This window comes from Paraburkholderia sp. RL17-368-BIF-A (assembly GCF_046054045.1).
GTDB classification, from domain to species: Bacteria; Pseudomonadota; Gammaproteobacteria; order Burkholderiales; family Burkholderiaceae; genus Paraburkholderia; species Paraburkholderia graminis.
On record NZ_JARESN010000020.1, the window covers coordinates 1 to 57,671 of the forward strand.

49 protein-coding genes, 1 tRNA gene and 1 pseudogene are annotated in these 57,671 nt (G+C 63.2%); 34 read left to right on the forward strand and 17 right to left on the reverse strand.

The genetic code is table 11. From position 1 onward, the window contains the following. Positions 1-38 precede the first annotated feature (38 nt). A pseudogene (locus tag P0D87_RS26710) lies at positions 39-218 on the reverse strand (lipocalin family protein); the annotation flags it as partial. A gap of 72 nt (positions 219-290) precedes the next feature. Continuing rightward, on the reverse strand, positions 291-1,487 hold the full coding sequence (locus tag P0D87_RS26715) for a M20 aminoacylase family protein (RefSeq protein ID WP_171800542.1): 1,197 nt from the start codon (positions 1,485-1,487) through the stop codon (positions 291-293). Positions 1,488-1,668: 181 nt separating this feature from the next. Between P0D87_RS26715 and P0D87_RS26720 the strand changes: the two genes are divergently transcribed. After that, positions 1,669-3,747 carry a molybdopterin-containing oxidoreductase family protein gene (locus tag P0D87_RS26720; RefSeq protein ID WP_053858776.1) on the forward strand — a complete coding sequence of 693 codons (2,079 nt, stop codon included), beginning with the start codon at positions 1,669-1,671 and terminating at the stop codon, positions 3,745-3,747. 155 nt (positions 3,748-3,902) lie between these two features. Then, the gene (locus tag P0D87_RS26725) at positions 3,903-5,576 is read left to right on the forward strand and encodes a long-chain fatty acid--CoA ligase (RefSeq protein ID WP_053858775.1); all 1,674 of its coding nucleotides are present in this window, start codon (positions 3,903-3,905) and stop codon (positions 5,574-5,576) included. A gap of 182 nt (positions 5,577-5,758) precedes the next feature. Here P0D87_RS26725 and P0D87_RS26730 read toward each other — a convergent pair whose 3' ends face one another. Then, positions 5,759-6,928, reverse strand: coding sequence for a porin (locus tag P0D87_RS26730; protein WP_006053201.1), 1,170 nt, complete (start codon positions 6,926-6,928; stop codon positions 5,759-5,761). Positions 6,929-7,230: 302 nt separating this feature from the next. Between P0D87_RS26730 and coq7 the strand changes: the two genes are divergently transcribed. From coq7 to lpxC, 18 genes are all read left to right on the forward strand, one after another. Then, positions 7,231-7,869, forward strand: coding sequence for a 2-polyprenyl-3-methyl-6-methoxy-1,4-benzoquinone monooxygenase (gene coq7 / locus P0D87_RS26735; protein WP_114156505.1), 639 nt, complete (start codon positions 7,231-7,233; stop codon positions 7,867-7,869). Between the two features lie 412 nt (positions 7,870-8,281). Next, positions 8,282-8,710 carry a division/cell wall cluster transcriptional repressor MraZ gene (gene mraZ / locus P0D87_RS26740; protein ID WP_006053203.1) on the forward strand — a complete coding sequence of 143 codons (429 nt, stop codon included), beginning with the start codon at positions 8,282-8,284 and terminating at the stop codon, positions 8,708-8,710. 15 nt (positions 8,711-8,725) lie between these two features. Next, the gene (gene rsmH, locus P0D87_RS26745; protein ID WP_053858773.1) at positions 8,726-9,679 is read left to right on the forward strand and encodes a 16S rRNA (cytosine(1402)-N(4))-methyltransferase RsmH; all 954 of its coding nucleotides are present in this window, start codon (positions 8,726-8,728) and stop codon (positions 9,677-9,679) included. After that, entirely contained in the window at positions 9,676-10,026 is a 351-nt protein-coding gene (gene ftsL / locus P0D87_RS26750) for a cell division protein FtsL (RefSeq protein ID WP_006053205.1), read from the forward strand. The genes rsmH and ftsL overlap by 4 nt, the downstream gene beginning before the upstream one ends. Beyond that, positions 10,023-11,888: a peptidoglycan D,D-transpeptidase FtsI family protein gene (locus P0D87_RS26755; protein WP_053858772.1), complete on the forward strand. Its 1,866-nt coding sequence runs from the start codon at positions 10,023-10,025 to the stop codon at positions 11,886-11,888. Before ftsL ends, P0D87_RS26755 begins: the two co-directional genes overlap by 4 nt. Further along, the gene (locus P0D87_RS26760; RefSeq protein ID WP_053858771.1) at positions 11,885-13,432 is read left to right on the forward strand and encodes a UDP-N-acetylmuramoyl-L-alanyl-D-glutamate--2,6-diaminopimelate ligase; all 1,548 of its coding nucleotides are present in this window, start codon (positions 11,885-11,887) and stop codon (positions 13,430-13,432) included. Before P0D87_RS26755 ends, P0D87_RS26760 begins: the two co-directional genes overlap by 4 nt. Then, positions 13,429-14,856: a UDP-N-acetylmuramoyl-tripeptide--D-alanyl-D-alanine ligase gene (locus P0D87_RS26765; protein ID WP_053858770.1), complete on the forward strand. Its 1,428-nt coding sequence runs from the start codon at positions 13,429-13,431 to the stop codon at positions 14,854-14,856. The genes P0D87_RS26760 and P0D87_RS26765 overlap by 4 nt, the downstream gene beginning before the upstream one ends. 17 nt (positions 14,857-14,873) lie before the next feature. After that, positions 14,874-16,043, forward strand: coding sequence for a phospho-N-acetylmuramoyl-pentapeptide-transferase (mraY, locus tag P0D87_RS26770; protein ID WP_006053209.1), 1,170 nt, complete (start codon positions 14,874-14,876; stop codon positions 16,041-16,043). A gap of 27 nt (positions 16,044-16,070) precedes the next feature. Further along, entirely contained in the window at positions 16,071-17,585 is a 1,515-nt protein-coding gene (gene murD / locus P0D87_RS26775) for a UDP-N-acetylmuramoyl-L-alanine--D-glutamate ligase (RefSeq protein WP_053858769.1), read from the forward strand. After that, entirely contained in the window at positions 17,582-18,853 is a 1,272-nt protein-coding gene (gene ftsW / locus P0D87_RS26780; protein WP_006053211.1) for a putative lipid II flippase FtsW, read from the forward strand. The genes murD and ftsW overlap by 4 nt, the downstream gene beginning before the upstream one ends. After that, the gene (gene murG, locus P0D87_RS26785) at positions 18,850-19,968 is read left to right on the forward strand and encodes an undecaprenyldiphospho-muramoylpentapeptide beta-N-acetylglucosaminyltransferase (RefSeq protein WP_006053212.1); all 1,119 of its coding nucleotides are present in this window, start codon (positions 18,850-18,852) and stop codon (positions 19,966-19,968) included. The genes ftsW and murG overlap by 4 nt, the downstream gene beginning before the upstream one ends. After that, positions 19,965-21,368, forward strand: coding sequence for a UDP-N-acetylmuramate--L-alanine ligase (murC, locus tag P0D87_RS26790; protein WP_053858768.1), 1,404 nt, complete (start codon positions 19,965-19,967; stop codon positions 21,366-21,368). Before murG ends, murC begins: the two co-directional genes overlap by 4 nt. A gap of 1 nt (position 21,369) precedes the next feature. Continuing rightward, positions 21,370-22,311, forward strand: a complete 942-nt coding sequence (locus P0D87_RS26795) for a D-alanine--D-alanine ligase (RefSeq protein ID WP_029971516.1) — start codon at positions 21,370-21,372, stop codon at positions 22,309-22,311. A gap of 34 nt (positions 22,312-22,345) precedes the next feature. Next, a complete protein-coding gene (locus P0D87_RS26800; RefSeq protein ID WP_029971515.1) occupies positions 22,346-23,098 on the forward strand; it encodes a cell division protein FtsQ/DivIB in 753 nt (250 codons plus the stop codon). Between the two features lie 27 nt (positions 23,099-23,125). Next, on the forward strand, positions 23,126-24,358 hold the full coding sequence (ftsA, locus tag P0D87_RS26805) for a cell division protein FtsA (protein ID WP_013340575.1): 1,233 nt from the start codon (positions 23,126-23,128) through the stop codon (positions 24,356-24,358). Positions 24,359-24,475: 117 nt separating this feature from the next. Next, positions 24,476-25,672 (forward strand): cell division protein FtsZ, encoded by a 1,197-nt coding sequence (gene ftsZ / locus P0D87_RS26810; protein ID WP_029971514.1) that lies wholly within the window; start codon positions 24,476-24,478, stop codon positions 25,670-25,672. Positions 25,673-25,894: 222 nt separating this feature from the next. Continuing rightward, positions 25,895-26,398, forward strand: a complete 504-nt coding sequence (locus P0D87_RS26815) for a peroxiredoxin (protein WP_029971513.1) — start codon at positions 25,895-25,897, stop codon at positions 26,396-26,398. A 295-nt stretch (positions 26,399-26,693) separates the two neighbouring features. Further along, the gene (gene lpxC / locus P0D87_RS26820) at positions 26,694-27,611 is read left to right on the forward strand and encodes a UDP-3-O-acyl-N-acetylglucosamine deacetylase (RefSeq protein WP_029971512.1); all 918 of its coding nucleotides are present in this window, start codon (positions 26,694-26,696) and stop codon (positions 27,609-27,611) included. An 84-nt stretch (positions 27,612-27,695) separates the two neighbouring features. Here the strand turns inward: lpxC and P0D87_RS26825 are convergent, their stop codons facing one another. Beyond that, positions 27,696-28,181 carry a DciA family protein gene (locus tag P0D87_RS26825; protein ID WP_006051822.1) on the reverse strand — a complete coding sequence of 162 codons (486 nt, stop codon included), beginning with the start codon at positions 28,179-28,181 and terminating at the stop codon, positions 27,696-27,698. A gap of 289 nt (positions 28,182-28,470) precedes the next feature. On the opposite strand from P0D87_RS26825, the gene secA reads away from it, so the two are divergent. The 4 genes from secA to P0D87_RS26845 all read left to right on the forward strand — a co-directional run bounded on the left by secA (position 28,471) and on the right by P0D87_RS26845 (position 34,002). Beyond that, a complete protein-coding gene (gene secA / locus P0D87_RS26830; protein WP_006051823.1) occupies positions 28,471-31,281 on the forward strand; it encodes a preprotein translocase subunit SecA in 2,811 nt (936 codons plus the stop codon). Positions 31,282-31,431: 150 nt separating this feature from the next. Beyond that, entirely contained in the window at positions 31,432-32,673 is a 1,242-nt protein-coding gene (gene argJ / locus P0D87_RS26835; RefSeq protein ID WP_053858767.1) for a bifunctional glutamate N-acetyltransferase/amino-acid acetyltransferase ArgJ, read from the forward strand. Positions 32,674-32,713: 40 nt separating this feature from the next. After that, positions 32,714-33,583, forward strand: coding sequence for an ATP-binding protein (locus P0D87_RS26840; protein WP_006051825.1), 870 nt, complete (start codon positions 32,714-32,716; stop codon positions 33,581-33,583). Beyond that, positions 33,580-34,002, forward strand: a complete 423-nt coding sequence (locus P0D87_RS26845; RefSeq protein WP_006051826.1) for an NUDIX domain-containing protein — start codon at positions 33,580-33,582, stop codon at positions 34,000-34,002. Before P0D87_RS26840 ends, P0D87_RS26845 begins: the two co-directional genes overlap by 4 nt. Before the next feature lie 81 nt (positions 34,003-34,083). Here the strand turns inward: P0D87_RS26845 and yacG are convergent, their stop codons facing one another. The 9 genes from yacG to P0D87_RS26890 all read right to left on the reverse strand — a co-directional run bounded on the left by yacG (position 34,084) and on the right by P0D87_RS26890 (position 42,358). Next, the gene (yacG, locus tag P0D87_RS26850; protein ID WP_029971508.1) at positions 34,084-34,281 is read right to left on the reverse strand and encodes a DNA gyrase inhibitor YacG; all 198 of its coding nucleotides are present in this window, start codon (positions 34,279-34,281) and stop codon (positions 34,084-34,086) included. A 137-nt stretch (positions 34,282-34,418) separates the two neighbouring features. Beyond that, positions 34,419-35,174: a cell division protein ZapD gene (gene zapD, locus P0D87_RS26855; protein WP_006051828.1), complete on the reverse strand. Its 756-nt coding sequence runs from the start codon at positions 35,172-35,174 to the stop codon at positions 34,419-34,421. A gap of 275 nt (positions 35,175-35,449) precedes the next feature. After that, on the reverse strand, positions 35,450-36,052 hold the full coding sequence (coaE, locus tag P0D87_RS26860; protein WP_053858766.1) for a dephospho-CoA kinase: 603 nt from the start codon (positions 36,050-36,052) through the stop codon (positions 35,450-35,452). A gap of 3 nt (positions 36,053-36,055) precedes the next feature. Beyond that, the gene (locus P0D87_RS26865; RefSeq protein ID WP_053858765.1) at positions 36,056-37,009 is read right to left on the reverse strand and encodes a prepilin peptidase; all 954 of its coding nucleotides are present in this window, start codon (positions 37,007-37,009) and stop codon (positions 36,056-36,058) included. A gap of 27 nt (positions 37,010-37,036) precedes the next feature. Beyond that, positions 37,037-38,266 carry a type II secretion system F family protein gene (locus tag P0D87_RS26870; protein WP_053858764.1) on the reverse strand — a complete coding sequence of 410 codons (1,230 nt, stop codon included), beginning with the start codon at positions 38,264-38,266 and terminating at the stop codon, positions 37,037-37,039. Next, on the reverse strand, positions 38,263-39,555 hold the full coding sequence (locus tag P0D87_RS26875; protein WP_053858763.1) for a GspE/PulE family protein: 1,293 nt from the start codon (positions 39,553-39,555) through the stop codon (positions 38,263-38,265). The genes P0D87_RS26870 and P0D87_RS26875 overlap by 4 nt, the downstream gene beginning before the upstream one ends. Positions 39,556-39,740: 185 nt before the next feature. Then, positions 39,741-41,036 (reverse strand): HlyC/CorC family transporter, encoded by a 1,296-nt coding sequence (locus P0D87_RS26880; protein WP_029971503.1) that lies wholly within the window; start codon positions 41,034-41,036, stop codon positions 39,741-39,743. A 204-nt stretch (positions 41,037-41,240) separates the two neighbouring features. Further along, positions 41,241-41,317, reverse strand: a tRNA-Pro gene (locus tag P0D87_RS26885). 48 nt (positions 41,318-41,365) lie between these two features. Next, on the reverse strand, positions 41,366-42,358 hold the full coding sequence (locus tag P0D87_RS26890; protein ID WP_053858762.1) for a polyprenyl synthetase family protein: 993 nt from the start codon (positions 42,356-42,358) through the stop codon (positions 41,366-41,368). 249 nt (positions 42,359-42,607) lie between these two features. Between P0D87_RS26890 and rplU the strand changes: the two genes are divergently transcribed. The 4 genes from rplU (at position 42,608) to proB (ending at position 45,742) form a co-directional block, all read left to right on the forward strand. Continuing rightward, positions 42,608-42,919, forward strand: coding sequence for a 50S ribosomal protein L21 (gene rplU, locus P0D87_RS26895; RefSeq protein ID WP_006051835.1), 312 nt, complete (start codon positions 42,608-42,610; stop codon positions 42,917-42,919). Positions 42,920-42,944: 25 nt separating this feature from the next. Then, positions 42,945-43,208 carry a 50S ribosomal protein L27 gene (rpmA, locus tag P0D87_RS26900; protein WP_006051836.1) on the forward strand — a complete coding sequence of 88 codons (264 nt, stop codon included), beginning with the start codon at positions 42,945-42,947 and terminating at the stop codon, positions 43,206-43,208. Between the two features lie 228 nt (positions 43,209-43,436). Beyond that, complete coding sequence (gene cgtA / locus P0D87_RS26905; protein ID WP_006051837.1) at positions 43,437-44,558, forward strand: Obg family GTPase CgtA; 1,122 nt, start codon at positions 43,437-43,439, stop codon at positions 44,556-44,558. A gap of 65 nt (positions 44,559-44,623) precedes the next feature. Beyond that, positions 44,624-45,742, forward strand: coding sequence for a glutamate 5-kinase (gene proB / locus P0D87_RS26910; protein ID WP_006051838.1), 1,119 nt, complete (start codon positions 44,624-44,626; stop codon positions 45,740-45,742). A 119-nt stretch (positions 45,743-45,861) separates the two neighbouring features. Here the strand turns inward: proB and P0D87_RS26915 are convergent, their stop codons facing one another. Both P0D87_RS26915 and P0D87_RS26920 read right to left on the reverse strand, forming a co-directional pair. Further along, complete coding sequence (locus P0D87_RS26915) at positions 45,862-46,419, reverse strand: CNP1-like family protein (protein ID WP_053858761.1); 558 nt, start codon at positions 46,417-46,419, stop codon at positions 45,862-45,864. 83 nt (positions 46,420-46,502) lie between these two features. After that, complete coding sequence (locus P0D87_RS26920; RefSeq protein WP_053858760.1) at positions 46,503-47,243, reverse strand: RNA pyrophosphohydrolase; 741 nt, start codon at positions 47,241-47,243, stop codon at positions 46,503-46,505. A gap of 297 nt (positions 47,244-47,540) precedes the next feature. On the opposite strand from P0D87_RS26920, the gene P0D87_RS26925 reads away from it, so the two are divergent. Further along, positions 47,541-49,277, forward strand: a complete 1,737-nt coding sequence (locus P0D87_RS26925; RefSeq protein WP_053858759.1) for a proline--tRNA ligase — start codon at positions 47,541-47,543, stop codon at positions 49,275-49,277. Between the two features lie 12 nt (positions 49,278-49,289). Beyond that, entirely contained in the window at positions 49,290-49,889 is a 600-nt protein-coding gene (locus P0D87_RS26930; protein ID WP_006051842.1) for a MarC family protein, read from the forward strand. An 86-nt stretch (positions 49,890-49,975) separates the two neighbouring features. On the opposite strand, the gene P0D87_RS26935 is transcribed toward P0D87_RS26930, so the two are convergent. Continuing rightward, positions 49,976-50,527 (reverse strand): hypoxanthine-guanine phosphoribosyltransferase, encoded by a 552-nt coding sequence (locus P0D87_RS26935; RefSeq protein WP_006051843.1) that lies wholly within the window; start codon positions 50,525-50,527, stop codon positions 49,976-49,978. A 132-nt stretch (positions 50,528-50,659) separates the two neighbouring features. Further along, positions 50,660-52,027 carry a signal recognition particle protein gene (gene ffh / locus P0D87_RS26940; RefSeq protein ID WP_053858757.1) on the reverse strand — a complete coding sequence of 456 codons (1,368 nt, stop codon included), beginning with the start codon at positions 52,025-52,027 and terminating at the stop codon, positions 50,660-50,662. Between the two features lie 80 nt (positions 52,028-52,107). Between ffh and P0D87_RS26945 the strand changes: the two genes are divergently transcribed. From P0D87_RS26945 to P0D87_RS26960, 4 genes are all read left to right on the forward strand, one after another. After that, positions 52,108-53,055 carry a cytochrome C assembly family protein gene (locus P0D87_RS26945; RefSeq protein WP_029971499.1) on the forward strand — a complete coding sequence of 316 codons (948 nt, stop codon included), beginning with the start codon at positions 52,108-52,110 and terminating at the stop codon, positions 53,053-53,055. A 9-nt stretch (positions 53,056-53,064) separates the two neighbouring features. Further along, positions 53,065-53,373, forward strand: coding sequence for a PP0621 family protein (locus P0D87_RS26950; RefSeq protein ID WP_053858756.1), 309 nt, complete (start codon positions 53,065-53,067; stop codon positions 53,371-53,373). Continuing rightward, the gene (gene ampD, locus P0D87_RS26955) at positions 53,370-53,966 is read left to right on the forward strand and encodes a 1,6-anhydro-N-acetylmuramyl-L-alanine amidase AmpD (protein ID WP_006051847.1); all 597 of its coding nucleotides are present in this window, start codon (positions 53,370-53,372) and stop codon (positions 53,964-53,966) included. The genes P0D87_RS26950 and ampD overlap by 4 nt, the downstream gene beginning before the upstream one ends. A gap of 570 nt (positions 53,967-54,536) precedes the next feature. Next, on the forward strand, positions 54,537-57,551 hold the full coding sequence (locus tag P0D87_RS26960) for a ribonucleoside-diphosphate reductase subunit alpha (protein WP_053858755.1): 3,015 nt from the start codon (positions 54,537-54,539) through the stop codon (positions 57,549-57,551). Positions 57,552-57,671: the final 120 nt, after the last annotated feature.

The window sequence follows — 57,671 nt, forward strand, 5'->3', positions numbered from 1 at the left end:
TAAACGCGGAACAAAGGGCGGCAAAATGCGGCGCGCCGTCACGGCCCGCCCATGCGCAGAGCGCCCGCATAGCCGGTCAGTTCCAGATACGCCCGCCCGAGCTCCGCGCCATAGCGGCTCACCCGCGCCGCGCCTTCCCAGTACACCGCGCCGGTCGACTGCCGCGAATCCAGTTCCTGATCGTCCATCAGCGGATCGAGCTGCCAGGTCAGCGCGCCAGGCAAGCCATACGCGCGTTCCCGGACCCGACGGACAACACAACACATCGTCCCGTCCCCCAACCCTCCGTCCTACTTCTCTACCGCCAGAAACCGCTGCGCAAGTCGCACCCAATACGTCGAGCCGATCGGCAGCAACTCATCGTTGAAGTCATAGCTCGCGTTGTGCAGCATGCACGGGCCTGCACCGTGGCCGGCGTCGCGGTGGCCGCCTTCGCCGTTGCCAAGAAACGCATAACATCCCGGCTTCGCCAGCAGCATGAACGAGAAGTCCTCCGCGCCCATCGTAGGTTCGACCGAGTCGTCCACCTTTTCTGCCCCGACAACTTCCTTCATGACGGCGGCCGCAAACCGCGCTTCCTCACTGCTGTTGATAGTGGGCGGATAGTTTCTGTGGAAATGAACGTCGACCGTGCAATCGTAAGCGTCCGCCGTGCTTTGAGCGATTTTGCGCATGCGCGCTTCGATCAGATCGAGCGTTTCAGTCGTAAAAGTCCGTACGGTGCCCGCGATCCACGCATCGTTAGGGACGACGTTGACTGCATCGCCGGCATGAATTTGCGTGATCGAAAGCACAGCCGTATCCAGCGGCTTCTTGTTCCGCGTGATGATGCTTTGCAAGCCATTAGCGATCTGCACAGCGGTAAACACCGGATCGCGTCCGTTGTGCGGCAGCGCTGCGTGCGAGCCAACACCTTTAATCTCAATGCGGAATTCGTTGCTGGACGCCATGATCGGCCCTTCGGTTACGCCGAAGTGGCCCGCCGGCATGCCCGGCCAGTTATGGATGCCGAACACTGCATCCACAGGAAATTTTTCGAAAAGGCCGTCGTCGATCATGGCCTGTGCGCCGGCGCCGCCTTCTTCGGCCGGCTGAAAAATGAAAACGATGGTGCCGTCAAAGTCGCCATGCTTCGCCAGATGCCGGGCTGCGCCGAGCAGCATCGCCGTGTGTCCATCGTGACCGCACGCATGCATTTTTCCATCGTTTTTCGACCGATGTTCGAAGTTGTTCAGCTCCTGAATCGGCAACGCATCCATGTCGGCGCGCAGGCCGATCGAGCGCTTGCCATTGCCGCGTTTGAGCACGCCGACAACACCTGTCTTACCCAATCCGCGATACGTTTCTATACCCCATGACTCAAGGGTCTTCGCGACCAGCTCCGAAGTCGCTGTTTCTTCGTAACGCAGTTCGGGATGAGCGTGGATCGTTCGTCGAAGAGTCTGGATTTCTCCGTGAGCAGCCTGAATTTCGGGGATCAGTTTCATAATAGAGTGCCGATGTGCTTGCGCTTAAACTTGCATGGAATCGCTCGGGCGACATGCGCCCGGACGCAGTGCTAACGATTCTACGCCGAAGGCTTTTTGGCGGCAGCATGCAGGCAACCGCCGGCGGACGTAATAAAATCCCGCGTTGCGCCCTGCTTACCGTCTCCTGAATGGTTACCCAATGAACGCTCCGACCGAATTCGCTCGCGCAGTTTGCCCGCACGACTGCCCCGACACCTGCGCGATGCGGGTAACAGTCGAAGGCGATCGGGCAATCAAGGTCGTCGCCGATCCAGATCATGCTCCGACCCAAGGCGCGTTGTGTACCAAAGTCAGCCGCTATGCGGAGCGCGTTCATCATCCGCAACGCCTGACGACGCCCATGAGGCGCGTCGGCCGCAAGGGCGAGGGCCGTTTCGAGCCGATCGGCTGGGAAGAAGCGTTGGAGCTGGCCGCAAAGCGCCTGCGGGAGATAGCCGGCCGCGTGCCGCAAGCCATCCTTCCATATAGCTACGCGGGCACGATGGGCCTCGTCCAGGGCGACAGCATCGCGCAGCGGTTCTTCCACAAGCTGGGCGCGTCGCAACTGGACCGCACCATCTGCGCGGCAGCCGGCGCCGCTGGCTTGAAATACACCTACGGCGCGAGCATCGGCATGCTCACCGAGTTTTTCGAGGAAAGCGAGGTCATCCTCATCTGGGGCTCCAACCCGATTGCGTCGAACCTGCATTTCTGGACCCGCGCGCAGCAGGCCAAGCGCCGAGGCGCGCGCCTCATTGCAATTGACCCGTATCGCTCGCTCACCGCGGAGAAGTGTCATCAGCACATTGCGCTGAAACCGGGCACCGACGCCGCCTTGGCGCTCGGCATGATGCACGTCTTGATCTCGGAAGACCTGCTGGATCACGCTTACATCGCCGCGCACACGTTGGGCTTCGCCGAACTGAAGGCTCGTGCGCTCACCTATCCGCCGTCGCGGGTGGCTGAAATTTGCGGCATCGACGAGCAGGTTATCGTCGACCTCGCGCGACTTTACGGCAGCACGAAGAAAGCGGCGATTCGCCTGAACTATGGTCTGCAGCGAGTGCGCGGCGGCGGCAACGCGGTGCGCGCGATCGCGTGCCTGCCATCGCTCACCGGCGCGTGGCGCGAGCGCGCGGGCGGCGCCTTGCTGTCGTCGTCCGGTTGGGCGCCGGTGGACTCGCATGCGCTGCAGCGTCCGGACCTGATGCCCGGCTGGCCGGCGAGCCCGAGCCGCGTCATCAATATGAACGCAATCGGCGACGCGCTGCTGCACCCAGGCGACGCCGAGTTCGGTCCGAAAATCGAGGCGATCGTCGTGTATAACTCGAATCCGGTTGCTGTTGCGCCGGATTCGGAGCGCGTCGCCGCCGGCTTCGCTCGAGAAGACCTCTTCACGATCGTGCTGGAGCACTTCCAGACCGACACCGCCGATTACGCCGACCTTCTGCTGCCCGCCACCACGCAGCTCGAGCATCTCGACGTGCATAAGTCGTACGGCCACACGCACGTCATGGCGAACTTGCCGGCGATTCCGCCGGTCGGCGCGGCGCGTCCCAATACGGAGATCTTTCGCGGCCTCGCGCGGCACATGGCGCTGGATGAACCGGCGCTCTTCGAAAGCGACGAAGCCGTTGCTCAAAACGCATTCCGCTGGCAGGACAAGAAGCTAGAAGGCGTGAATTGGGAAGCGCTCAAGCAGACCGGTTGGGCAAAGCTGAACCTGCCCGACGCGCCTTTTGCCGAAGGCGGCTTTCACACACCGTCGGGCAAATGCGAGTTCTACAGCGAGCGGCTCGCGCAGCAGGGTCTTGACCCGCTTCCGGATTATCTGCCGCCCTATGAGTCGGCGGAATTCGCGCCTGAATTGGCTGCCCGCTATCCGCTCGCGATGATTTCGCCGCCCGCGCGCAACTTCCTGAACAGCACGTTCGTCAACGTCGAAAGTCTACGGTCGACGGAAGGCGAGCCGCATCTCGACATCCACCCGGCGGACGCGGGGCCGCGTCACATCGCCGACGGCGATTACGTGCGCATTTTCAACGACCGCGGCTCGATGCAGGCGCGCGCTCGCGTCACCGACCGTGCCCGCGAAGGCCTTGTGGTCGGCTTGTCGATCTGGTGGAAAAAGCTCGCGCCCGACGGCCGCAACGCCAATCAGGTCACGAGCCAGGCGCTTACCGATCTCGGCGGATCCGCAACTTTCTACGACTGCCTCGTCGAAGTGGAGCGCGTCTGACGCGCTCTTGCAACATCGCGCAAGCCTCGCCAACAAGGCTTCCGAAGGTTCGAGGCAGCAGTCTAACGCAGCCGTTTTTCGCGAATAGCGCAGGGACGCCCATGCTACGATGCGTTTTTAGCACGACCATTCGAAAATAAAGAAGGAGACGCTGCATGGATAAAATCTGGCTGAAATCCTACCCGCCCGGCGTTCCCGCAGAGATCGACCCGACCCGCTATTCGTCCGTCGCCGAACTGCTCGAGGAAGCATTCCGCGAGCACCGCAACAAGCCGGCGTTCGTCTGCATGGGAAAGGGCATCAGTTACGGCGAACTCGACGCGCTTTCGCGCAAGCTGGCCGCGTGGTTTCAGTCGAAAGGCCTTGCGCGCGGTGCCCGCATCGCAATCATGATGCCGAACGTGCTGCAATATCCGGTCGCGATTGCGGCGATTCTGCGGGCGGGTTATGTGGTCGTGAACGTCAACCCGCTCTATACGCCGCGTGAGCTCGAGCATCAGTTGAAAGACAGCGGCGCGGAAGCAATCGTCCTGCTCGAAAATTTCGCCGTCACGTTGCAGGCCGTCGTACGCAATACCGCTGTCAAGCACGTCGTGGTCGCCGCAATGGGCGATCTGATGGGCGTGAAGGGCGCTGTCGTGAACTTCGTCGTGCGCCGCGTGAAGAAAATGGTGCCCGCCTGGAGTTTGCCCGGTCACGTCAAATTCAACGGGGCCATCGCCGAAGGCGAGCGCCAAACTTTCAAGCCCGTCCAGCAAGGCCCCGACGATGTCGCGTTCCTTCAGTACACCGGCGGCACGACCGGCGTGGCCAAGGGCGCCACGCTGCTGCACAGGAACCTGATTGCGAACGTGCTGCAGTCCGAAGTGTGGCTCAATCCGGTTCGCGCAAACCGCACGGACATCGAGCAGTTCATCACGGTTGTGGCCTTGCCGCTGTACCACGTGTTTGCGCTGACGGTGTGCGGTCTGCTGACCATCCGCACAGGCGGACTCGGCGTGCTGATCCCCAATCCGCGCGATATTCCCGGCACGATCAAGGCGCTCCAGGGTTACGCAATTACCACCATCCCGGCGGTCAACACGTTGTACAACGCGCTGTTGAACAGTCCTGACTTCGACAAGCTCGACTTTTCGAAACTGATCGCGGCAAACGGCGGCGGAATGGCCGTCCAGGAAGCTGTCGCAAAGCGCTGGTTCGAGCACACAAAGACGCCGATCATCGAGGGCTACGGTTTGTCCGAGACGTCGCCGTGCGTCACCTGCAATCCCGTGACGGTGACCGAATATAGCGGCACGATCGGGCTGCCGTTGCCGTCGACCGAAGTCTCCATCCGCGACGACGACGGCAACGAAGTGCCGCTCGGGCAACCGGGCGAGATTTGCATCCGCGGCCCGCAAGTGATGGCGGGCTATTGGAACCGGCCGGAAGAAACCGCGAAAGTCATGACGCCGGACGGCTTCTTCAAATCGGGCGATGTCGGCTTCATGAACGACCGGGGTTTCGTGAAGATCGTGGACCGCAAGAAGGACATGATCCTGGTTTCCGGCTTCAACGTGTATCCGAACGAGATCGAGGACGTGGTCGCGAAGCTGCCCGGCGTGTTCGAAGTCGCGGCGGTCGGTGTGCCGGACCAGCACTCGGGTGAGGCGGTGAAGTTGTTTGTCGTCAAGAAAGACGACGCGCTGACGGACGCCGACATATTCGCCTACTGCAAACAGCAGCTAACCGGCTACAAGCGGCCGAAGATCGTCGAGTTCCGTACCGAGCTGCCGAAGAGCAATGTCGGCAAGATTTTGCGTCGGGAACTGCGTGATGGGCGGGCGTGAGCGCAAAGCGAAGCCCAACATCGCGGACGCTGACGCGTCGTAACGCGTAGCCATCAGCAGCATGCGAAGGCCCGGCTGACACGACAAGTCAGCCGGGCTTTTTCGTTTCCGCGCATCCTAGGACGGCCATAAAAAAAGGCGCCCGAAGGCGCCTTTGAGGCAAACTGCGTTTTTACGACTTATTAGAACTTGTGGCGGATACCGACGCGAGCTGCGAGCTGGTTCTGGTTCGACGAGCCCGACAGGCCGTTGATGCCAGCCGTTGCCGTGACGACGGCGCCTGCCGCATTCACGGTTTCGCCCGTAGCGTGCTGGTACACACCGATCACGTAGACGTCGGTACGCTTGGACAGGAAGTAGTCCACGCCCAGCGCGCCTTGGTGGTACTGAGCGCGCGAGTTGCCGTTGACTTCCGAACCGCGCGTGTAGTCATACGCTGCGCCGACCAGCAACGCCGGGGTCAACTGGTACTTGAAGTTGACTTCCGCGTTGTTGAACGTAGCCGTTTGGCCCTTGAACGGCGATGCGTACGATGCGCCCAGGTTTGCAAAACGGATGTTCGAGTACGTCAAGCCGAGGGTTGCTGCGCCGAACGTGTAAGCACCGCCTGCACCGATAACCTGGTACGTGTTAGCCGATGCGAAGCCAGCGTAGACCGGCGACGTCACTGCGCCAGCCGGCGTAGCTGCCGTGCCGCCGTTGTTGAACAGACCACCCGAAGCTGCCGGCGTGCGCGCGTTCAAATAACCAACGCCCAAGACCAACGGACCGTTGTTATAGCCAGCGCCCAACGACCAGATCTGGTTCTGCGAGAAGTTGCCTGCAACACCGCCGAAGCTATACGTGCCGCCGAACTTCAGGCCGCCGTAATCCGCGCTCGTGTACTTGACCGTGTTGTTCGTACGGTATGCGTTGTTGAAGTTGTCGATGTCGCCCGGGTGAGCAGCGATGTAGCCGCCCCACTGGTCGCCGGCTTCCAGCGGACCGACGTAGTCGACGACGGAGTCGTATTGACGACCCAGCGTGACCGTGCCGAACTGGCTCGACAGACCGACGTAAGCTTGACGACCGAACATCAGGCCGCCTTGACCCAGCTTGCCGTTGTTCACGTCAAAGCCGTTTTCCAACACGAAGATTGCCTTCAGACCGCCGCCCAGATCTTCCGTGCCGCGCAGGCCGAAACGCGAGCCTTGCATGACGCCGCTGGACAGGTTGTACAGGTGCTTGCCACCCGAGTTGGTGTTGATGTTGAAGCCTTCGTCAATGATACCGTACAGGGTCACGCTGCTCTGAGCATGTGCGACGCCTGCGAATGCGCCCAGTGCTGCGAGAGCGAGAAGCGACTTTTTCATCGAATGATCTCCAAGGATTACGAATCTTTTTTACAAGGCGAATATTTATGTAGCGTTGAGGCCTTGCTTGTCCAACTTCGCGAGAAGTTGCACGTAATGTAACAAAAGGGCTACATGGCACAAAGAAAAAGGACGCTGCCCGGACGGCTCCTGTTTCGTTTACGCAACATGATCTAAAATCGAAATCTTGATGCCTTCAGCGGCTGGATCAGCCCCGCGCGAAGGCCGTGTTTTTTCCCGCGAAGCCTTGTGGCGCGGGCCATGAAGAACGCGAAGCAAGTTGTCGAATCACGGAGTGCCGAATGTTTCTGGACGAGTTGATTACTGAATTTGATCGGGGTTTACGCTCAATGACGGGCGTTTCGCGCATGAGCCGTCCTTTGCCAGTTCCGCAAGAATCGGCGGCTTCGGCGGAGGCGCCCGAGCTCTCGCCGGCCGAGCGCGCGCACTCCGCGGGTCTGATGCGCGTGAACCATGTCGGCGAAGTCTGCGCGCAGGCGCTTTACCAGGCACAGAAGCTCGCGACCAGTTCGCCGTCGTTGAGAAGCGTGTTCGATCGCGCCGCAATCGAGGAAGAAGATCACCTCGCATGGACGGCGAAGCGTCTCGAGGCGCTCGACTCGCGTCCGAGTCTGCTGAATCCGCTTTGGTACGCAGGCGCGCTCGCCATCGGGCTCGCGGCCGGACGCATGGGCGACCGCGTGAGCCTCGGCTTCATGGCCGAAACCGAGCGGCAGGTCGAACAGCATCTGGATAGCCACCTCGATCGTCTGCCGGTCGGCGATCGCGAATCGCGCGCGATTGTCGAGCAGATGCGCGTCGACGAAGCCGGACATGGAAAAGCCGCAATTGACGCCGGCGGCATCGAGTTGCCGTTCCCCGTGCGCGCCATGATGCGCGCGATGTCGAAAGTGATGACCCGCACCGCGTACTACATATAAGAACCGCCGAGTTTCCGTCTCACCACGCAAGGTGGGACGACGTCCCGCGCGTCGTCCCCGCGTAGCCGCCGAAAACCCCGCCGCACACCTTCCAGACGCCCTTCACGATCGCTTACGCCCCGCGCTGTTCGCCCGCACTTTTCACGTATCACCTTCAGAAGCCTCAGTAGTCCCTTCATTTATAACGATTTTCCATTTTTCGTCTGACATGAAGGACTCGCGCTAAGTCCTTGTTCTAACAAACAAAATTCGCTCGAAAACGGCCTGTCTCCCTTGACCCGTGTTTAGCGTTCCTCTAAAGTGGGAGACAGTGTGAGAAAGTGTATTTTTGTGTGATCTCACGGGTGGTTTCGGGTAGATTTTTACGAATTGGGCAGCCGGCGCAAAGGCGCGGGCCAAGAGGGAGAGCGAAGTGTTCCAAGGGGCGTCGGCGCTGACGCTCGATGCGAAAGGGCGGATGTCTATTCCGTCCCGCTATCGGGATGCGCTGCAAACACAGGCAGAGGGCCGGGTGACGATCACCAAGCACCCGGACGGCTGCCTGTTGCTCTTTCCGCGCCCGGAGTGGGAAATCTTCCGCGACAAAGTCGACAAGCTGCCCATGAACGCAGCCTGGTGGAAGCGCATCTTTCTCGGCAATGCAATGGACGTCGATATGGACGGCGCGGGCCGCGTGCTCGTGTCGCCGGAATTGCGCGCGGCCGGTTCGCTGGAAAAAGAAGTGACGCTGCTCGGCATGGGGCGCCACTTCGAACTGTGGGACGCACAGATTTACGCCGCGAAGGAACAGGCGGCCATCGCCGAGGGCATGCCCGAAGCGTTGAAGAACTTCACGTTCTGATCGCGGCATACATATATGGCATCTGCGATGAGAAACGAATTGCAGCATCGCACGGTGCTGCTGGAAGAAGCGGTAGCGGCGCTGGTCACGCGCGCGGACGGCGTCTATGTCGACGGCACGTTCGGGCGCGGCGGCCACAGCCGTCTGGTGCTGGAGAAGCTGGGGCAAGCGGGGCGTCTGATCGCGTTCGACAAAGACCCGCTCGCCATCGCCACGGCGCAGCAGATCGGCGATCCGCGCTTTGGCATCGTGCACGAGAGTTTTGCTTCACTGCGCACCGCGATTGCGGAGCGCGGGATTGAACGGGTGTCGGGCGTTTTGCTGGATCTGGGCGTGTCGTCGCCGCAAGTCGACGATCCGGAGCGGGGTTTCAGTTTCCGCGCCGACGGCCCGCTCGACATGCGGATGGACCCGACGCGCGGCGAGTCTGCCGCTGACTGGCTGGCGCGGGCCACGGTGCAGGAACTGACGGAGGTGATACGAGATTATGGGGAAGAACGGTTTGCTTTTCAGATTGCAAAGGCGCTTGTTGCTCGCCGGGCAGAGTCCGACCGTCTTGGGCCTCTCGTCAGCACGGGCGAGCTTGCCCAAATCGTGGCTAACGTCGTCAAAACCCGTGAGAAGGGCAAGGACCCGGCAACCCGCACCTTTCAGGCTATACGGATTCATATCAATCAAGAGCTTGCGGAGCTGCAAGTCGTTTTAGAAGCAGCGTTGTCGCTGCTGGAGCAAGGGGGACGGCTGGTGGTCATCAGCTTTCATTCGCTCGAGGACCGGATCGTCAAGCGATTCATGCAGGCACACGCCAGTGCGCCCGCGGTCGATCGTCGTCTGCCGATTCGTGCCGTCGACCTGCCGAGCCCTCAGCTCAAAATCATCGGCCGCGTGTTTGCGAGCGACGCTGAAGTCGCCGCGAACCCGCGCGCCCGTTCTGCCGTGATGCGTGTGGCGGAGCGGATCGCACCATGAATCGCCTCAATATCTTCCTGCTGATGATCGTGATGGGCTGTGCGTTGTCGGTTGTCAACGCAACGAACCAGCAGCGCCAGATCTTTATCCAGTTGCAGCGCGCGCAGTCGCAGGAGCGCCAGTTGCAGCAGGACTATTCGCAGCTTCAATATCAGCAGAGCGCGCTCTCCAAGACGTCGCGCATCGAGCAGTTCGCGACCACGTCGCTGAAGATGCAGGCGGTCAGCACCGGGCGCACGCAATACCTGACGCTCGACCCCGGCGCCGCAAAGGCCGAAGACGCGCCGATTCCGACTTCGGCTCCGGCATCGGCGCCGTCGGCGACTCGCAGCGGAGGCGTTCGATGAAAAAATCGTCCAGCCGCAAGAGCGTCGCTTTCTCGGCTAATCCGATCCTGTCCGTGCGCCTGCCCATGTGGCGCTCGAAGCTCGTCGTGTTCCTGCTCTTCATGGCGTTTGTTGCGCTGACCGCGCGCGCCTTCTGGATTCAGGGACCCGGCAACGCGTTCTATCAGAAGCAGGGCGAAATCCGCTATCAGCGCCGCCTCGAATTGCCGGCCACGCGCGGCAAGATTCTCGACCGCAATGGCCTCGTGCTCGCCACGAGTCTGCCGGTGCGCGCAATCTGGGCGATCCCGGAATCGGTGCCGGACGATCTCGGCGCGGACAAGCTGAACTCGCTCGGCAAACTGCTCGGCATGACCGATAAGGAATTGCGCAGGAAGCTCTCCGAAGACAAGAACTTCGTGTACGTCAAACGCCAGGTGCCGGTGGATATTGCCGAGAAGGTGAAGGCGCTCGACATCCCCGGCATTTACGCGCGCGACGAGTACAAGCGTTTCTATCCGGAAGGCGAGATCACGGCTCACCTGATCGGCTTCACCAACGTCGAGGACGAAGGCCAGGAAGGCGTCGAACTCGGCGACCAGAAGCTGCTCGCGGGCATGTCGGGCAGCCGTCGCGTGATTAAAGACCGCATGGGCCACATCATCGAGGACGTGGACGAGCAGGTCGTGCCGCACAACGGCCAGGACGTGGATCTCTCGATCGACAGCAAGATCCAGTACATCGCGTACACGAACCTGAAAGCGGCCGTCGAAAAGTTCAAGGCGAAGGCCGGCGCGGCGATGGTGATCGACGTGCGGAGCGGCGAAGTCCTCGCGCTCGTCAATTACCCGACCTACAACCCGAACGACCGGTCGCACATGACCGGCGACCAGTTGCGCAACCGCATCCTGACCGACACGTTCGAGCCGGGCTCGATCATGAAGCCGTTCACGGTGTCGCTCGCGCTCGACCTGCACCGCGTCACGCCGACTACACTGGTTGATACAGGCGGCGGCCGCTTCGTGCTCGACGGTGCGCCGATTACCGACGACAGCGCGTTCGGTGTCCTGACTGTCGGCGGCGTGATCCAGAAGTCGAGCAACATCGGCGCGACGAAGATCGCGATGCAGTTGAAGCCCGAAGAGATGTGGAACATGTACACCAGCATCGGTCTTGGCCTCGCGCCGAAGGTCGGTTTCCCGGGCGCGGCGGCGGGACGTCTGCGTCCGTGGAAGAGCTGGCGCCGTATCGAGCAGGCGACCATGTCGTACGGTTACGGCCTGTCGGTGTCGCTGTTCCAGCTCGGCCGCGCGTACACGGCCATCGCGCACGACGGCCAGATCATGCCCGTGTCGATTTTCCGCACGCCTGGCGACCAGCCGGCAACCGGCCCGCAAATCTTTTCGCCGACCACCGCCCGCGAAGTGCGCGCGATGCTCGAAACCGTCGTCTCGCCGGGCGGCACGTCGCCGGATGCGGCGGTGCCGGGCTATCGCGTCGGCGGCAAGAGCGGTACGGCGTATAAGCACGGCCCTCACGGCTACGATCACTCGAAGTACCGCGCGTCGTTCGTCGGCATGGCGCCGATGCCGAATCCGCGCATCGTCGTCGCGGTATCGGTCGATGAACCGACTGCGGGCAGTCACTTCGGCGGTCAGGTGTCGGGTCCGGTGTTCTCGGGCATCGTCGGCGATACGCTGCGCTCGCTGAACGTGCCGCCACAAATGCCGGTCAAGCAGATGGTTGTGTCCGACGACTCCGCATCCGCTGCGCCTTCGGCCACTCCCGCGCCGTCCGCGGCGAAGAAGATTTCGGCGAACGCGAGCGCGAAGAAGATGACGATTTCCGCGAATGCAAAGACCCATGCGGGAGTCGTTCGATGAGCGCGCTGCGCAACAATCATCCGTCGCATCGGCAAATTGCCGAAGCGTTGAACTGGCTGCAAGCACACATGCAGCGAGGCGCGCATCTGCACGCGGACACGCGTTCGCTCACAGCCGGCGACGCGTTTTTCGCCTACGCCGTGGATGGCGCGGACAACCGCGCGTTCATCGACGGCGCGCTTGAACGCGGCGCTGCCGCTGTGCTCGTTCAGCCGGAAGGTTTCAGCGGCGCGATCGACGCGTCCACCACGCTCGCGGTGCCCGCGTTGAACGAGCTCGCGGGCTCGATTGCCAGCGCCTGGTACAACGATCCGAGCGACAGCATGCTCACGGTCGGCGTCACGGGAACGAACGGCAAGACGTCGTGCAGCCAGTGGATTTCGGCGGCGCTCACCGCGCTTGGCAAACGTTGCGCGATCATCGGCACGCTCGGCACCGGCTTGCCCGGCCAACTCGTGCACACCGGCTTCACGACACCCGACGCGCCGCAACTCCAGCGCAGTCTCGCGCAGTTGCGCGACGCGGGCGCAAAGGCCGTTGCAATGGAAGTGTCGTCGCACGCGTTGCACCAGGGGCGCGTGAACGGCACGGTGTTCGACATCGCCGTGTTCACGAATCTCACGCAAGACCATCTGGACTATCACCACACGTTCGAGGCGTATGAGGCCGCGAAGGCGCGCCTCTTTGCCTGGCCGGAACTGCGTGCGGCCGTGATCAATCGCGACGACGCGGCGGGTCGCCGTTTGCTGGCAAGCACGCAAGGCCACGCACGCACGATCGCGTATGGTCTCGATTCCGCACAACAAAGCGCGCCGCAAGCCGACGCGTCGCTGCTCGCATCGAACGTGCGCGCGACGGCCACCGGCACCGCGTTCCACCTGAGCACGTCGGACTGGGGCAATGCCGAAGTCGAAGTGCAAACGCTCGGCGCATTCAACGTCAGCAATCTGCTCGGCGTACTCGGCGCGTTGCTCGCCGCTGAGATTCCCTTCGATGCCGCGCTCGCCGAACTCGCGAAGCTCGAATCGGTGAACGGCCGCATGCAGCGCCTCGGCGGCCGCTTGCAAAACGACGAACCGCTCGTCGTGATCGACTACGCGCACACGCCCGACGCGCTGGAAAAAACACTTGAAGCGTTGCGCCCGATGGCGGCCGCGCGAGGCGGCGAACTGATCTGCATGTTCGGCTGCGGCGGCGATCGCGATGCAACCAAGCGTCCGCTGATGGGCGCCATCGCCGAAAAGATGGCGGACGGCGTGGTGGTCACGAGCGACAACCCGCGCAGCGAAGATCCGCAATCCATCATCGAGCAGATCGCAGCGGGAATGAAAGACGCGTCGAAGGCACGCCGCATTGAGGACCGCGCGAGCGCGATCCTTCAGGCGATCCGCGGCGCCGCGCGCGAAGACGTCATCGTGCTGGCTGGCAAAGGGCACGAAGCAACACAGGAAATCATGGGTAAAAAGCGCGCTTTCTCCGACCAGGACCACGCCCGCCTCGCGCTCGCCGCGCGGGCCACGCAGGCACGCGGAGGTGGCGAATGAGCGCGCAAGGCAATGCGATGTTCACGCTGCGTGAAGCGGCCGCGCTGATTCCAGGCGCAACGGTTATCGGCGACGACAGCGTTGCGTTCGAACGCGTGTCGACCGACAGCCGCAGCGCAGGTCCCGGCGATCTGTTCGTCGCGATCAAGGGCGATCGCTTCGACGCGCATGACTTCCTCGCCGACGTCGCCGCGCGCAACGTGAGCGCCGCGCTCGTCGCGCGCGTGCCCGGCGGCTGGAGCGTGCCCGCCTTGCGCGTGGCCGACACGCGCGTTGGACTCGGCGCGCTGGCTCGCGGCTGGCGTCGCAAGTTCAGCATGCCGCTCGTCGCCGTGACCGGCAGCAATGGCAAGACCACGGTCAAGGAAATGATCGCGTCAATTTTCGCCGCAGCCGTCGGCGTCGATGCGCGCCTTGCCACCGCCGGCAACTTCAACAACGACATCGGCTTGCCGCTCACGCTGTTTCGTCTGAATGCCGCGCATCGCTTGGCGGTCGTCGAACTCGGCATGAATCATCCGGGCGAAACGTCGCTGCTCGCGAAAATCGCCGAGCCGACCGTCGCTGTGGTGAACAACGCGCAGCGCGAGCATCAGGAATTCATGGCGACCGTCGAAGCAGTCGCGCTCGAGCATGCAAGCGTGATTCACGCGCTCGATCCGAACGGCGTCGCTGTCTTCCCCGCCGACGATGCCTACGCAAGCATCTGGCGCGTGGCGGCCACGGGCAACCGCATCGTCGACTTCGCGCTGAACACGGCCGCGCGCACAACGGAAGCGGCGGTTACGGGCACGTTCGACGGCAAAGTACTCAGCATCGAAACGCCCGAAGGCCACACAAATATCACGCTGCAAGTACTCGGCAACCACAACGCGCACAACGCATTGGCCGCGGCTTCGGCGGCGCTTGCCGCAGGCGTTTCGCTCGACGCCATCAAGCGCGGCCTCGAATCGTTCGGCGCGGTGAAAGGCCGCCTGCAGGTCAAGCGCGCCGCGCTCGGCACGCTCGCGGGCGCGACCGTGATCGACGACACCTACAACGCCAACCCCGATTCGATGCGCGCCGCGATCGACGTGCTCGCGTCGCACGCATCGCCGCGTGTGCTGGTGATGGGCGACATGGGTGAAGTCGGCGACAACGGGCCGGAATTTCACCGCGAAATCGGCGCCTATGCGAAGGAACGCGGTATCGACGCGCTGTACGCAATGGGCGACGCCTCGCGCGACGCCTGCACCGCGTATGGCGCAAGCGCGCATCACGTCGCCGACGTCGGCACGCTGGTCGCGCAATTGCAGCAGGCCGGTTTCGGTCCTGCTGCAACGCTTCTCGTGAAAGGCTCGCGCTTCATGCAAATGGAGCGCGTGGTGGACGCCGTAACGAGTCCACAACCCAACGCAGCGGGCAGCGCGCCCGCTGCACACTGAAATAGAAGGACCGAAGCATGCTACTGGCGCTGGCGCAATGGCTGCAGAATGACGCAAGCTTCTTGCGCGTGTTCAGTTATCTGACTTTCCGCGCGGTGATGGCCACCATCACCGCGCTGTTGATCGGGCTCGTCTGCGGCCCGGCTGTGATCCGCAAGCTGACCGCGATGAAGGTCGGCCAGGCTGTCCGTAAAGACGGCCCGCAAACGCATCTCGTGAAATCCGGCACGCCGACGATGGGCGGCGTGCTGATTCTGCTCGGCATCGCCGTGGCAACGCTGTTGTGGGCCGATCTGACCAACCGCTTTATCTGGATCGTGATTCTGGTCACGTTCGGCTTCGGCGTGATCGGCTGGGTCGACGACTATCGCAAGGTCGTCTACAAGGACCCGCGCGGCATGTCGTCGCGCGAAAAGTATTTCTGGCAGTCGGTGATCGGTCTCTTCGCCGCCGTGTATCTCGCGTTCAGCGTGTCCGAAGCGAGCAATGTGCGCGTGTTCGATCTGTTCATGGCGTGGGTGCGCAGCGGTTTGTCGATGGGCTTGCCCGCGCGCGCCGATTTGATGCTGCCGTTCGTCAAGTCGATCAGCTATCCGCTCGGCGTGTGGGGCTTCATCGTGCTGACATATCTGGTGATCGTCGGCGCGAGCAACGCGGTGAATCTCACCGACGGCCTCGACGGTCTCGTGATCATGCCGGTCGTGCTGGTCGGCGCGTCGCTCGGCGTGTTCGCTTACGTGATGGGCAGCTCGGTCTACTCGAAATACCTGCTGTTTCCGCACATTGCAGGCGCGGGCGAGCTGCTGATTTTCTGTTCGGCGATGGGCGGTGCCGGCCTCGCGTTCCTCTGGTTCAACACGCACCCGGCGCAGATGTTCATGGGCGACGTCGGCGCGCTCGCGCTCGGCGGCGCGCTCGGCACGGTGGCGGTGATCGTGCGTCAGGAAATCGTGCTCTTCATCATGGGCGGCATCTTCGTCGCCGAAACGCTTTCGGTGATGTTGCAGGTGACGTGGTTCAAGTTCACCAAACGCCGTTTCGGCGAAGGGCGGCGTCTCTTCAAGATGGCGCCGCTGCATCACCATTTCGAATTGTCGGGTTGGAAGGAAACGCAGGTGGTCGTGCGCTTCTGGATCATCACATTGATGTTGTGTCTGTTCGGATTGTCCACGCTCAAGCTGCGTTAAGCAGAAGGTATTAAAGGGAAGCAGACGATGTTCGGCGAGAAGTTTCGGGATCGGCAAAAGCCGATGGTGCTCGTGCTGGGACTGGGTGAATCCGGTCTCGCGATGGCGCGCTGGTGCGCGCGGCACGGCTGTCGGCTGCGTGTGGCCGATACGCGCGAAGTGCCGCCGAACCTGTCCGCGCTGGAAGCGCACGGCGTCGACGCTGCGTTTGTCGGCGGCCCGTTTTCGCCGGTGCTGCTGGAAGGCGTGGAACTCGTCGCGATCAGCCCCGGTTTGTCGCCGCTCGCCGCCGATTTGTTGCCGCTGATCACGGCGGCGCGCGAGCAAGGCATCCCTGTGTGGGGCGAACTCGAACTCTTCTCGCAAGCGCTGAAGACGCTCGGCGAAAGCGGTTATGCGCCGAAGGTCGTCGCGATCACCGGCACCAACGGCAAGACCACGACGACGAGCCTCACGGGGCTGCTGTGCGAACGCGCGGGCAAGAAGGTCGCGGTCGCGGGCAACATCAGCCCGGCGCTGCTCGACAAACTGAGCGAAGCCATCGACAACACCGCGCTGCCCGACGTGTGGGTGCTCGAACTGTCGAGCTTTCAGTTGGAGACTTCGCATACGTTCGAGCCGGACGCGGCGGCGATCCTCAACATCACGCAGGATCACCTCGACTGGCACGGCGGCCTCGATGCGTATGCCGCCGCGAAGGGCCGCATCTTCGGTACACAAACTGTGCGCGTGCTCAATCGCGACGACGCACGCGTCATGGCGCTCGCGCCTTCGGAGCCGGGCGATGTCGATGTGGTGACCTTCGGCGTAACCGAACCGAAGAACGACGGCGATTACGGTTTGCTGCGCGATAACGCGATGATCTGGCTCGTCGAAGCACACGATCTCGACGCGAGTGAAGACATCACGCCGAAGCGCCGCCGCAAGAACGAAGCGGTCACGCCGCCGAATATTGCGCTCAAGCGCCTGATGCCCGCCGACGCGCTGCGCATTCGCGGCCTGCACAACGCGGCCAACGCGCTCGCCGCGTATGCGCTCGCACGCGCGATCGGCTTGCCCGCCGCGCGCCTCTTGCACGGCTTGCGCGAGTATCGCGGCGAGCCGCATCGCGTGGAATTGATTGCGTCGATCGACGGCATCGACTACGTGGACGACAGCAAGGGCACCAATGTCGGCGCGACGGTCGCCGCGCTCGACGGCCTCGCGCAACGCGCGGTGCTGATCGCCGGCGGCGACGGCAAGGGCCAGGACTTCGAGCCGCTCGCCGCGCCGGTCATGCGCTGGTGCCGCGCGGTGATGCTGATTGGCCGCGACGCGCCGCAGATTCGCGCGGCACTCGAAGACACCGGCATCGCGATGACCGATCACGCGACGCTCGAAGAAGCGACGCGTGCCGCCGCCGTACTCGCACAACCTGGCGACGCCGTGCTGTTGTCGCCCGCTTGCGCGAGCTTCGACATGTTCAAGGGTTACGCGCATCGCGCCGCGGTGTTCCGCAGCACGGTGGAAGAAATCGCGGCCGAACGGGGGACGATGATATGAGCTGGTCCGAACGATTCGGTTCGCGCACAGGCGCAGGCGCCGGCGACACGGCCAACGCAGCACGCGTCGGTGGCCGCACGGGCGGCAGCGGTCTCGCGAGCGCCGTCAATGGCGTGCGGCCGCTGCGCTCGCGCATGCTCGACTACGATCATTCGCTGCTGTGGGTCGTGGTCGCGCTGCTCGGGCTCGGCGTCGTGATGGTGTATTCGGCGTCGATCGCGATGCCCGATTCGCCGAAGTACGCGTCGTATCGCGACTACGCATTCCTTGTGCGTCAGATCATCTTCGTGACGATGGGCGCGGTGGTCGGCGTCATAGCGTTCCGTATTCCGATTTCGACGTGGGACAAGTACGCGCCGAAACTCTTTCTGATCGCGCTCGTCGCGCTGGTCATCGTGCTGATTCCGCACGTCGGCAAGGGCGTGAACGGCGCGCGCCGCTGGATTCCGCTCGGCATCACGAATATGCAGCCGTCCGAAATCATGAAGCTCGCGGTGACGATCTACGCGGCGAACTACACGGTGCGCAAACAGGAATACATGCACAGCTTCGCCAAAGGCTTTCTGCCGATGGCGATGGCGGTCGGCTTCGTCGGCGCATTGCTGCTGCTCGAGCCGGACATGGGCGCGTTCATGGTGATCGCGGCGATCGCAATGGGTCTGCTGTTTCTCGGCGGCGTGAACGGCAAGCTGTTCGGCGGCCTCGTCGCCACGGCGGTCGGCACGTTCAGTTTGCTGGTGTGGGCGTCGCCGTGGCGGCGCGAGCGGATTTTCGCGTACCTCGATCCGTGGGACGACCGTTATGCGCAGGGCAAGGCGTATCAACTGACGCACTCGCTGATCGCATTTGGCCGCGGCGAGTGGTTCGGCGTGGGACTCGGCGGCAGCGTCGAGAAGCTCAACTATCTGCCCGAAGCGCATACCGACTTCATCCTCGCTGTTATCGGCGAGGAGCTCGGCTTTGTCGGCGTACTCATCGTGATCGTGATGTTCTACTGGATCGTGCGCCGCGCGTTCGAGATCGGCCGCCAGGCGCTGGCACTCGACCGCACGTTCGCGGGCCTCGTTGCGAAGGGCGTCGGCATCTGGTTCGGCGCGCAGACGTTCATCAACATGGGCGTGAACCTCGGCCTGCTGCCGACTAAAGGTCTAACGTTGCCGCTCGTCAGCTACGGCGGCTCGGGCATCGTGCAGAACTGCATCGCCATCGCGGTGCTGCTGCGGGTGGATTACGAAAATCGTGTGCTGATGCGAGGAGGGAAAGTATGACCTCCACGCAGCAACGCACGCTGATGGTGATGGCCGGTGGCACCGGGGGACACGTGTTCCCTGGGCTCGCGGTCGCGCACCTGATGCAGGCGTGGGGCTGGAAGGTCGTATGGCTCGGCAATCCCGCGGGCATGGAAGCGACGCTCGTGCCGAAGCACGGCATCCCGATGGAATACGTGCGCTTCGGCGGACTGCGCGGCAAGGGCCTGAAAACGAAGCTGATGCTGCCGCTGAATCTGCTGCGCGCATGCACGCAAAGCTTGAGCGTGCTGCGTCGCGTGAAGCCGGATGTGGTGCTCGGCATGGGTGGCTACATCACGTTTCCGGCCGGCCTGATGACCGCGTTCAGCGGACGTCCGCTCGTGCTGCACGAACAGAATTCGATTGCGGGTCTCGCAAACAAGGTGCTCGCGAAGCTCGCCAAACGCGTGCTCGTTGCGTTTCCGAATGCGTTGCCGCACGGCGAATGGACCGGCAATCCGATTCGTGCGGAACTTGCGCGCGCGATTGCGCCCAAAGCACGCTATGCAGAACGCAACGGTCCGTTGAATGTGCTGGTGGTCGGCGGCAGTCTCGGTGCCGCGGCGCTCAATGAAGTCGTGCCGCGCGCGGTCGAGCTGCTGGCCCCGAACGAACGTCCGCGCATCGTGCATCAGGCGGGCGCAAAACATATCGACGCGCTGCGCGAGAACTACGCGGCAGCCGGTTTGCAAACGGGCGCTGACGTGCAACTCGTGCCGTTCATCGACGACATGACGAGCGCCTATGCAAGCGCGGACCTCGTGATTTGCCGCTCGGGCGCGATGACCGTGTCGGAGATTTCAGCGGTAGGTGTGGCCGCGTTGTTCGTGCCGTTCCCGTATGCGGTGGACGATCACCAAACCACTAATGCAGCGTTTCTCGCCGACAACGGCGCGGCGCTGGTCGTGCAGCAACGCGATCTGTCGGCGGAAAAACTCGCCGGCTGGTTGCGCAGCCAGACGCGGGAAAGTCTCGCGGAGATGGCGGAGCGTTCGCGCTCGCTCGCGAAACCCGACGCCACTGAACAGGTCGCGCAGATTTGCGCGAGCGTGGCGGGTTCGATTTCGGGCGCGAGCCCAGAAGGAAAGCAATGAAACACATCGTCAAACATATTCACTTTGTCGGCATCGGCGGTGTCGGCATGAGCGGCATCGCGGAGGTGCTGCTCAATCTCGGCTATCAGGTGAGCGGCTCGGACCTCTCGAGCAACGCTGTCACGGATCGCCTGGCCGCACTCGGCGCGCGTATCGCAATCGGTCACGCGGCGGAGAACATCGAAGGCGCGAACGCGGTGGTCGTCTCGACCGCGGTGCGCAGCGACAACCCGGAAGTGCTGGCCGCGCGTCATCGACGTATTCCGATCGTGCCGCGCGCGGTCATGCTCGCGGAACTGATGCGCCTGAAACAGGGCATTGCGATTGCCGGCACGCACGGCAAGACCACGACCACGTCGCTGGTCGCAAGCGTGCTCGCTGCGGGCGGGCTCGATCCGACCTTCGTGATCGGCGGACGGTTGATCAGCGCGGGCGCGAACGCGCGGCTCGGCACGGGCGACTTTATCGTCGCCGAAGCGGACGAATCGGACGCGTCGTTCCTGAATCTCTTTCCGGTGATCGAAGTCATCACGAACATCGACGCCGATCACATGGACACCTACGGCCACGACTTCGCGCGACTCAAGCAGGCGTTCATCGAATTCACGCACCGTCTGCCGTTCTATGGCATCGCGGTGTTGTGCGTCGACGATCCGAACGTGAAGGAGATTCTGCCGTTCGTGTCGAAGCCGATCATCCGTTACGGCCTCGCGCCGGACGCGCAAGTGCGCGCGGTCAACGTCGAAGCGCGCGACGGCAAGATGCATTTCACCGCGATGCGCGAAGACGCGGCGCCGCTCGACATCGTGTTGAACCTGCCGGGCGAGCACAACGTGCAGAACGCGTTGGCCGCGATCGCGATTGCGACTGAACTTGAAGTGAAAGATGCCGATATCCAGCGAGCGCTGGCGGATTTCAACGGCGTGGGCCGGCGCTTTCAGCGCTACGGCGAAGTGCCGGTCGTAAGCGACGGCGAGCCGCGCGGGGCGTACACGCTGGTCGACGACTACGGACATCATCCGGTCGAAATGGCGGCAACGGTCGCGGCGGCGCGCGGCGCATTTCCGGGGCGGCGTCTCGTGCTCGCGTTCCAGCCGCATCGCTTCACGCGCACGCGCGATTGCTTTGAAGATTTCGTCAAGGTTCTGTCGACGGTCGATGCGCTCGTGCTGACCGAAGTGTATTCGGCCGGCGAAGCGCCCATCGTCGCCGCGGACGGTCGGGCGCTCGCGCGCGCGTTGCGCGTCGCGGGCAAGGTCGAGCCGGTGTTTGTCGATACGGTGGATGAAGTGCCGGACGCGCTCGCAGCATTGGTGCGCGACGGCGATGTGGTGATCACGATGGGCGCGGGTTCGATCGGCGGTGTGCCGGGTCGCCTCGCTCAGGAAACGAAGGTGTGAGATGAGCAGTATCGACCCGAAAAAATTTGGCAAGGTGGCCGTGCTGCTCGGCGGCAATTCGGCCGAGCGCGAAGTGTCGCTCAATTCCGGGCGCCTCGTGCTGCAAGGTCTGCGCGACGCCGGCATCGACGCGCATCCGTTCGATCCGGCCGAGCGTCCGCTCGCCGCGTTGAAGGACGAAGGCTTCGTGCGCGCCTTCAATGCGCTGCATGGCGGCTACGGCGAAAACGGCCAGATTCAGGGCGCGCTCGATTTTTACGGCATCAAGTACACGGGCAGCGGCGTGCTCGGCTCGGCGCTCGGGCTCGACAAATTCCGCACCAAGCTCGTGTGGCAGCAGCTCGGCATTCCGACGCCGCCGTTCGAAGCCGTGCTGCGCGGCGACGACTACGAAGCGCGCGCGCAGGAGATCGTCGCGAAGCTCGGCTTGCCGCTCTTCGTGAAGCCGGCGAGCGAAGGGTCGAGCGTCGCGGTCATCAAGGTGAAGAGCGCGGACGCGTTGCCTGCGGCGCTCGTCGAAGCGGTGAAGTACGACAGGATCGTGGTGGTCGAGAAGAGCATCGAAGGCGGCGGCGAATACACCGCGTGCATCGCAGGCGATCTGGACCTGCCGGTGATCCGCATCGTACCGGCCGGCGAGTTCTACGACTACCACGCGAAGTACATCGCGAACGACACGCAGTATCTGATTCCGTGCGGCCTCACGCCCGCCGAAGAGACGCGCATGAAAGTGCTGGCGCGCCGCGCGTTCGACGTGCTCGGCTGCACCGACTGGGGCCGCGCCGATTTCATGCTCGACGCGGACGGCAACCCGTACTTCCTCGAAGTGAACACGGCGCCCGGCATGACCGATCACTCGCTGCCGCCGAAGGCGGCGCGCGCGGTGGGCATCAGCTATCAGGAACTGGTGGTCGGCGTGTTGGCGCTGACCTTGAAGGATTGATCAGGACTACGCGGGGCAACCCGAAAGCAACACCATGTGGAACAACGTTCGCCAGCTCAATCTCGCCGCCAGCGCATTGCATGCGTTGCTGGTGCTCGTGCTGCTGGCGGCTGGCGCTTACTGGATGATCCAGCGTCCGAATTTCGCGCTGCGCGAGATTCAGATCGACGGCGATACGGAGCACATCAATTCGCCGACGGTGCGCGCGGGCGTGGTAGGTCGTTTGAAGGGCAACTTTTTTACGGTGGATCTCGACGTCGCACGTCAGGCGTTCGAGCAGATGCCGTGGGTGCGTCACGCGAGCGTGCGGCGGGTCTGGCCGAATGCGCTGGCTGTCACGCTCGAAGAGTACAAACCGCTTGGCACGTGGGGCAGCGATCAACTGGTGAGCGTCGACGGCGAGCTGTTCACCGCGAATCAGGGCGAGCTCGAACAGGAGCTTCCCGCGTTCGACGGCCCGGACGGCACGGCGAAAGAAGTGGTCGCGCGTTATCACGACTTTCAGAAGTGGTTCGCGCCGCTGGGCGCCACGCCGGAAGAAGTCACGCTGTCGCCGCGTTACGCGTGGACGGTGAAGCTGTCGAACGGAACGCAGGTGGAGTTGGGACGCGAGCGCAATCAGGACACGCTGCTCGATCGGAGCAAGCGCCTGACGGCGGCCTGGAACGCCGTGACGCAACGTTGGGGGAAGGATATCGAGTATGCGGACTTGCGCTATCCGAACGGTTTCGCGATTCGTGCCGCTGGCATGCGCTTTATCAGCGAACCCGACAAGGGCAAGAAGTAAACGGACATCACACGCAATGAGCACGCTATGAGTAAAGACTATAAAGATCTGCTGGTCGCCCTCGACATCGGGACGTCGAAGGTGGTGGCCATCGTCGCCGAATTGAAGGGCGAAGGTCACTACGAGGTGATCGGCCTCGGCCAGAGCGAATCGAAGGGGCTCAAGAAAGGCGTGGTGGTGAACATCGAAGCCACTGTGCAGTCCATTCAACGTGCGCTCGAAGAAGCCGAACTGATGGCCGACTGCAAGATCACCAACGTTTTCACCGGCATCGCCGGCAGCCACATTCGCAGCTTCAATTCGAGCGGCATGGTGGCGATCAAGGAGAAGGAAGTCACGCAGGCCGATGTGGCGCGCGTGATCGAAACGGCGAAGGCGATCAACATTCCGACCGACCAGCAGGTGCTGCATATCCTCACGCAGGAATTCATCATCGACGGTCAGGAAGATGTGCGCGAGCCGATCGGCATGAGCGGCATTCGCCTCGAAGTGAAGGTGCATATCGTCACGGGCGCGGTGAGCGCGGCGCAGAACATCGTGAAGTGCGTGCGCCGCTGCGGCCTCGAAGTGAACGATCTGATTCTGCAGCCGCTCGCGTCGTCGCTCGCGGTACTGACGGAAGACGAGAAGGAACTGGGCGTGGTGCTGGTCGATATCGGCGGCGGCACGACGGACATTGCGATTTTCAGCGAAGGCGCGATCCGTCATACGGCTGTGATTCCGATTGCCGGCGACCAGATCACGAGCGACATCGCCATGGCCTTGCGCACGCCGACGCCGGACGCGGAAGACATCAAGGTGGATTACGGCATCGCGAAGCAGGCGCTGGCCGATCCGGACGAAATGATCGAAGTGCCGGGTCTCGGCGAGCGCGGTCCGCGCACGCTGTCGCGCCAGGCGCTGGCGGCGGTGATCGAGCCGCGTGTCGAAGAACTGTTTTCGCTCGTGCAGCAGGTGGTGCGCGAGTCGGGTTACGAGGAACTGCTGAGCTCCGGCGTGGTGCTGACCGGCGGCGCGTCGATGATGCTCGGCATGGTCGAACTGGGTGAAGACATTTTCCTGAAGCCGGTGCGTATCGGCGTGCCGGAATACGCGGGCGGTCTCGCCGACGTCGTGCGCAATCCGCGTTATTCGACGGCGATGGGTCTGCTCGTCGAAGGACGCTCGCAACGCATGCGCGGCCGCAAGGTCGCGGTGCAATCCGGTTCCATGGGACAGGTGTTCACGCGCATGAAGGACTGGTTCCTCGGCAACTTCTAACGCATTCGTTTTCAAAATACGCGCTGGTGCCGGCGGCTGGCGCGCGACAGGAGGTTGCCCGATCTCCTGCCGAATAACGGCCGAGTGGCTGCAATTTTTTATCTTGACGGAGGCATCATGGATTTCCAAATGCTGGAAACCGAAACGAACGGCACCATCATCAAGGTGGTCGGAGTAGGTGGCGCTGGCGGCAATGCTGTTCAGCACATGATCAACAAAGGCGTGCAAGGCGTCGACTTCATCGTGATGAACACGGACGCGCAGGCTTTGTCGCGTTCGCGCGCCACCGCGGTGATCCAGTTGGGCAACACGGGTCTGGGCGCCGGCGCCAAGCCGGAAATGGGCCGCGCCGCAGCGGAAGAAGCACGTGAGCGCATCGCCGACGCATTGCGCGGCGCGCACATGGTCTTCATCACGGCCGGCATGGGCGGCGGCACGGGCACGGGCGCAGCACCCGTGGTCGCGCAGATCGCGAAAGAGATGGGTATCTTGACTGTTGGCGTGGTCAGCAAGCCGTTCGAGTTCGAAGGCGGCAAGCGCATGCGTGTGGCAGAAGCCGGTTCGCAGCAACTGGAGGATCACGTCGACTCGCTGATCGTCGTTCTGAACGACAAGCTGTTCGAGGTGATGGGCGACGACGCCGAGATGGACAAGTGCTTCCAGTGCGCAGACGACGTTCTGAACAACGCAGTTGCCGGCATCGCGGAAATCATCAACGTCGACGGTCTGGTGAACGTCGACTTTGAAGACGTGAAGACGGTGATGGGCGAGCAGGGCAAGGCGATGATGGGCACGGCGACCGTTGCCGGCGTCGATCGCGCGCGTCTCGCTGCCGAGCAGGCTGTTGCAAGCCCGCTGCTGGAAGGCGTCGATCTGTCGGGCGCGCGTGGCGTGCTGGTCAACATCACGTCGAGCCGTTCGCTGCGTCTGTCGGAAACGCGCGAAGTAATGAACACGATCAAGAGCTACGCGGCGGAAGACGCAACGGTGATTTTCGGCGCGGTGTACGACGATGCAATGGGCGACGCGCTGCGCGTGACGGTCGTGGCAACGGGTCTTGGCCGTGCAGCGAAGAAGCAGCAATCGGCACCGATGACGCTGCTGCGCACCGGCACCGACAACCAGCCGATCGCCGCACAACACGGCTCGTACGCAACGCCGTCGCACGCCAGCACGGCGGACTACGGCGCGCTCGACACGCCGGCTGTATGGCGCACGTCGCGCGACACCGCGGCTTCGCACGTGCAGGCGCTGCAGGAAAAGGGCGTCGACACGTACGACATTCCGGCATTCCTGCGCAAGCAGGCGGACTGAGCGCACGGGAGGCTTTCGCTGTCCGCGCCGTTTTAGTTTCCGGCGTTGGCGGACGAATGCACGAGCGTGGCGGGTGAACGGCTAACAAGCCGCGTATCGTCGGATTCGCGGCAAGGACAAGTGCCCTCTTCGGAAAACGAAGTGGTTTGGGCAACTGTCGCCGATTCACTGCGACACGATAACGTGCGGGCGATGCTTCGCATCGATGCAAAGGACTGAGCAATGATTCAAGCAGGTGACAAGCTGCCCGACGCAACGCTCTTCGAGTATGTCGAAGACGAGCGCGCGGGCTGCACGATCGGGCCTAACAGCTTCGACGTGCGCGAGCAGACGGCGGGCAAGCGCGTGGTGATCTTCGGATTGCCTGGCGCGTTCACGCCGACCTGTTCTGCCAAACATGTGCCGGGTTACGTCGAACACGCTGAGCAGTTGCGCGCGGCCGGCATCGACGAAATCTGGTGTGTGTCCGTGAACGACGCGTTCGTAATGGGCGCGTGGGGACGCGATCTGCATGCCTCGGGCAAGGTGCGCATGATGGCGGACGGCAGTGCGGCTTTCACACGAGCGCTTGGTCTCGAGCAGGATTTGTCGGCGCGCGGCATGGGAATCCGTTCCCAGCGCTACGCGATGGTTGTCGACGACGGCGTGGTCAAGACGTTGAACGTCGAGGCTGCCGGCAAATTCGAAGTAAGCGATGCAGGGAGTATTCTCGCAACGTTGAGCTAGTTATCAGCGCGTCGGCGCCTTCGCCTTCGCACGCGGTTATCCGCGTGGCGCAATGGCAACGGTTGCGACGACGCTTTGTGACAGGCCGTTACGCGGGCCGACGACCGGAAACGCCTCCGTTCCGGACGTCGGCCCGTCACGCTTTCCCTCACGGGCGCCCGTTGAAAAAGACGGGTAATGCAGCGAAACAGATTGATACTTTCCGCGCGAAGACGCTGCTTAGGGTTATGGAGTATAATTCGCGCTATGGAATAAAAAGTCCCGATTGGGATTTTCAATCGAGCAAAAGATGACCATGTTGAAGCAGCGCACTATCAAATCAATCGTCAAGACGGTCGGCATCGGCTTGCACTCCGGCCGTAAGGTCGACCTGACGCTCCGTCCCGCAGCGCCGGACACGGGCATTGTCTTTTCGCGCGTGGATTTGCCCACGCCGGTGGACATTCCTGCGTCGGCAATGGCGATTGGCGATACACGTCTCGCTTCCGTATTGCAGAAAGACGGCGCGCGCGTGTCGACTATCGAGCATTTGATGTCCGCCTGCGCCGGTCTCGGCATCGACAATCTGTATGTCGACGTGACCGCGGAAGAAATCCCGATCATGGACGGCAGTGCCGGCTCATTCGTGTTTCTGATTCAATCCGCGGGAATTGAAGAACAGAACGCGCCGAAGAAATTCATCAAGGTGACGAAGCCGGTCGAGATTCGCGACGGCGACAAATTCGCTCGCCTTGATCCGTATTTCGGTTTCAAGCTCAAATTCACGATTGATTTCCGCCACCCGGCCGTGGATAAAACCGGTCAGGCGCTGGAAGTCGATTTCGCCAATACGTCATATGTGCGCGAAATCGCGCGCGCCCGCACGTTCGGCTTCGCGCATGAAGTCGAGATGATGCGCGAATTGGGCCTCGCGCGCGGCGGCAGCATGGACAACGCGATCGTGCTCGACGAGTACCGCATTCTGAATAACGATGGCCTGCGTTACGACGACGAGTTCGTGAAGCACAAGATGCTCGACGCGATCGGCGATCTGTACGTGATCGGGCATCCGTTGCTGGCTTCGTACAACGCGTACAAGTCGGGCCACGGCCTGAACAACGCGCTGCTGCGCGAACTGCTGGCGCACGAAGATTCGTACGAGATCGTCACGTTCGACGACACGCAAAAGGCGCCGCGCGGCTTCGCATACGAGACGCAGACGGCTTTTGCGTAGGGAATTCGCGTCAAGTCTTCGGTGAAACTTCCGAAGCGGGCGTACGAAAAATAAGCGGCTCACACGAGCCGCTTATTTTTTTGCTCAACGATTTCTCCGATGCCGCGCCGCCATCTTCGCCAACGCTTCGCGTAGAGGCGACGGCGCGAGCGATTCGCTCAACGCATGCAGCGCATCGGCGCCGGCCGGCGTCATGCGCGCCTGCTTGGGCTGCGGCGGCTCCTTGACGGGCTGCGGCCGCACCCGAATGCGCAGCGCATTGACCGGCCAGCCGCGCTGCTGCAAATCCGACAGCAGTCGCGGTTCGAGATGGCGCAGCCGCGCCGCCAGCGCGTTATGCGCGGCGAACAGCGACAGCACGCCTTCCTTGATGAAGCCCGGCTCCACGCTCGATCCCAGATAATCGGGCAGCAGCTCGCGCAAGTCCTTCTCGAGCGCGGCGATCTGCTCGACGCCCGCGCGCAGCGCGGCAAACGCGTCGGTGCGCCTGAGCACCTCGGCGACCGGCTGCGGCCGGCGCACGTTGAACTGCTTGGGCGGCGGCCTTGAAAAGGAAGGAAAACGGCTCATGTTTGACAGTGAGGGCGCGTTCGCACCCGATGTGCGCACACGTCGCGATTGTACCGTGCGAGATGCCCCGCGACGCGCCCGTATGCACGCCGCCGAAGCTCCGCGCGACGGGCGTTGCTGCCCCGCCGACGTCGCGCCGCGGACACAGGCGCGGGCGGGGGCGCGTGCTAAAATGCCCGATTCGAATTCACTCTTGGACTAAGCCGCCGAGGCCATTCCGACCCCGGAGCGCGCGTGCTTTTAACCGCACGCCGCGACCAGCCGAAGCCGCGACGCAGACACCGATCCGATGACCACCGGTTTTCTACAGAAGATTTTTGGCAGCCGCAACCAGCGGCTAGTCAAGCAATATCAAAAGACCGTCGCGGCGATCAATGCGCTCGAGCCGCAGATCGAGCAATTGACGGACGATCAACTGCGCGCCAAAACGGACGAGTTCCGCCAGCGCATCGCGAGCGGCGAGTCGCTCGACAAGCTGCTGCCGGAAGCCTTCGCGGTCTGCCGCGAGGCGAGCAAGCGCGTGCTGAAAATGCGCCACTTCGACGTGCAGCTGATCGGCGGCATGGTCCTGCACTACGGCAAGATCGGCGAAATGCGCACCGGCGAGGGTAAAACGCTCGTCGCCACGCTGCCGGTCTACCTGAACGCGCTGTCGGGCCGCGGCGTTCACGTCGTCACGGTGAACGACTACCTTGCCCAGCGCGACGCCGAGTGGATGGCGCGCCTCTACAACTTCCTCGGGCTGTCCGTCGGCATCAATCTGTCGCAGATGGATCACGACGCGAAGCAGCAAGCGTACGCCGCCGACATTACGTACGGCACGAACAACGAGTTCGGCTTCGACTACCTGCGCGACAACATGGTGTACGAGCCCGAAGCGCGCGTGCAGCGGGGGCTGAACTTCGCCGTCGTCGACGAAGTGGACTCGATCCTGATCGACGAAGCCCGTACGCCGCTGATCATCTCGGGCCAGGCCGAAGACCACACCGAACTCTACGTGCGCATGAACGCGCTGCCGCCGCTGCTCGAGCGCCAGATCGGCGAAGAGAAGGCTGACGGCACCGGCGTCGAAAAGCCGGGCGACTATACGCTCGATGAAAAAGGCCGCCAGGTCTTCCTGACGGAATCGGGCCACGAAAAGGCCGAGCGCCTGCTCGCCGAATGGGGCTTGATCGGCGAGGGCGAAAGCCTCTACGCGCCGCAAAACATCACGCTGATGCACCACGTGTACGCCGCGCTGCGCGCACACACGCTGTTCTACAAAGACCAGCATTACGTGGTGCAAAACGGCGAAGTGATCATCGTCGACGAATTCACCGGCCGTCTGATGGCGGGCCGCCGCTGGTCGGACGGGTTGCACCAGGCTGTCGAGGCGAAGGAGCACGTGAAGATTCAGAGCGAGAACCAGACGCTCGCTTCCATCACGTTCCAGAACTACTTCCGCATGTACGCCAAGCTCGCCGGCATGACCGGCACGGCGGACACGGAAGCCTACGAATTCAACGAGATCTATGGTCTCGAAACGGTCGTCGTTCCGACCAATCGTCCGCCCAAGCGGATCGACAAGCAGGACCAGATTTACAAGACCGCGAAGGAACGCTACGACGCGGTGATCCGCGACATCCGCGATTGCTATGAGCGCGGGCAGCCGGTGCTGGTTGGCACGACGTCGATTGAAAACTCCGAGCTGCTGTCGCATCTGCTGAAGCAGGCCGGTCTCCCGCACGAAGTGCTGAACGCGAAGCAGCACGCGCGCGAAGCGGAGATCGTCGCCGAAGCGGGCCGTCCGAAGCGCATCACGATCGCCACGAACATGGCCGGTCGCGGCACTGACATCGTGCTCGGCGGCAACGCGGAAAAGCAGGCGTCGTTCATCGAACTGGACGAAACGATTCCCGAGGACGAAAAGCGCCGCCGCATCCAGAAGCTGCACGACGAATGGCAGGCGCTGCACGATCAGGTCAAGGCCGCGGGCGGTTTGCACATCATCGGCACAGAGCGTCATGAATCGCGCCGGATCGACAATCAGCTGCGCGGCCGTGCGGGCCGTCAGGGCGATCCGGGTTCGTCGCGCTTCTATCTGTCGCTGGAAGATCCGCTGCTGCGCATTTTCGCGGGCGACCGCGTGCGCGCGATCATGGACCGCCTGAAAATGCCGGAAGGCGAGGCGATCGAAGCGGGCATCGTGTCGCGCTCCATCGAATCGGCGCAGCGCAAGGTCGAGGCGCGCAACTTCGATATTCGTAAGCAACTGCTCGAATACGACGACGTCTCGAACGATCAGCGCAAGGTCATCTACCAGCAGCGCAACGAACTGCTCGAGGCAAACGACATCACGGAAACCATCGGCGCAATGCGTCATGGCGTGATTGCGGACATCGTTCACCAGTTCGTGCCGGCGGGCAGCATTGAAGAACAGTGGGACGTGCCGGAACTCGAGGAAGTGCTGCGCAACGAATGGCAGCTCGACCTCGCGATCCAGGAAATGATCAACGAGTCGAACTCGATCACGTCGGACGAGATTCTCGAAGCGGTGGAGGCTGCCGCGGACGAAGCATACGAGGCGAAGGTCGAACTGGTCGGCCGCGAATCGTTCAGCGCGTTCGAGCGCTCGATCATGCTGCAAACGCTCGACCGTAGCTGGCGCGAACATCTGGCGGCGTTGGACCACTTGCGCCAGGGCATCCATCTGCGTGGCTATGCGCAGAAGAACCCGAAGCAGGAATACAAGCGCGAGGCGTTCGAACTGTTCGCCGCGATGCTCGACGCGGTCAAGCTCGAAGTCACCCGCATCGTGATGAACGTGCAGATCCAGTCGCCGGAGCAGCTCGAACAAGCGGCCGAACAGATGGAAGAGCAGGGCGGCCATCTGGAGAACGTCGAGTTCCGTCATGCGGAATTCGCCGAAGCGTCGGCTGCGGCGCCCGCCGCCGTGGAAGCCGCGACTGCCGCGATGATCGGCGACGCAATGAGCCACGCGTCGTCGTCGCAAGCGGCCTCGGCTGTCGGCGCGGACGGCGTGCCGAAGGTCGGCCGCAACGATCCGTGCCCGTGCGGCAGCGGCAAGAAGTACAAGCAGTGTCACGGCAAGATCGCATAATGCCGAAAGCGGCGCGCCTCTGAGCGCGCCGCGTCGCTTTGCCAGTATGTTGTGGTTGATTTCGCGGTGCTCCGGCATCTTGCCCGAGCCACCAGTTCCGTTTTCCTCGATGCCGGCGCCCGCCGGCATTTTCTTCGACAGGTCGCGACCATGGCTGTCAATTTCCCCTCGATCGATCCCGCTCAACTGCATCCCGTCGCCGGCGTCACGCTCGGCTGGGCGGAGGCGAACATTCGCAAGCCGAACCGCAAGGACGTGCTGGTCATTTCCGTCGACGAAGGCGCGACGGTAGGCGGCGTGTTCACGCAGAACCGTTTCTGCGCGGCGCCGGTCACCGTGTGCCGCGAGAATCTCGAGCGCGTGCGCGCCGGCGGCAAGCCGATTCGCGCGCTCGTGATCAACACCGGCAACGCGAACGCGGGCACCGGCGAACCGGGCCTCGCGCATGCGCGCGAAACCTGCGCGGAACTCGCCCGCCTCGCGGACATCGCGCCGGAACAGGTGCTGCCGTTTTCGACCGGCGTGATTCTGGAACCGCTGCCGGTCGATCGGTTGAAGGCCGGTTTGCCTGCCGCGCTGGCCAATCGCAAGGAAGCCAACTGGTACGACGCCGCGCAGGCGATCATGACCACCGACACGCTGCCGAAAGCCACCTCGCGCCAGGTCACGATCGACGGCCACACCGTCACGCTGACCGGCATCAGCAAGGGCGCGGGCATGATCAAGCCGAACATGGCGACCATGCTCGGCTTCCTCGCGTTCGACGCGGCGCTCGCGCAGCCGGTGCTCGACGCGCTGGTCAAGCACGTGGCGGATCGCTCGTTCAACTGCATTACGATCGACGGCGACACGTCGACCAACGATTCATTCATCCTGATCGCGTCGGGCAAATCCAGCCTGCCGGCGATCACGTCCACCGACTCGCCCGCTTATGCAGCGTTGCGCGACGCGGTGACCGAAGTCGCGCAGACGCTCGCGCAATTGATCGTGCGCGACGGCGAAGGCGCGACCAAATTCATGACGGTCCAGGTGGAAGGCGGTTCGAGCGTCGGCGAATGCCGCCAGATCGCGTATGCGATCGGCCATTCGCCGCTCGTGAAGACGGCTTTCTACGCATCGGACCCGAACCTCGGCCGCATCCTGGCGGCCATCGGCTATGCCGGCATCGACGATCTCGACGTCGGCAAGATCGATCTGTATCTGGACGACGTGCTGGTCGCGACTGCCGGCGGCCGCAATCCGGCGTACCGTGAAGAAGACGGCCAGCGCGTCATGAAAAAGAGCGAGATCGGCATTCGCGTCGTGCTCGGTCGCGGCAATGCGCAAGCCACGATCTGGACTTGCGATCTGTCGCACGACTACGTCAGCATCAACGCCGACTACCGCTCGTAATCCGGTTCATCACGCGGCCTCGGGCCGCTCACTCATTGTCATGGACAAACTCGAACAGTTTCTGACACGGGCCGAAGCCGTGCTCGTCCGCCTCGAAGCGATGCTTCCGCCCGCCGCGCCTGAAATCGACTGGTCGGCGGCGGTGGCGTTTCGTTGGCGCAAGCGCCAGGGGCGCGGCTATCTGCAGCCGGTGCCGGCCATCTCCGACATCACGCTCGACGATCTGCAAAACATCGATCGCCAGAAAGCGCTCATCGAGCAGAACACGCGTCAATTCGTCCACAAGCTGCCCGCGAATAACGTGCTGCTGACGGGCGCGCGCGGCACCGGCAAGTCGTCGCTGATCAAGGCGTGCCTGAACGCGTACGCGAAAGACGGCCTGCGTCTCATTGAAGTCGACAAGGACGACCTGCACGACCTGGGCGACATCGTCGATCTGATCGCGAAACGGCCGGAACGCTTTGTCGTGTTCTGCGACGACCTCTCGTTCGAAGACGGCGAGTCGGGCTACAAGGCGCTGAAAGTCGCGCTCGACGGCTCGGTCGCCGCGCAATCGGACAACGTGCTGATTTACGCGACGTCGAACCGCCGCCATCTGCTGCCCGAGTACATGAGCGACAACGAGACCTACAAGCACACGTCCGATGGTGAGATTCATCCGGGCGAGCTTGTCGAAGAAAAGATCTCACTGTCAGAACGTTTCGGGCTGTGGGTCAGCTTTTATCCGTTCAAGCAGGACGACTACCTGTCGATCATCGCGCATTGGCTGCGGCATTTCGGCTGCAACGACGCCGAAGTCGAGGCGGCGCGCGGCGATGCGCTGGTGTGGGCGCTGGAGCGCGGGTCGCGTTCGGGGCGTGTGGCGTGGCAGTTCGCGCGCGACTGGTCCGGCCGGAAAGCTCAGGCATGAGCGACGCTCTGACAAACGCAGCGGGCCGCCCGGTCACAGAGGTTGCCGTCGGCGTGCTGGTGCAGCCGGACGGGCGCTATCTGCTCGCGCAACGTCCGGCCGGTAAGCCGTACGAAGGCTACTGGGAGTTTCCGGGTGGCAAGCTCGAGGCGGGCGAATCGGTCGAGGCGGCGCTCGCGCGCGAGTTGCACGAGGAACTCGGCATCGACGTAAAGGCTTGTCACCTCTGGCATACGCTCGAACACGACTATCCGCACGCCTACGTGCGGCTCTTTTTCTGCAAGGTGACGCAGTGGACGGGCGAGCCGCATGGCCGCGAAGGTCAGGCGTTTGTCTGGCAGGCGTTGCCCGCCGACGTGTCGCCGCTGTTGCCCGCCACCATTCCAGTGCTGGAATGGCTCGCGGCGGAGAAACAGTAATCGGGAAAGGAAACGGCGCGGTTGCGGGCACTCGCGCTCAGGTGCGGCGCGAACGGGGCGCGCCGTGCCGTACCGTACCGGTCAATGCGGGTTGTAGTCCCCGTCAGGCGTCTCGTCCGACGACGCTTCCTGATCGGTCCCGCCGATCTTGTACTTCTCGGCGGCCCAGGCGCCTAGATCCATCTGCTTGCAGCGCTCGGAGCAGAATGGGCGAAACCGGCTTTCAGGTGTCCAGCGGACGTCCTTTCCGCAAGTGGGGCATTTGACGACGGTTGGCATACGGTCAGGCAACTAGTGCAATTTGAACAGTAACGAATATAAGGGCATTTCCCGCCGCTTTAAAGGCGCGGCTGGCTGCGGGCGCCTGCTGTATGTCTGTGTATCCGAATCTGTCCGACAGTCGGAACGCACGGGGCTTACAGGCTGCAAAGCGTGAGTTGAAAGGGCACGTCGACGTCCACCGCGCGCGGACGCAAGTCGCCGTCCTGCACCGTGAAGCGCACCCACAGCATGTACTTGTTCGCGCTGGCCTCGGGAATCACACGCAATTCGGGCGCCACGCGTACCTGCATCAACTGATACGAGCGGCCCGACAGCATTTGCTGATAGCTGCCCGCCATCGCCATGACCTTCGACGCCTGGCCGGACTCGCGTGCAAGCCTCAGCACGATCGTGGCGGCGTCGCGCAGCGGCAGCAGCGGCATGACCCATTTCGCGATGTCCTGACGGCGCTGATCCGGATGAAGCTGCTGCCACGCATAGTACGACGGCAGATCGAACTTGCAGGTGCCGCCCGGAATGATCGCGCGGCTGCGGATGCTCGCAAGCCATTCGTTCTCTGCAAGATGCTGGCCGGTCTTGCCCTGCATCTGCGAAAGCCCCGCCAACGTCTGCTCGATTTCGCCGAGCACGGCTTCAAGCGCGCTCTGCTCGATTCCCGGATTGCCGCGAAACGGCGCGAGCGTTTGCCGCTGCCGCTCGAGTTCCTTCATCAGATCCGACTTGAGATCCGCGCGACCCGCTACCTCGGAGATTTCGAACAGCGTAGTCAGTGCGACGTGGTGTTCCCTGGCGTCTTGCTGCGTCAGAAAGAACGTGAAGCGCTCGAACAGATCTTCGAGGCGCAATAGCGTCCGGATTCGCTCGTTGAAGGGGTACTCGTAAAGGATCAAGCGGGCTCGCCTCGGGCGTGGTCGGTGACGGGAATGCAGGACATTCTAATGCCGTGGGACTACCCTAGCAATCGCGCGCTTTTTGTGCGCGTCTGTGCAAACTTTTCTGCGCGTTTTCGGCGGTTTTCAACTGCTTCGGCATGCAGACTGTGCCGAAGTTCAACGATTCGCGCCAACGGCTGACGTCAGGCATCGGCGTGCGGTTTTGTCGTCAAAGCGAGATGCCCGCGGCATGCGTGCAGACGCTCGCGCTGCGCCGCTGACTTCTGTGCCGCTTACGCTCCCACGAGCGCAAGGTACGCGCGATGCTGCGCGTCGACTTGCGCCGCCAACGCGGCAAGCGGCGCGTCGTCGTTCACGATCACGTCGTCGGCGGCGGCGAGGCGCGCTTCGCGCGTTGCCTGGCGCGCGATGATCGCAAGCACCTGATCGCGGCTGAAACCGTTGCGGCTCATCACGCGCGCGATTTGCGTCTCCACGCTGCAGTCCACGGCGAGCACGCGATTCACGCGGTTTTTCCAGCTTCCCGACTCGACGAGCAGCGGGACCACGACGATCACATACGGCCCCTTCGCCTCGCGTTGTTCGCGTTCGGTCTCGGCGCGAATCAAAGGGTGCGTGATGTTCTCGAGGCGCTTGCGCGCCGCGTCGTCGCTGAAGACGAGTGCGCGCATGCGCGCGCGGTCGAGCGAGCCATCGGCGGCGACGAATGCATTGCCGAACTCCGCGGCGATCTGCGGCATCGCCATGCCTTGCGGCGCGGTGATGCGATGCGCGATCACATCGGTGTCGACGAGCGGCACGCCGTGCGCCGCGAAGAGATCGGCCACCGTCGATTTGCCGCTGCCGATGCCGCCAGTCAGTCCCACCACGAACATGCTTCAGCCTCCGAGAGCCAGATAAAGCGGTGTGCCGAGGAACAGCGTGAGTGCGCCGCCCGCTGCCAGAAACGGACCGAAAGGCAGCGGTTCTTCGAAGCGCATGCGGCCGCGCCAGGTGGCCGCGAGGCCCACGACCGCGCCCGCCACGGCGGCCACCAGCACGATCTGCGGCAGCGCGGCCCAGCCGAGCCACGCGCCGAGCGCGGCGAGCAGTTTGAAGTCGCCGTAACCCATGCCGTCGATACCTCGCACCAGCCGGAACAGCCAATGCACGGCCCACAGCACGAGGTAGCCGAAGATCGCGCCCAGCACCGCATCGTGCAGCGTCGCGAACATACCGTTGAAATTGACGATGATGCCCGCCCACAGCAGCGGCAACGTCATGGAGTCCGGCAGCAGATGCGTATCCATGTCGATCGCGCTCATTGCCAGCAGCGCCGCACACAGCCCGAATGCGGCAAGCGCGGCGAGCGTCGGGCCGAACAGCGCGAGCGCGAGCGCCGCGAGCGCTGCGCTGGCCAACTCGAGCAGCGGATAACGCAGGCTCACGCGCGCCTTGCATGCCGAGCAGCGGCCGCGCAACAGCAGGTAGCTCAGCACCGGCACGTTCTCCCACGCGCGCAGCACGTGCCCGCAGTGAGGGCAGGCGCTACGCGGCACCCACAGGTTATAGCGCGCCGGCAGGCCGTCTTCTTCGAGAGCTTCGTCCGTCGCTTCGCTCACTTCGAGGCGCCACGCCCGCTCGAGCATGATGGGCACTCTATGCACGACCACGTTCAGAAAGCTGCCGATCACGAGACCGAACACGATTGCAAAAGCGAACTGCAATGCAATGGGCAGGCTGCCGAATGCCTGGCCGGAGCCGGCCGCGAAATGCGCCGGCAGCAGGCTTGAAAGCGGGCCCGAAAGCAGGCTGGATGAGGTGTCTGGCACGAGTGAATGAGCTGCCTGCATGGATAAACAATGGATTCGGCTGCGATGCTACACCACGTTGCCGAGTTGAATAATGGGAAGATACATCGCGATGACGAGGCCACCGACGAGCGCCCCAAGCACAATGATGACGAGCGGTTCGCACAGGCTCGACAGCGTGCCGATTTTTTCGTCGACCTGACGATCGGCCAGCGACGCCACGTCGAGCAGCATGGTGTCGATTGCTCCGGACTCCTCGGCAACCGCGATCGGCTGCACGACCTCGGGCGGAAAGCAGCGCGCCGCGCGCATGGCCGCGGCAAGCCGTTCGCCGCGCCGCAGCCTCACCGCGATGTCGACGGTCGCGCGATCGAAAAATGCATTGCCGGTGGCGTGCGTGAGCGAGTCGAACGCATCGGCGAGCGGCGTGCCGGCGGAGAGCAAGGTGCCGAGCGCACGGCTCCAGCGCGCGGCACAAAGCGTCGCGAGCAGCGCGCCGGCGATTGGCATTTTCAACGACAGGCGCGCGAAGCGGATGCGCGCCGCTTCCGAACGTCGCAGGAGAAACGTCACCGCCGAACATGCGGCGACGATGACTGCGATTGCGGGCACGCTCCACGTCGCGACGCCGGACGACAGCGCCAATACGAATTGCGTGGGCGCGGGCAACCGGGCGCCGAAGCCGTCGAAGATCTGTTTGAAGGTCGGGACGACCCAAACGAGCAACGCCGCGGTGATTGCAAGAGCAAGCAGCAGAATCGCGACCGGATACGTCAACGCGGCGCGCACTTTTGCGCGTTGCGCTGCGGCGCGTTCGCGGTCGTCGGCGATTCGCGCGAGAACGGCGGGCAAGGCGCCGGCCGCTTCGCCCACTTCCACCAGTTGGCAATACAGTGCGTTGAACTGCGACGGGTGCTCGTGCAACGCAGCGGAAAAACGCAGACCCGCGGTGATGTCGCGTGCCAGTGCGCCGACGATGCGCGGCATGCCCGCACGGCGTGAGTTTTGCGGCTGAGCCAGCAGATCGAGCGCGGGCGCGAGCGGCAAGCCGGCGCGCAGCAGGCTGGAAAGCTGGCGTGTGAACAGCGTGACTTCGGCGGCATTCGCTTTTGGGCGCGGCGCCGGTCCTTCCGTCTTCAGGTCGGCCAGGAAGACATTCTCGCGCTTCAGAAGTGTCCGCGCAGTGGCTGCGTCAGGTGCGATGAGCACGCCGGTTTTGCGGCTGCCGTCGACGTCGACGCCGCGCCATCGGAAGCGCGTATCGGTCGATGCAGGACGGCGCGTTATCGGGGTGCTCACGCGAGCTCCGTTGCCGCAAGCGCTTCGGCGAGGCTCGTGGTGCCGTCGCGCACCAGAGCCAACGCGGCGGCGCGCAGCGTGCCGACCCGTTCGCCGTGCGCCTGCCGCGCGAGTTCATGGCTGCCGGCACGCGCGACGATCAGATCGCGCATGGCATCGGACACCGGCATGACCTGATGGACGCCGACGCGGCCCCGATAGCCGATGCCGTGGCAAGCGGCGCAGCCGGTGGCCGCATACGGCTGCCAGTCGCCGAGCTGATCGTCGGCGAAACCGGCGGCACGTAGGGCGGCGGCCGAATGTGGCGCGGGCGCCCGGCACGCCGTGCAGAGGCGCCGCACGAGCCGCTGCGCGGTCACCATGCGCAGCGCGGCGGCCAGGTTGTACGGCGCGACGCCGATGTCGATCAGGCGCGCGACGGCGGCCGGCGCGTCGTTCGTGTGCAATGTGGACAGCACCAGGTGGCCGGTTTGCGCGGCTTTTACGGCGACGTCGGCGGTCTCCTCATCGCGTATTTCGCCGACCATGATCACATCCGGGTCCTGGCGCAAAAACGCCCGCAACGCGACCGCGAAAGTCAGCCCAGCCTTCTCGCGCACGCTGACCTGATTGATGCCGGCTAGCTGGATTTCCGCCGGATCTTCGACGGAACAGAGATTGCGCGCCTCGCTATTGAGCACGTTCAGAAAGCAGTACAAGGACAGCGTCTTGCCGCTGCCTGTCGGTCCCGTGACGAGCACGAGACCGTGCGGCGCGCGAATTGCCGCATCGACGGCATCGCGCTGCTGCGCGTCGAGCCCGAGCAAGTCGAGCGAAAGATCCGCCGGCAGCGCGTCGAGCCTGCGCAACACGAGCTTTTCGCCGAACAGCGTGGGCAGCGAGTTGACGCGGTAGTCCTCGAGCCGTCCGGGCGACGTGGCGATACGCAGCCGGCCGTCCTGCGGCACGCGCCGCTCGGCGATGTCCATGCGCGCAAGCACCTTCACACGCGTGATGAACGCGTCTCGCAGATGAGCCGGAGGCGGCGAGATTTCGTGCAGCACGCCGTCGATACGCAGGCGCACCCGCCAGCCGTTTTCAGCCGGCTCGATGTGCAGATCCGACGCATTGCGGCGCCTCGCTTCGCGTAGCGTGTCCGTCAAGAGACGCACGGCGGGGGCGTTGTCTGGATCGTTGAGCGTTGCCGCGCCTGAGTCGCCGGTGAGCGGGTTGGGCTTGTTGCGCGACGCGTTTGCGCCGTCGGCGGGCAACGGCCGCAGCGATGCGGCGGGTTGAAAAGAAGCTTGCATGAGGAGCCGGCGATGCGCCGCCTGTAGAACACGACGGCTCCAGTTTCCGGCAAGGCGCGTCTGAATGACACTCGGCCATTCGGCTAATGGTGCGCGCTCGGACCTTGTGCGATGCTGTGTGTGCAGGCGAGGAGGCGAGCGGTTGGTCCGCATGCGAGGCGACCGACGACCGCCCGCGCAATGCGCTAACCGAGCAGTGCCTTGCCCTTTGCGCGCGCCGGCGGTTTGAACAGCTTGACGGTGCGGATCGCCTGATCGTCGCTGCGCATGACTTCGAGTTTGACGTCGCGGATCTGCACGCACACGTCGCCGTCGGGAATGTCCTCGAGAATTTCGAGGATCAGGCCATTGAGCGTTTTTGGGCCGTCAGTAGGCAGCGTGAGTTGCAGCCAGCGGTTGAGCTCGCGCAGCGGCATGCTGCCCGCGACGATGCATTCGCCATGCTCGTTCCAGCCGCCGCGTGAACTGGCGCCACGCGGGATCGAGGTAGTGAATTCGCCGATCAGTTCCTCGATGATGTCTTCCGGCGTGACGAGCCCTTGCAGTTCGCCGTATTCGTTGACGACGAGCGCAATGCGGTGGCGGCTCTCCTGGAAATACTGCAACTGCTGGAACACGGGCGTGCCGGTCGGCACGAAGTAAGGCTCGGTGAGCAGTTCGCGCAGCGTCTCGCGCTCCAGTTCCTGGTTATGCAGAGCCGCGAGCGTCTTGCGAACGTGCAGTACGCCGAGCACGCGGTCGATGTCGCCCTGATAGACGATCAGCTTGTTGTGATAGCAGGTTTCGAGCTGATGCAGGATCTGTTCGAACGGCGCGTCGAAGTCCAGCGCTTCGATGCGGCGGCGCGGGATCATGACGTCGTCCACGGAAATGTTTTCGAGGTCGAACAGGTTAAGCAGAATGCTGCGGTGCTTGGTCGGCATGAAGCTGCCGGACTCGAGCACGATGGTGCGCAACTCTTCGGTGGACAGGCGCTGGTCGCGCGCGCCTTTTGTATTGATGTGCAGCACCCGCAAGATGCCGGTGGCGAACAGGTTGACGAACCACACGAGCGGTCTGGCGACGCGCATCATCGGCGCAATCAGCAGACTGGCGGGCAGCGCGATTTTCTCGGGGAAGGTCGCGCCGACGATCTTCGGCGTGATCTCGGCAAAGACGATGATCAGGAACGCGACGATGCCGGTTGCGATCGACAGTACGAGGTTGTTGCGCCCGAACGTGTGCAATGCGATCGAAGTCGTCAGAACCGGGATGATCGTGTTGAACAGATTGTTGCCGATCAGCACGACGCTCAGCAGTTGATCGGTATGCGCCAGCAGACCCTGCGTGGTCTTCGCGCCGAGCGCGTTTTTGCTAGCGAGATGCTTCAGCCGATGGCGGTTGAGCGCCATCATTGCCGTTTCGGAAATCGAGAAGAAGCTCGAGCAGACAAGCAGCAGGAAGACGGCGCCAATCTGCGCCCATAAGGGAAGTTGTTCCACGCGTCGCGAAGGATAGAGGGGGAAAGGATGGAGAGAATATAGCAGAGGGGGCTGCCGAAGCCGTGCGCGGCGCCGCCGTGAAGACAGCACCTTTGCGCTCGACATGGCCGCGGCGTGCGGGCTCTGACAAACATGCGCCGCAAAAACAAAAAACCGCCGAGCAAGCTGGGCGGTTTTTCGAGCCTTGAACTAACAAGGCAAATCTGGTCGGGGTGAGAGGATTCGAACCTCCGGCCTCTACGTCCCGAACGTAGCGCTCTACCAGGCTAAGCTACACCCCGAAAAGTACTGCGAACTCGATTCAGACTAAACCGGCGTTTCCGTCTCGTTTAAGACTGTCTCGCCGTCGAGTAAGAACATAATTCTAGCAGGCTTTCTTTGTAAATGGAATCCGGGAACGAAGAAATTGCGGCGGCGGCTGCCTGCGCCTCCTGCTTCGCGCATTCGAGCGTGTGGTCGAGCGCGCCTGAACGCGTGATGGCTTCGAAAATCGTGTCGAAGCGGTCGGTGCCGCCTTGTTCGATGGCCTCGCGGGCAAGCGCCGATTGCTCGGGCGTGCCGCGCTCGATCAGATAGATGAGCGGCAGCGTGGGCTTGCCTTCGCGCAAATCGTCGCCGGCATTTTTACCCATGGACTCGGCGGTGCCCGTGTAGTCGAGCCAGTCGTCCATGATCTGGAAGGCCGTGCCGATGCGCCGGCCGAATTCCGCCGCGGCCGCTTCGATGCGCGCGTCTGCGCCGGCCAGCACCGCGCCGAGTTGCGCGGCGGCCTCGAACAGCTTCGCCGTTTTGTAACGGATCACCTGCATGTAGCGGGCTTCGTCCACGTCGGCGTCGTGCATGTTCAGCAGCTGCAGCACCTCCCCTTCCGAGATGATGTTGGTCGCCTCGGCCAGGATCTCCATCACGCGCATCTTGCCTACCCCGACCATCATCTGGAACGAGCGCGAATACAGAAAATCGCCGACGAGCACGCTCGCCGCGTTGCCGAAGAGCGCGTTAGCCGTCTGGCGTCCGCGCCGCAGATCGGATTCGTCGACCACGTCGTCATGCAGCAGCGTCGCGGTGTGGATGAATTCCACGACCGCCGCCAGTTCATGCCGATGCCCCGTGGTTTCTCCGAGCGCGCCGGCCACCAGCAGCAGCAGCGCGGGCCGCAGCCGCTTGCCTCCGGCACTGATGATGTACTCGGAGATCTGATTGATCAGCATCACCTCGGACGCAAGACGGTGCCGGATGACGCGATTCACCTGCTGCATGTCTTCGGCTATCGGAGCGAGCAGGCTGGCGGCGTTGGAGGAGGGGGTGGCAGTCGACGACATGATGGCTGAATTGGGTAGTGCCGCGAATTATAAGGCGAATCGCGGTGGTTCCGGGTCGCGGACTGCCGTGCGCCGCGCCTTACGGCAGCGCACAGAGCAGCGTGGAGCGGCGCCCGGCGGCGGGCCGCGCGTCACCCGGACGGCAGGCGGCGGCTCTCAATGAGTTTTGACCGAGCAGCTAACTCTATGTATAATCACGGGTTTCCGCGCGCGGTGCGTGGAAAAAATGAACACAGAGTGAGGTTCTCAATGTACGCGGTCATAAAAACCGGTGGCAAGCAGTATAAAGTTGCCGTCGGCGAAAAACTTAAAGTAGAACAGATACCGGCAGACATTGACGCTGAAATCACGCTCGACCAGGTTCTCGCAGTGGGCGAAGGCGAATCGATTAAGTTCGGTGCGCCGCTGGTCAGTGGGGCTTCCGTCAAGGCTACCGTCGTGTCGCAAGGTCGTCACAAGAAAGTGACCATCTTCAAGATGCGTCGCCGGAAGCACTACCAGAAGCATGGCGGCCACCGCCAGAACTATACCGAACTGCGCATCGACGCGATCAACGCGTAAGCGCACCGGTTAAGGAGCAAATCAAATGGCACACAAAAAGGCAGGCGGATCGTCCCGGAACGGCCGCGACTCCGAGTCGAAGCGACTTGGCGTGAAAGTGTACGGCGGTCAGGCTATCAACGCTGGCGGCATCATCGTTCGTCAACGTGGCACGCGCATGCACGCTGGCGAGAACGTCGGTATCGGCAAGGATCACACCTTGTTCGCGCTGACGGACGGCCACGTCAAGTTTTCGACGAAAGGCGCCGCGAAGAAGCATATGGTCAACGTGATCCCGGCAGCAGTCTGAGCTTGCTCAGGCACGGGCTTCAGGACCGGAAAAAGGCCCCGCGAAGTTAGCGGGGCTTTTTTTATTGCGGTAGCGGCTGTTGCCGCCGCGAATTCTGACGTCGTCCTATGCCGTTCGGTCGATTGATCATCGCGCGGCGGGCGCGGCAAAATAGCTGTATCAGGCAGTATCCGGCAACAACACATCTGGCAGCACCATCTGGCTGTACACCACGGGACGGAGTTACGCATGAAGTTCATTGACGAAGCGAGGATTGAAGTCATCGCCGGCGACGGAGGGGATGGCAGCGCGTCGATGCGCCGCGAGAAGTTCGTTCCGTTCGGCGGCCCCGATGGCGGCGACGGCGGGCGGGGCGGCAGCGTGATTGCGGTAGCAGACCGCAACATCAACACGCTGATCGACTATCGCTACGCGAAAAAACATATGGCGCGCAACGGCGAAAACGGCCGTGGCGCGGACTGCTACGGCAAGGGCGGCGACGACATCACGCTGCGCATGCCGGTCGGCACCACGATTACCGACATGGAAACCGGCGAACTGATCGCCGATCTGACCGAGCACAATCAGAGCGTGAAGATTGCGGAGGGCGGTGCCGGCGGTTTGGGCAACCTGCACTTCAAGTCCAGCACGAACCGCGCGCCGCGCCAGAAAACGGACGGCAAGCCGGGCGAGCGCCGCATGGTGCGCCTCGAACTCAAAGTGCTGGCCGACGTCGGTCTGCTTGGCATGCCGAACGCGGGCAAGTCGACGTTCATTTCTTCGGTATCGAACGCGAAGCCGAAGATTGCCGACTATCCGTTCACCACGCTCGCGCCTAATCTCGGCGTGGTGCGCGTCGGGCCGAGCCGCAGCTTCGTGATCGCGGACATTCCGGGCCTGATCGAAGGCGCGGCTGAAGGCGCGGGGCTCGGTCACCAGTTCCTGCGGCACTTGCAGCGCACAGGTCTGCTGCTGCATATCGTCGACATCGCGCCGTTCGACGAATCCGTCGACCCGGTCGCGGAAGCCAGGGCGATCGTCAACGAACTGCGCAAGTACGACGAGCAGCTGTATCAGAAGCCGCGCTGGCTGGTGCTCAACAAGCTCGACATGGTGCCCGAGGATGAGCGCGAAGCGCGCGTGTCGGCGTTCCTCGAAGGCTTCGGCTGGGACGGTCCGGTGTTCGAAATCTCGGCGCTGACCGGTCAGGGTTGCGAGAGCCTTTGCTACGCGGTGTTCGACTACATCGCCGCGCATTCGGAAGCTCAGCGCGCGGCTGAGGCCGAAGATCTCGCCGCCGACGTGCGCTTTCGCGACAAGCCCGAAGCGCCGGCCGCCGCCAGCGAATCCAGCGCCGATCCGCAGGAATAAACAACGGGAGCGCCGGCCTTTCGGGGCCGGTGCGTGTCAGGCGTCATCTTGGGAGACCACGCACAATGCGTTCCGTCATCGCAGATTCACGGCGATTGGTAGTGAAAGTCGGCTCGAGCCTCGTCACGAACGACGGCCGAGGCCTCGATCATGCTGCGATCGGCCGCTGGGCTGCGCAGATCGCCGCGTTGCGCGCTCAAGGTAAGGAAGTCGTGCTGGTGAGCTCCGGCGCGATCGCGGAAGGCATGCAGCGGCTCGGCTGGACCAAGCGGCCGCGCGAAATCGACGAATTGCAAGCGGCCGCCGCCGTCGGTCAAATGGGCCTTGCCCAGGTCTACGAAAGCCGCTTCGCCGAGCATTCCATTCAGACCGCGCAAATCCTGCTGACGCATGCCGACCTCGCGGACCGCGAGCGCTATCTGAACGCGCGCTCCACGCTGCTGACGCTCTTGCGGCTCGGCGTGGTGCCGATAATCAACGAGAACGACACGGTCGTCACCGACGAAATCAAGTTCGGCGACAACGACACGCTCGGCGCGCTCGTCGCGAACCTGATCGAGGGCGACGCACTCATCATCCTCACCGATCAGCAAGGGCTTTTCACCGCCGATCCGCGGAAAGATCCGAACGCGACGCTGGTTCAGCAGGCGGATGCCGGCGCGCCCGACCTGGAGGCGATGGCCGGCGGCGCGGGCTCGAGCCTCGGCCGCGGCGGCATGCTGACCAAGATTCTCGCCGCCAAGCGCGCCGCGCACAGCGGGGCGAATACGGTGATAGCCAGCGGCCGCGAAGCCGACGTGCTGTCGCGGCTCGCCTCGGGTGAAGCGATCGGCACGCAACTGATCGCACGCACCGCGCGCATGGCAGCACGCAAGCAGTGGATGGCCGATCACTTGCAGGTGCGCGGCCACGTCGTGATCGACGACGGCGCCGTCGAGAAGGTGACCGCGGGCGGCAAGAGCCTGCTGCCCATCGGCATTGTCGGCGTGCAGGGTGCGTTTGCGCGGGGCGAGGTGATCGCTTGCCTGAACGCAGCGGGCCGGGAGGTGGCGCGCGGCCTCACCAATTACAGCAGTGCCGAAACCAAGCTGATCCAGCGGCGTCCGAGCGGCGAGATCGAGTCGGTGCTCGGCTACATGCTCGAGCCCGAATTGATTCATCGGGACAACCTGGTGCTGGTTTGAGCGGGTAATCAATCAGCGGTCAGTGGCCAGCGGCCGGCAAAGAGACATCAGGCGGCAATTAAAAAAGCCGTTCCAGTCACCACTGGAACGGCTTTTTTGCCTAATGCATCGTCAACGGTTCAATGAATCAAAGACGTCGCCGTGCGCTTATAGCGGATGTTCTCGATAATCGACTTGGCGCTGCCTGTCGGCAGCTTGTTTGCGCACAGATAATCCTGATACAGCGCCGCGTGATAAGCGTTCAGCGCGCCGTTCTCGATGCGCGTGAAGTCGTTGGCAACGGTTCTGTCCCAGCCGTCGTGATCGGCATTCAGACCGGCATACAGACGCCATTCATAGGTGTCGCAGCGAATGCCCTCGTAGTTCACATTGCGCGCGCCGCTCGGGCTCGTGACCACGACCGTGTAGCGCACCACGCCGTCCGAACCCACCGTGAGCGACGTCGGATCTATCGCGAAATGCAGCGGCGTATTGCCCGACACTTCGAACGGAAGCAGGCCCGAATCCTGCGGCAGCGGCGGCAACGTCTCGACCTTGTTTTCGACCCAATTGGTAGGCCGGTCGAGCAGATAGGTAAACGCGCTGTCATCCTTATTGGTGGGTTTGCCGGCACTCGAACAGCCAGCCAGAAGGGCGCCGGTGGCGACGCACGCCACGACGAGAGCGAGAGCTTTCAATATGGTTTTCCTCAAAAAACGGGCGCGGCTCCCGGGTCCGGGGGCCGCGCCCGCATAGCGGCACGGAAAGCCGCGCAGAACGATCAACTACGCACGCCTTGGCGAAGCAACGAAACGGCAGCCTCGCGAGCTGCGTCTTCTTCAAGCTCCGACGCGGCGCTGGCCTCGTCCGTTGACGCGGCATTTTCACCGCAGTCGGACACGCTTGTTGTGCGAACCGAAGTTTCGATTCTGACGGACGTGACCGTTGTCACCGTCATTACCGTGGAATCCGGCGGACTTTCCATTGACGACGCTATCCGTGGATAGCGCGGCCCATGATGAGCGCCGGGTTTTTCCGCACGCGGCACAGTCCGGCGCATGAAACGGGACAGCTCCGTCAGCGCCAACTGATACACATCCCGCTTGAACTCGATCACACAGTCGAGCGGCACCCAATATTCGTTCCAACGCCAGGCATCGAACTCCGGGTGGTCGGTGGCGCGCAAGCAGATGTCGCAATCGCGCCCCACCATTCGGAGCAAAAACCAGATTTGTTTCTGGCCGCGGTAATGACCGCGTACCTCACGCTTGATGAACTTGTCAGGCACCTCGTAACGCAACCAGTCGCGCGTGCGACCAATCACCTTGACGTGCTCAGGAAGCAGCCCGGTTTCTTCGTGTAACTCCCGATACATCGCTTGCACGGGGGTCTCTCCGTACTTGATGCCCCCTTGCGGAAACTGCCAGGAATGTTCACGGAGCCGTTTGCCCCAAAACACCTCGTTGTGCGCGTTCAAGAGGATGATGCCGACGTTCGGGCGAAAGCCTTCACGATCCAGCATACAACCACCTTCGAATCCTTTAAAATTGCTTTGATTATAAACAGATAACGGCCCTGACGCACCGATTCGCACCAGAATGGAACGATTCGCCGCAAAAGGCCTGCATTTGCGGTAGCCTGTCAAGCTTCCCGCGCGTCATCCCTTGTGCAGAAGGCTTTGCGCGGCGGCGTCGTCGGCGCTTTGGCGTCGGTGCGGCGCAGTGCAGCACACCGCGGGTTCTGGCGCCGCAGCCGTGTCGATTTCCCGTTTCACCCTTTCGGGCGGTCCCTCCGGAGCCGCCGCTTTTGGAAAATCTGAATGAAAGCTTCCCGTTTCTTTATCGGCACCCTGAAAGAAGCTCCGGCAGACGCCGAGATCGTCAGCCACAAGCTCATGGTGCGCGCCGGCATGATCCGCCGCGTCGCCGGCGGCATCTATAACTACCTGCCGATCGGCCTGCGCTCGATCCGCAAGGTGGAAGCCATCGTGCGCGAGGAAATGAACCGGGCGGGCGCTATCGAATTGCTGATGCCGGCCGTGCAGCCGGCCGAGTTGTGGCAGGAGTCGGGCCGCTGGGAAAAATACGGCCCCGAATTGCTCCGTTTCAAGGACCGCAAGCAGTCCGACTTCGTGATCGGACCGACGCACGAAGAAGTGGTGACGGACATCGCGCGTGGCCAGATCAAGAGCTACCGTCAGTTGCCGGTCAACTTCTACCAGATCCAGACCAAGTTCCGCGACGAAATCCGTCCGCGTTTCGGCGTGATGCGCGGCCGCGAGTTCATCATGAAAGACGCGTACTCGTTCGACAAGGACGCGGCGGGTCTGCGCGAGTCGTATCGCAAGATGTACGACGCGTACGTGCGCATTTTCACGCGCCTCGGTCTCGACTTCCGCGCGGTCGCGGCGGACAACGGTTCGATCGGCGGCAGCGGCTCGCATGAGTTTCACGTGATCGCCGAAACGGGCGAAGACGCAATCGCCTATTGCCCGACCTCCGACTTCGCTGCGAACGTCGAAGCGGCCGAAGCATTGCCGCTTTACGCACAACGCGCCGCTCCCACCGAGGAGCTGAAGAAGACGCCCACGCCGGGCAAGGCAAAGTGCGAGGCCGTCGCCGAGTACCTGAACATTCCGCTCGAACGCACCATCAAGTCGATCGTGCTCGCGACCGAAAACGAAGGCGCCGAGCCGACCATCTGGCTGCTGATGCTGCGCGGCGATCACGATCTGAACGAGATCAAGGCAAACAACTTGCCGGGCCTCACCGACTTCCGCATGGCGACTGAGGCTGAGATTATCGAGACCTTCGGCACGCCGCCGGGCTATCTCGGCCCGCTCAACACGAAGAAGCCGGTGAAGGTCGTGGCGGACCGCACGGTCGCGAACATGAGCGACTTCGTGGTCGGCTCGAACGAGGTGGACTTCCACACCACCGGCGTCAACTGGGGCCGCGATTTGCCGGAGCCCGTCGTCGCGGATATTCGCGACGTCAAGAAGGGCGATCCGTCGCCGGACGGCAAGGGCGTGCTCGACATTTGCCGCGGCATCGAAGTCGGTCATGTGTTCCAGCTCGGCACCAAATATTCCGAAGCGATGAACGCGACCTGCCTCGACGAAAACGGCAAGCCGCAGCCGATGGAAATGGGCTGCTACGGCGTCGGCATCACGCGTATTCTGGGCGCCGCGATCGAACAGAATTTCGACGACAAGGGCATCATCTGGCCGGAATCGATCGCGCCGTTCGAAGTCGTGCTGTGCCCGATGGGCTATGACCGCAGCGAAGCCGTGCGCGAGCAGGCCGACAAGCTGTACGCGGAACTGGTGGAAGCGGGCATCGACGTGATTCTGGACGACCGCGGCGAACGCCCCGGCGTGATGTTCGCCGACTGGGAGCTGATCGGCGTGCCGCATCGCCTCGTGATCGGCGACCGCGGCCTGAAGGAAGGCAAGCTCGAATATCAGGGCCGCCGCGACGCCGAGGCGACCTTGCTGCCGGTCGACGAAGCCGCGCAAACGGTGATCGCGAAGGTGCGCGCGGCGCTCGCGCGCTAAGCGGAGCGGACGGTGGAGTACACCTTCCTGTCCGCGACCGTTCTGCTGATTCTCATCACCGATCCGCTCGGCAACATTCCGCTCTTCATCAGTTGTCTGCGCGGTGTGTCGCCGAAGCGGCGCACCGCCGTGATTCTGCGTGAGGTCGCGATTGCGTTTGCGATCCTGCTGCTGTTCATGGTGCTGGGCGACGCGTTCTTACGGATGATGAGTCTCACGGACCAGTCGTTGCGAATCGGCGGCGGCATCGTGCTGTTTCTGATTGCGTTGCGCATGGTGTTCCCGCATCCGGACGGCCCGTTCGGCGGCGACGCGCGCGGCGGCGAGCCGTTGATCGTGCCGCTCGCCATTCCGGCGCTGGCCGGACCGTCGGCGCTCGCAACGGTGATGCTGTTGACGTCGCAGGCGCCCGGCAAGATGTTCGAATGGATCGGCGCGCTGACCGTCACCATGATCGTTTGCGCTGTGGTGTTGATGCTGGCCGAGCGGATTCAGGCATGGCTCGGCGAGCGCACCATGATGGCATTCGAGCGTCTGATGGGACTCGTGCTGGTGGCGATTTCCGTCGAGATGATGCTCGGCGGTATCCGCGCCTTCGTGCATCAACTGTGAAGCCGGCGGCGCGCCTTATCGCCACCCAATGAAAAAGCGGCCCAGGTAGGCCGCTTTTTCGTTCCAGCGCAAGACAGATGAAAAACTCACGCGCCTTCGGTCAGCGCGCGAATGGTCGGCAGGTTGCGCCAGTAGCCTTTCGCGTCCATGCCGCAGCCGAACACATAGCGGTCCGGCACTTCGAAGCCGCAGTAGTCCGGGCGTAGCGGCTTGGCCTTCGGAATGATCTTCTCGCACAGCACCGCGCTCAGGAAGCGCTTCGCGCCCATCGCGAGGATACGGTCGCGAATCGCGGCCATCGTCTCGCCTTCGTCGAGAATGTCGTCGAGCACCAGCACCACGCGATCCTTCACCGACTCGGCCGGCGCCACGCGCCACTGCATCTCGTTGCCGCCTTTGGTGGTGTTGCGATAGCGGGTCAGGTGGATGTAGTCGAACTCGAGCGGAAAGTCGAGGTGCGGCAACAGCATGCCGGTGAACACCGCGGCGCCGCCCATCACCGAAAGCACGAGCGGGAAGTCCTCGCTTATTTCGGCGCGGATGGCGGCAGCCATGCCGCTGATCGACGCGTTCACGTCGTCGGCCGAAACGATTTCTTCGGAGTGGCTAAAAATGTGGAGAGCTTCTTCGCGGTTCATGACGTCTGACGGGCGGTGACTGTATACATAGTGTGAGCGGGAATGCTCTCAACCAATTCCTTTTCCGAGGCGGCGGCTATCGGCGGGCGCAGTGCAACCCGCACGACGCGCGTGCCGCCGTCTTGCTAAAGCTTAGCGCATGCCGGGCAACATGCCCTTCATGCCGCGCATCATCTTTTGCATGTTGCCGCCCTTCAGCTTTTTCATCATCGTGCGCATCTGGTCGTACTGGTTCAGCATGCGGTTGACTTCCTGCACCTGCACGCCCGCGCCCGCGGCGATGCGGCGCTTGCGCGTGGCCTTGATGAGATCCGGCTTGGCGCGCTCGAGCGGCGTCATCGAGTTGATGATGCCTTCCATGCGGCGCATCTGCTTTTCAGCCTGGCTCATGTCGGCGCCGGCGGCGGCCTGCTGGAATTGCGCGGGCAGCTTGTCCATCAGCGACGACAGCCCGCCCATGCCCTTCATTTGCGTGAGCTGCGCGCGGAAATCGTTCAGGTCGAAGTCGCCGCCTTTCTTGACTTTGTCGGCGAGTTTTTGCGCGGCCTGAACGTCGACGCCCTTCTGCGCTTCTTCGACGAGCGCGAGAATGTCGCCCATGCCGAGAATCCGGTTCGCCATGCGATCCGGATAAAACACTTCGAGGCCGTCGAGCTTTTCCGCGACGCCGACGAACTTGATCGGCTTGCCCGTGACGTGACGCACGGAGAGTGCCGCGCCACCGCGCGAGTCGCCGTCGAGCTTGGTCAGCACGACGCCGGTGAGCGGCAGCGCGTCGCTAAACGCTTTCGCCGTGTTGACGGCGTCCTGGCCGAGCATCGCATCGACGACGAACAGCGTTTCCGCCGGCTTCAGCGTGGTATGCAGCGCGGTGATTTCCTGCATCATCGCTTCGTCGATACCGAGACGGCCGGCCGTGTCGACGATCAGCACGTCGTGATAGTGACGCTTGGCCCAATCCACCGCCGCACGCGCGATGCCCACCGGCTTCTGATCCGGTTCCGACGGGAAGAAATCCGCGCCGACCTGCTCGGTCACCGTCTTCAACTGCGCGATAGCAGCAGGGCGATAGACGTCGCACGAAACGGTCAGCACCTTCTTCTTGTACTTTTCGCGCAGCAGCTTGGCGAGCTTGCCGACCGTGGTCGTCTTACCCGCGCCCTGCAAACCCGCCATCAGGATGACGGCCGGCGGCGTGACGGCCAGGTTCAGCTCCGATGCCTTGCCTTCGTAATCGCCGCCGATCACCGCGGTCAACTCGCGCTGCACGACGCCGACGAGCGCCTGACCCGGCGACAGACTGCTGATGACTTCCTCGCCGAGCGCCTTCTCTTTCACCTTCGCGATGAACTCGCGCACGACGGGCAGCGCCACGTCCGCCTCGAGCAGCGCAAGGCGCACTTCGCGCAGCATTTCCTGGGTGTTCGCCTCGGTGAGCCGGGCTTCGCCGCGCAGCGTCTTGACGACGCGCGCCATCCGTTGAGTCAGATTGTCGAGCATGGGGAGCGATGAACAGTGCGGCCCGGGCGGGCGCGAAGCGGAAGACGTCGCGGGGCGGGGGCCTAGTGTAAACTTCGAATATGGATATTGTACTGTATGCCCTCACCGCGCTCCTGTACGGCGGACTCGCCGTAGCGGGCTGGCGCTCGCACCGGCACGCCGGATCGCGCTCCATGCTGGAGAGCGTCGCGCCCATGCCGGCCGGCGCGGCAACCACGGCCGACGCGCGTTCCGGGTTCGCCGGGGCCGCGGCGTCGGGCATGAGCTCATCGGGCCGCGCGCTGCTGTTCGTCGCGCTGCTCGCGCACGGCGTGCTGCTGCACACCACGATCTTCCCGCAGAACGCGATGGTGTTCGGCTTCGCCTTCGCGCTCTCCGCGATGTTCTGGCTCGGCGCCGGCATCTATTGGATAGAAAGCTTTTTCTTTCCGCTCGACGGGCTGCGTCTGCTGGTCTTGCCGCTCGCCTGCGTCGCGTCGCTGTTGCCGCTCGCGTTCAACGGCGTGCGTGTGCTGCCGTATTCGGCCGCGCCCATGTTCAAGCTGCACTTCCTGATCGCCAACATCGCGTATGGCCTGTTCGCGATCGCGGCGCTGCACGCCGTCCTGATGCTGCTCGTCGAGCGGCGTCTTCATGCGATGCGCGGCGGCGTCGCGCAGCGGCATGTGGCCGCAGCGGGCAACGGCTGGCTCTCCAGTTGGCTCGATACACTGCCGCCGTTGCTCACGCTCGAGAAGCTGCTGTTCCGTCTGATCGGCGCGGGCTTCGTGCTGCTCACGCTGACGCTGGTATCGGGCATTCTGTTTAGCGAGCAACTGGTCGACCGCGCGCTGCGGCTCGATCACAAGACCGTGTTCGCGATTCTTTCGTGGGTGATGTTCGGCGCGCTCCTGACGGCGCGCAAGGTGTCCGGCTGGCGCGGCCGTGCCGCATTGCGCTGGGTGCTGGCGTCGTTCGTCGCGTTGCTGCTGGCGTACGTCGGCAGCCGTTTTGTTTTCGAGGTGCTGTTGCACCGAGCTGTAGTGTGAGCGTGTCCCATGCGACAAATCTTTTTGCTGATCCTGTTGTTCATCGTCGGGCAGTGGCTTGTGAAGGCGCTGCGCCGTCACGATGCGCACACCGCGCAACGTACCGGCGCAGGCGGCGCGCGCGGCGCTGCCAATAACGGCAACGGCGCCGCGCGTCAGCCCGAGGCGCCGCAACTCGCGGAGCCGATGATCCGTTGTGTCGAGTGCGGCGTGCATGCGCCGAAGAGCGACTCGGTGGTCGCCGCGGGCCAGGTGTTCTGCAGCGCCGCGCACGCGCAGCGGCACGGCACGCGACCCACGGGCCGCGACGCCCGATGAGCGTCGAGTTCACCGTCGACGCAGACGGTTGGGCCGCGCAAGCACGCAAACTGCCGTCGCCGAACTTCGAGGCGCGGCCACAAGGCGCGGTGCCCACGCTGATCGTGGTGCACAACATCAGCTTGCCGCCCAATGAATTCGGCGGCACGGCTATCGCCGAACTCTTCCTCAATACACTCGATTGCGACGCTCACCCGTATTACGACGCGCATCTGCGCGGCGTGCGCGTGTCGGCGCATTTCGTGATTCATCGCGACGGCGCCCTCGAACAGTTCGTGTCGTGCAACGAGCGCGCGTGGCACGCGGGACCGTCGAATTTTTTCGGCCGCGAGCGTTGCAATGATTTCTCCATCGGCATCGAACTCGAAGGCAGTGACACAACTGCTTTCGAGGCGGCTCAATACCGCACGCTGAGCGCGCTCGTGAGAGCGCTCGCGGCACGTTATCCGATCGAAGCCCTCGCCGGACACTCCGACATTGCGCCCGGCCGCAAGACCGATCCGGGCCCCCACTTCGAATGGGCGCGCCTGCAACGCGACACCTCGCTCGCGGATCGGTATTTCCCCTATCTCAAGTTTTCCAAAACGCGGTAACGGCCGTTCGCGCGAGCTCGCGTGATGCGAGGAGAACGAGGCGCAGCCTCGCTCTCCGGGGAGCCGGCTTCGCGTCGCGCGAGCCAAAAGTCAATACGTTTCGGATAAATAAAACGATTTGATCTGTCTTGAAAGTCCACTATACTTGGTGCCACAAATTCAGTTACGCACTAGATGTTGTGTGTCCTGTGTATAACTGTGTGAATAACCAAGTGCATAACATAGTGCACAAGTCTGCGGCGCCCCGCTCTCCGAGCATGGCGCCGCAAGCATTCCAGGCAGCGAAAAAGAATTCCTGCAGGGCGGCCGGTGAAACGTAAGAGCGGGTAGAGCGCGGGGCAAGCGCGAACCAACCGGCGGCAACCATAAGCATCAGGAAAGGGGCTGAGAGTGATCGCGAGAACTACGACGAAGACCGTTACGAATTCGAATCAGGCTTCATCGCAGTCGCATTCCGTCAGCCGCCGAGGCCGGCCTCTTTCCTGCACCCCATCGCTCGCGCACGCGGCGCAGCGTTCGTTTTAATCCGCGGCACTCGCCGCAACATTTCCAGGACCAGGAGCTTTGCACATGCAAACCACCGACAACGCGACGACCCGGTATGAGGGATCACCGACTGGCCAGGCTTTCGGCCAGGCACAAGGCGCCCAGGCGCTCGCGCCGCAAGCGACGTACGCCGACTACAAGGTGATCCGCCGCAACGGCAGCGTGGTGTCGTTCGAGCCGTCGAAGATCGCCATCGCCGTGACGAAGGCATTCCTCGCTGTCAACGGTGGTCAGGGCGCGGCATCCGCACGCGTGCGCGAACTGGTCGAGCAACTCACGCAGAACGTGGTGCGCGCGCTGGTGCGCAGCCGTCCGAACGGCGGCACGTTCCATATCGAAGACATTCAGGATCAGGTCGAACTCGCGCTGATGCGCGGCGGCGAGCACAACGTCGCGCGTGCTTACGTGCTGTATCGCGAGAAGCGCACCCAGGCGCGCGGTCACGACGAACAGGTGGCCGGCAGCACGCCGGGCCTCACCGTTACCGACAACGGCGTGTCGCGTCCGCTCGACATGGCTGCGCTGCGCGGCATCATCGAGTCCGCTTGCGCGAACCTGGGCGACGCCGTGAGCGCCGAGCCGATCGTCGCTGAAACGGTCAAGAATCTGTACGACGGCGTGCCGATGAGCCAGGTCTACGACTCGGCGATCCTGGCCGCTCGCACGATGATCGAAAAAGATCCGGCTTACAGCCAGGTCACCGCGCGCATTCTGCTGCACACGATCCGCCGCGAGATTCTCGAAGAAGAAGTCACGCAAGCCGAAATGGGCGAGCGTTACGCCGAGTACTTCCCGCAGTTCATCAAGCGCGGCGTGCAAGCCGAGTTGCTCGACGACAAGCTGCTGCAGTTCGACCTGAAGCGTCTGGGCGCCGCGCTCGATAACAACCGCGACCTGCAGTTCGGCTACCTCGGTCTGCAAACGCTGTACGACCGCTACTTCCTGCATCACGACGGCGTGCGTATCGAAATGCCCCAGGCATTCTTTATGCGTGTCGCAATGGGCCTGTCGCTGAACGAGATCGACCGCGAAGCGCGCGCGATCGAGTTCTACAACGTGCTGTCGAGCTTCGACTTCATGTCGTCCACGCCGACGCTGTTCAACTCGGGCACGCGCCGCTCACAACTGTCGTCGTGCTATCTGACCACGGTCGACGACGACCTCGACGGCATCTACGAAGCGCTGAAGGAAAACGCGCTGCTCTCGAAGTTCGCCGGCGGTCTCGGCAACGACTGGACGCGTGTGCGTGCGCTTGGCTCGCACATCAAGGGCACCAATGGCAAGTCGCAAGGCGTCGTGCCGTTCCTGAAGGTCGTCAACGATACGGCCGTCGCCGTGAACCAGGGCGGCAAGCGCAAGGGCGCAGTGTGCGCGTACCTGGAAACGTGGCACCTCGACATCGAAGAATTCCTGGAGCTGCGCAAGAACACCGGCGACGACCGTCGCCGCACGCACGACATGAACACGGCGAACTGGATTCCCGACCTGTTCATGAAGCGCGTGATGGAAGGCGGCGACTGGACGCTGTTCTCGCCGTCCACCTGCCCGGATCTGCACGACAAGTTCGGCGCCGAGTTCGAAGCGGCTTACACGGCTTACGAAGACAAGGTCGCGCGCGGCGAGATCAAGCTCTTCAAGAAGGTTCCGGCGGCGCAACTGTGGCGCAAGATGCTCGGCATGCTGTTCGAAACCGGCCATCCGTGGATCACGTTCAAGGACCCGTGCAATGTGCGCTCGCCGCAACAGCACGTCGGCGTCGTCCACTCGTCGAACCTGTGCACCGAAATCACGCTGAACACGAGCGACGCTGAAATCGCCGTCTGCAACCTGGGCTCGGTGAACCTCGTCGCGCATCTGAAGGAACAGGCCGACGGCACGCTCGTGCTCGACCACGACAAGCTCAAGCGCACCGTCAGCGTCGCGATGCGCATGCTCGACAACGTGATCGACATCAACTACTACGCAGTCGCCAAGGCGCGTAACTCGAACCTGAAGCACCGTCCGGTCGGCATGGGCATCATGGGCTTCCAGGACTGCCTGCATTTGCTGCGCACGCCGTACGCGTCGGAAGAAGCGGTGAAGTTCGCCGACACGTCGATGGAAGCGGTCTGCTACTACGCTTACTACGCGTCGACGGAACTGGCGCAGGAGCGCGGCCGTTATTCGAGCTATCGCGGCTCGCTGTGGGATCGCGGCATTCTTCCGCAAGACTCGGTCAAGCTGCTGGCCGACGCGCGCGGCGGCTATGTCGAAGTCGATTCGAGCGAGTCGATGGACTGGACCGAACTGCGTCAGCGCATCGCCACCTACGGCATGCGCAACTCGAACTGCATCGCGATCGCGCCGACCGCGACCATCTCGAACATCATCGGCGTGTCGGCCTGCATCGAGCCGACGTTCCAGAACCTGTATGTGAAGTCGAACCTGTCGGGCGAATTCACGGTGGTCAACGACTACCTGGTGCGCGACCTGAAGGCACGCGGTCTGTGGGACGAAGTGATGGTCGCCGACCTGAAGTACTTCGACGGCACGCTCTCGCGCATCGACCGTATTCCGGCGGACCTCCGCGCGATCTACGCGACCGCGTTCGAAGTCGATCCGAAGTGGCTGGTCGAAGCGGCGTCGCGTCGTCAGAAGTGGATCGACCAGGCACAGTCGCTGAACATCTACATGGGCGGCGCATCGGGTAAGAAGCTCGACGAGATCTACAAGCTCGCATGGGTGCGCGGTCTGAAGACCACGTACTACCTGCGCACGATGGCGGCCACGCACGTCGAGAAGTCGACGGTCGCTCACGGCGCGTTGAACGCAGTGAGTTCGGGCGGCGGCGAAGGTGCGGGCGGTGCCGGTGGTGTCGGCGGCGGCGCGGCAGGTGGCTTCGGCGTGAGCGGCGGTGCGGGTGTCGGCGGTTTCCAGGCAGCGGCGGCGGCAGCGGCAGCGCCGGCAGTTGCAGTGGAAGCAGCGCCCGAAGCGGACGGTCCCGTGTGCATGATGCGTCCGGGCGATCCTGGCTTCGACGAGTGCGAGGCTTGCCAGTAAGCGGCAAGAGCGAGCAGTCGCAGTGAGTAGTCGCAGTAAGCAGGTTCGTTGTTTGCTGAAGCGTTCTAGGTAATGACCCGCATGCAGCGATCGACGAACCTGATAGAGATGAAGCAGAGA

Coding starts and splice junctions, on each gene's coding strand:
- P0D87_RS26890 (WP_053858762.1), bottom strand. CDS start 42,358: ATGTCGTCGACTGCCACCCCCTCCTCCAACGCCGCCAGCCTGCTCGCT.
- murD (WP_053858769.1), top strand. CDS start 16,071: ATGTTCGGCGAGAAGTTTCGGGATCGGCAAAAGCCGATGGTGCTCGTG.
- P0D87_RS26875 (WP_053858763.1), bottom strand. CDS start 39,555: ATGCAAGCTTCTTTTCAACCCGCCGCATCGCTGCGGCCGTTGCCCGCC.
- rplU (WP_006051835.1), top strand. CDS start 42,608: ATGTACGCGGTCATAAAAACCGGTGGCAAGCAGTATAAAGTTGCCGTC.
- P0D87_RS26845 (WP_006051826.1), top strand. CDS start 33,580: ATGAGCGACGCTCTGACAAACGCAGCGGGCCGCCCGGTCACAGAGGTT.
- murC (WP_053858768.1), top strand. CDS start 19,965: ATGAAACACATCGTCAAACATATTCACTTTGTCGGCATCGGCGGTGTC.
- murG (WP_006053212.1), top strand. CDS start 18,850: ATGACCTCCACGCAGCAACGCACGCTGATGGTGATGGCCGGTGGCACC.
- P0D87_RS26865 (WP_053858765.1), bottom strand. CDS start 37,009: ATGCAGGCAGCTCATTCACTCGTGCCAGACACCTCATCCAGCCTGCTT.
- P0D87_RS26755 (WP_053858772.1), top strand. CDS start 10,023: ATGAAAAAATCGTCCAGCCGCAAGAGCGTCGCTTTCTCGGCTAATCCG.
- rsmH (WP_053858773.1), top strand. CDS start 8,726: ATGGCATCTGCGATGAGAAACGAATTGCAGCATCGCACGGTGCTGCTG.
- coaE (WP_053858766.1), bottom strand. CDS start 36,052: ATGTTCGTGGTGGGACTGACTGGCGGCATCGGCAGCGGCAAATCGACG.
- ftsW (WP_006053211.1), top strand. CDS start 17,582: ATGAGCTGGTCCGAACGATTCGGTTCGCGCACAGGCGCAGGCGCCGGC.
- rpmA (WP_006051836.1), top strand. CDS start 42,945: ATGGCACACAAAAAGGCAGGCGGATCGTCCCGGAACGGCCGCGACTCC.
- secA (WP_006051823.1), top strand. CDS start 28,471: ATGACCACCGGTTTTCTACAGAAGATTTTTGGCAGCCGCAACCAGCGG.
- P0D87_RS26920 (WP_053858760.1), bottom strand. CDS start 47,243: ATGCTGGATCGTGAAGGCTTTCGCCCGAACGTCGGCATCATCCTCTTG.
- P0D87_RS26725 (WP_053858775.1), top strand. CDS start 3,903: ATGGATAAAATCTGGCTGAAATCCTACCCGCCCGGCGTTCCCGCAGAG.
- P0D87_RS26760 (WP_053858771.1), top strand. CDS start 11,885: ATGAGCGCGCTGCGCAACAATCATCCGTCGCATCGGCAAATTGCCGAA.
- P0D87_RS26795 (WP_029971516.1), top strand. CDS start 21,370: ATGAGCAGTATCGACCCGAAAAAATTTGGCAAGGTGGCCGTGCTGCTC.
- yacG (WP_029971508.1), bottom strand. CDS start 34,281: ATGCCAACCGTCGTCAAATGCCCCACTTGCGGAAAGGACGTCCGCTGG.
- P0D87_RS26935 (WP_006051843.1), bottom strand. CDS start 50,527: ATGAACCGCGAAGAAGCTCTCCACATTTTTAGCCACTCCGAAGAAATC.
- argJ (WP_053858767.1), top strand. CDS start 31,432: ATGGCTGTCAATTTCCCCTCGATCGATCCCGCTCAACTGCATCCCGTC.
- coq7 (WP_114156505.1), top strand. CDS start 7,231: ATGTTTCTGGACGAGTTGATTACTGAATTTGATCGGGGTTTACGCTCA.
- P0D87_RS26765 (WP_053858770.1), top strand. CDS start 13,429: ATGAGCGCGCAAGGCAATGCGATGTTCACGCTGCGTGAAGCGGCCGCG.
- ampD (WP_006051847.1), top strand. CDS start 53,370: ATGAGCGTCGAGTTCACCGTCGACGCAGACGGTTGGGCCGCGCAAGCA.
- ftsL (WP_006053205.1), top strand. CDS start 9,676: ATGAATCGCCTCAATATCTTCCTGCTGATGATCGTGATGGGCTGTGCG.
- P0D87_RS26800 (WP_029971515.1), top strand. CDS start 22,346: ATGTGGAACAACGTTCGCCAGCTCAATCTCGCCGCCAGCGCATTGCAT.
- ftsA (WP_013340575.1), top strand. CDS start 23,126: ATGAGTAAAGACTATAAAGATCTGCTGGTCGCCCTCGACATCGGGACG.
- ffh (WP_053858757.1), bottom strand. CDS start 52,027: ATGCTCGACAATCTGACTCAACGGATGGCGCGCGTCGTCAAGACGCTG.
- P0D87_RS26815 (WP_029971513.1), top strand. CDS start 25,895: ATGATTCAAGCAGGTGACAAGCTGCCCGACGCAACGCTCTTCGAGTAT.
- proB (WP_006051838.1), top strand. CDS start 44,624: ATGCGTTCCGTCATCGCAGATTCACGGCGATTGGTAGTGAAAGTCGGC.
- P0D87_RS26840 (WP_006051825.1), top strand. CDS start 32,714: ATGGACAAACTCGAACAGTTTCTGACACGGGCCGAAGCCGTGCTCGTC.
- cgtA (WP_006051837.1), top strand. CDS start 43,437: ATGAAGTTCATTGACGAAGCGAGGATTGAAGTCATCGCCGGCGACGGA.
- P0D87_RS26960 (WP_053858755.1), top strand. CDS start 54,537: ATGCAAACCACCGACAACGCGACGACCCGGTATGAGGGATCACCGACT.
- P0D87_RS26720 (WP_053858776.1), top strand. CDS start 1,669: ATGAACGCTCCGACCGAATTCGCTCGCGCAGTTTGCCCGCACGACTGC.
- P0D87_RS26730 (WP_006053201.1), bottom strand. CDS start 6,928: ATGAAAAAGTCGCTTCTCGCTCTCGCAGCACTGGGCGCATTCGCAGGC.
- mraY (WP_006053209.1), top strand. CDS start 14,874: ATGCTACTGGCGCTGGCGCAATGGCTGCAGAATGACGCAAGCTTCTTG.
- P0D87_RS26825 (WP_006051822.1), bottom strand. CDS start 28,181: ATGAGCCGTTTTCCTTCCTTTTCAAGGCCGCCGCCCAAGCAGTTCAAC.
- ftsZ (WP_029971514.1), top strand. CDS start 24,476: ATGGATTTCCAAATGCTGGAAACCGAAACGAACGGCACCATCATCAAG.
- P0D87_RS26925 (WP_053858759.1), top strand. CDS start 47,541: ATGAAAGCTTCCCGTTTCTTTATCGGCACCCTGAAAGAAGCTCCGGCA.
- lpxC (WP_029971512.1), top strand. CDS start 26,694: ATGTTGAAGCAGCGCACTATCAAATCAATCGTCAAGACGGTCGGCATC.
- P0D87_RS26715 (WP_171800542.1), bottom strand. CDS start 1,487: ATGAAACTGATCCCCGAAATTCAGGCTGCTCACGGAGAAATCCAGACT.
- P0D87_RS26945 (WP_029971499.1), top strand. CDS start 52,108: ATGGATATTGTACTGTATGCCCTCACCGCGCTCCTGTACGGCGGACTC.
- P0D87_RS26950 (WP_053858756.1), top strand. CDS start 53,065: ATGCGACAAATCTTTTTGCTGATCCTGTTGTTCATCGTCGGGCAGTGG.